This is a genomic window from Microcoleus sp. T2B6 (assembly GCF_036700475.1).
Classification (GTDB): domain Bacteria; phylum Cyanobacteriota; class Cyanobacteriia; order Cyanobacteriales; family Microcoleaceae; genus Microcoleus.
In genome coordinates, this window is sequence record NZ_JAUBOZ010000020.1 from 1 (window position 1) to 57,671 (window position 57,671).

The following is a 57,671-nucleotide window of genomic DNA, read 5'->3' on the forward strand; positions in this document are numbered from 1 at the left end:
TTAGTAGGCATTGACTTTTTATAAATATCATCATATTATACTATGCAATATGCGTTTTAGATGCTGAACAGCTTATCGCCACAAAACCATTGCAACAATTCATCAAGATTGGTGAGGAAACTGCCATCAGCCGATTGAAAATTCAAATAAGCTGTTTGATGTCCTTGTTCTTTAGCATGGTGTAAAATACGTTGTAATAAAGAAGTTTTTCCCATTTGACGGGGTGCTTTCACGCGAATCAAGGCACCAGGTTTGACAATGGTTTGGTAGCAGTCTGATTCAATGGGAGGGCGATCGATATACAGGGGACAATCTAAACTAACAGAACCTTCTGGGTTGTCTAAGTTGGAAATCGAAATGGGAGGGGTGGCGATCGATCGCGCATTTTCCACCACAGGCGACGACTTCTCAACGATATTATCGCTAAAAGAAGCATCGGGCGATCGCTCTGCTGCATCCAACCCAGAAAAATCCGACTTTTTCTTTAATACCGGCGTGAGTTGTTCTGGAATCCCTGCCATGCTGATGCTAACGCAACCCAACTTATAGGCAAATTCGATCGACTCCCCCGCCGCCAAGGTATCGTAAAAACCTACAGCAAATTCTCGTGCGGCTTTATCTCCCACCGCTTGGTTCATGCCGATCACATAGGGAATGTGACGTGCGATCGCCTCAGCTTGCACTTCTGAATAGCAAGCGTTGAGTATGACGCACTCCACGTACTCATTAAACGCCTCAAACAAAGCTGCCAAAGCTTTGGCATTTACCAGCTTAATCTCCCCCATGTCATCTTCTAGGGCTAAACCCCCTTCTCCTGCACCATGCCCAGAGAAATGCACAATCTCTGGTTTATAATCTAATACGGCTCGCTGCATTTCTCTTGGCGTCACCGCCCACTGTTGCTCGAGTTGAAACTTGTCGCGCTTTTTAGAGCGTTGCAACCCCTCTGCAATTTCCTTGGCCTCTTCACCTAAGCGCAGGGGAGTGGAGTTTTTCGGGTTGGCGGCCAAAAACAGGATCGTTTTTTTCTTTCTTGGGGTACTACTCATCAATGGAACCTTCACGCTTAGGAGATACAGGAGCTTAACGACACTACCCCAGTCAGGGCGAGATATTTCTTGCCTTTACGGTATTTAAGCACAAACATCTTTATTTGTGTTGGTCAGTAAACTGGCAGAAACGATCGCCCAGACTCAAGCATAACCAATCGAAAAGGCGATCGCGACTCTCAACTAATCTTTTTAGCTACGTATTCAACAAGTGCGATCGCCTTCCCCTTTTGCAGTCCTATTTCATAAATATCGAGATTCTTTATAGTTTTATTCTCATGCCAGATCCAGGATTTTTTGATGATTATTATTGCCTAAATTAGTACATAAAATCTTCTATACTTCCGCATTTATTTAATCCACGCACTCCGAAAAAAACGGGTTTTTGATCAAGTCTGTGGATAGCAACAATGATTTATTTTAGTTTACTTAAACAATCACTCAATTCCCCTACCAACCATTCTTTCTCAGCTTGCGGCAAAAATAAGCCAAAACAATAGTTACGCGACTGGGCGCGAATCCGGCAAAAAGTTATCGATTTTTTGAGCAATGGCAGATGAATTCCGCTCAACTTTACCCGCTGGATATCTTGAGGGCTGATTTGAATTGGTCTAGTGAATAGATAATAAGCAATCCAACACAAGCACATCAAAGCATAAAATACGGTAAATATTATTACAGCTTGGATTGATCTAAATACAAACAGATGAAAAAATTTAGCTAGCCCGTCGGCTACAGTGTAGCCAAACAAGCTAAATGGCCCGTCCGACGGTACGACAATTAAACCTAGGATTAAATCAAAAAATACCAGAATCAAAAAGAAGGGAGGTAAAACTTTATAACTCTGATAAATGAACTGAAAAACCACTGTGGGTTTACGAGGGAAACGAGCGGGGTATATATTGATGAATAACCACCATTTAGCGTCAATTAAAGTAATTCGGGATTGGGGCGATCGCTTAAACATTTTTTCGGGATTAATCCCCTTTGGCTGTTCCCCTCGCAATGCTGATAAAGCATCTTTTGCTGAGTGAAATCGATCTTCACTTGCGGGTTCAATTATCTTCTCTAACCAGTCGGCAAACTCTGGAGAAATAGAGACGCGATCGCGGAATTTTATCTTTTGCTTTTGTCTGGGTAAATCAGATGGAAATTTCTGGGTTAACAGGAAAAGCAGCGTTGTTCCTAATCCATACAAATCTGTTGATAATACAGCTTTTCCTCTGAATTGTTCTGGTGCCATGTAACCGTAGGTTCCGACAACGGTACTGCCTCCTGTAACGGTATGATGGTAAGTATTTTGAACTGCGCCAAAATCAACTAGGAAGACTAGCCCATTTTTTTGCAGAATAATATTTTGGGGCTTAATATCTCGGTGGATAGTAGCAGGTAACAGCGATTGCAGATAAGCCAGAATTTCTAGCACTTTAGAGGCGATATGACGAACTTGCGCTTCATTTGGTTTCCAGCCATTTTCTATCCACTGTGCGAGAGATTTTCCCGGTGCGAGTTGTTGGGCGATATAAAAACAACGATCTTGGGAAGTATCCACTTGAAAGTAGTCAATGTAGCGAGGAATTCCCGGATGATTCAATCCCGATAAAGTTTTTGCTTCTCGTTCAAATAACTCGATTTTCTTCCATTCAGTTGTCAGGCGCAGGGATAAAGCTTTGAGTGCAACTTTTTGATTGCTGTTTAAATCTACAGCAGCATAGGTGATTCCAACTCCACCCTGTCCTAATTTGCCGATTATGCGATATCTTTCAGCAATGATTTTTTCCGATTGTTCTAGTGTTTCCATATTTTTATGCGTGGGGTTATTTGGGATAATTAGTAGGTTGCGCCGCGAGATTTGAGTATTTTGGCTGCTACTTCTCGGTCGGGGTTCCAGTTGGTTTCTGCTATCTTTAGGGGCGTGTCGCCATCGCAGTTGGTAGCGTCAAATTTTGCACCTTTAGCAATCAGTAGTTTTAAGATTTCTACAGTGCCATAATGTGCTGCTTTGTGGAGTGGAGTTGTGTTACACATATCTCTATTATTAACATCTGCACCGTTTTTAATTAGCAGTGCAGCAATATCATTGTGTCCGATCGCGATCGCTTGATACAATGGAGTTTGACCGTTCGCATTTCTAGCGTTAACCCTTGCGCCATTAGCAATTAGCAGTTCAGCGATATCTTGAGATCCTTGAGCAACAGCAAGATGCAGGGGAGTTTGAAGCAAGTTATTTTTGGCATTAACGAATGCACCTTTGGCAATGAGTTTTTTGGCTACATCCTCAAGTTTGAAATCGACAGCGATATGCAGTAAAGTTCTGCCTTCTTTGTCTTCACTATTAACATCTGGGTTTTTACTAATTAGCCGCGCCACTGTATCCTGAAGTTTCAGGTCTACGGCGATATCCAGTGGAGTTTTTCTTTGATTATCCTGGATATTAATTTCTGCACCTTTAGCAATCAGCAATTTTAAGATTTTTACCGTGCCATAATGTGCGGCTTTGTGCAGTGGAGTTGTGCCAGCTCCATCTATATTATTGACATCTGTACCGTTGTTAATTAGCAGTGCAGCAATCTCATTGTGTCCGATCGCGATCGCTTGATACAATGGAGTTTGACCGTTCGCATTTCTAACGTTAACCCTTGCGCCATTAGCAATTAGCAGTTCAGCGATATCTTGAGATCCTCGATCGACAGCTAGGTGTAACGGAGTATCTCCATATTGGTCTATAGCGTTGATATCCAGCATTAGCAAAGCAGCAACTTCTTTTGTGGTTGCATAGTGCAGTGGAGTTCTTTTTATACGATCCCGAATCGCAACATTTGCACCGTCTTTAATTAGCTGTTGTACCAACTCCTTAAAACCTATTTTGGCTGCGTTATGTAATAAAGTTCTACTCTTGCCATTTCGGGCATTGTCTTCTTTGATGTTAATTTTTGCGCCCGCAGCGAGTAGTATCTTTGCGATCGCCTTCGATCGCGCCGTATGTAGAGGAGTCGTGCCATGTTTGTTTTTGGCATTGACATCCGCACCTTTAGCAATCAGCAACTTTGCCATTTCAGGCGATCGGGCCCAGAACAGAGGAGTTGTACATATACTATTACACGCCCCAAATTGATCTTCTCCCCAGGCGTTAATATCTGCACCTTTAGCAATTAGCGTCTGTGCCACTTTTATGCGATCGGATGCCGTAGCAAAGTGTAACGGGGTCCAGCCATATGCACTCTTAGCGTTGACATCTGCACCTTTGGCAATTAACAATTCTGCCACCTCTTTTGAGCCAGCAAAGTGTAGTAAATTCTGATTATTTACCCTGCTATTAGCATTAATGCCAAGATCCAGATAATGCCTAACAGTTTGAGTATCTCCCTGTTCGACAGCCTCGACAACTGCATTGGGTGTAAATCCAATCCGGTTGAGGATGGGATATTTAAAGTGATTGAAAACAGCAACACTAACAATAGCAGCAATTCCTATTTTGAGGCGTTTTTCCCATTGCGTCGATGATCGATTGGATTTAACGCTAACTATTCGAGGATGGCGCAGCAATTCAAGCGCTTCTCTTGCCGAGTTAAAGCGGTTTTCTAAATCTGGCGCGATCGCTTTTTCTAACCAATCGGCAAATGCTGAAGAAATCTGAATTTGAGAGCGAAAATCTTTCTCTAGTATATTTGTTGGTAATTCGGCGGGCGAACGGTGGGTTAGTAAATACAACAATGTCGCTCCTAAACCATATAAATCTGTTGCAGGTACGGCTTGTCCGAGAAATTGTTCTGGAGCCATATAACCATAGGTTCCAACTACGGTACTTCCTCGCATTAAGGTATTGTAATAAGTGTTTTGCACTGCTCCAAAATCTACTAAGCAGACTGCCCAGTCTTTTTGTTTGTGGGAATTTATGGGCGATTTGAAAACAATATTCTCTGGTTTAATATCCCGGTGGATAACAGGTGGTGTCTGTGAATGGAGATAAACCAAAATATTCAAAATTTGTGTGGCAATGCGTTGAATTTCGGACTCACTAGCGTGCCAGCCACTTTCGACTAAACTTGCTAGAGATTGCCCTTCTGCCAGTTCTTGTACTATATAAAAACAACGGTTGTCGGGAGTATCGACATAAAAATAATCCAAATAACGCGGAATTCCCGGATGATTCAATTTTGATAAAACATTGGCTTCTCGTTCAAATAGTTCCAGGACTTTCCAGTCATTCATCTTCTGTAAAGACAAAGCTTTGAGTGCGACTCGCTGGTGTGTTTGGAGGTCAACGGCTTCATAACTTGTGCTACTACCGCCTTCTCCGAGTAGCTTTTTAATTTGATAGTGTTTGACTAAGTTATGGGGAATTTGTTCAACAATATCCATAGCATTATCCTGGGTTTATGAGTACCAACAAACATTTTATATTTGGGTTTTTAAACCCCAAATTTTGAAAAATTTATGCAAGGTAAGTTGAGTGTTTGAGTATATTTCAAACAAGTCAATAGAAAAGTCAATGACTGACTCTGTATATTTGCTTAAATTTCAATTACCGTATTTCTATGGATAACTTACCCAGAATTTTGGAGTGTCATATCACCTTTGGCGAAAATTTGCGTACGGGATCTTGATCGTAATCGAGCCGATCATAGCCGGCGCGATCGTAAATGCTTGCAAGCAATTCCGGCAAATTAACAATAGGTTCTACATCTTCTTCGCGCAAAGGAAGTTGTCGGTCTTTTTGAGATGCTAGCCAACGTTCGTAGGCTTCTCTATCGCCACTTTTTCTCTCAGCGCCCTCTGCGTCCTCTGCGGTTAATCAAAAAAAGTAGTGATTTTGGATACAATTCCCGACTCAACAGTCGATCGAACTCCTCAATTTTTGATCGGGATCTAAAATTCACCTAAAGTTCGACGCCCGATCGCAAAACCCTTCCTAAGATAGAACTTGGGGGACGATCGACCTAAAAGCCGATTCAGGGGCAAACGCCTTGCACCTGAAAATCCCCAACTAGCAAGCCGCAAGACAGGGAGGACATCAAAATCATGGTAAACGCGCCGACAGGGGAAACCCGCCTGGGCCCGATAGATCAGGTGCAATCCTTAGACCGCGATTGCACAACTCTATCCCGTCACGTACTCCAGCAACTTCACAGCTTTTCAGCAGATGCTCAGGATCTCAGTGCCCTGATGAATCGCATCGGGCTGGCGGCTAAGCTGATCGCGAGGCGGCTCAGCAGAGCCGGGTTAATGGAAGATGCTTTAGGGTTTACAGGGGCTGTGAACGTGCAGGGAGAATCCGTCAAAAAGATGGATATCTATGCCAATGAAGTGTTTATCTCGGTATTCCAGCAAAGCGGACTTGTCTGCCGCTTGGCTTCCGAGGAAATGGAAAAACCCTACTACATTCCCGAAAATTGTCCGATCGGGCGTTACAGTCTGCTCTACGACCCCATAGACGGTTCTTCCAATCTTGACATCAATCTCAATGTAGGCTCCATATTCAGCATCCGCAAGCAAGAGGGGGACGATGAAGATGGTTCTGCTTCCGACTTGCTGCAACACGGACACAAACAAATTGCCGCTGGCTATGTACTCTACGGCCCCAGTACCATGCTGGTTTATTCGATCGGTCAGGGTGTTCATTCCTTTACCCTCGACCCCAGTTTGGGCGAGTTTATTCTAGCTAACGAAAACATTAAGGTTCCCGATCGCGGCCCGATTTACAGCGTTAATGAAGGCAACTTCTGGCAGTGGGAGGAATCTTTGAGAGACTACATTCGCTACGTACACCGCAGCGAAGGCTACACCGCCCGGTACGGCGGGGCTTTGGTGGGAGATTTCCACCGGATTTTATTCCAGGGAGGCGTGTTTTTGTACCCCGGAACGGTGAAAAACCCCGAAGGCAAATTGCGTTTGCTCTACGAATCGGCTCCTTTGGCGTTTTTGATGGAGCAAGCCGGCGGGCGGGCAAGTACGGGCATTCAAGACATCTTAGATGTTGTGCCGACCAAACTGCACGAGCGATCGCCCTTGATTGTCGGCAGTAAAGAAAATGTAGCGATGGTCGAGTCTTTTATTCAAGATCGATCGCGCAATCCTAGAACAGTCCAAAAGTGAAGGAAGAAGGAAGAGGGAAGAAGGAAGAAGGAAGAGGGAAGAAGGAAGAGGGTTTTAACTTATAACTTTCGACTCCCAATTACCAATTCCCCATTGCCAATTTTCAATTACCAATTTTCAATTTTCAATTTCCAATTTCCAAGTCCCAATAAACAGCTATCAAATTGTAGGAGTTACAGTAATGACAGCAACACCAACGAATCACCTGTTAGAAATCAAAGAAATTGGCCAAAGTATCTGGATGGACAATTTGACTCGCGATCTGATCGAGTCCGGCGAACTCAAACAGATGATTGAAAGTCGGGGACTGCGGGGGATTACATCTAATCCAGCTATTTTTGAGAAAGCGATCGCAGGTAATGTGATTTACGACGCGGATATCGAAGCGGGCATCCGGGCGGGTAAATCTGTAATGGAGATTTACGAATCTCTGGTATTTGAAGATATCCGCAACGCTTGCGACATCTTCGCCCCAGTTTACGCAGAGTCGAAGGGTTTGGACGGCTACATAAGCATTGAAGTGCCACCGACGATCGCCAACGACACAGAAAGCACAATTAGCGAAGCCATGCGCTATTACAAAGCCCTCGGCAAAGAAAACGTGATGATTAAGATTCCGGGAACCGCTCAAGGTTTACCCGCAGTCGAGCAAGTCATCAGCGAAGGCATTAACGTTAACGTGACTTTACTGTTCTCGGTTGACAGCTACGTCGAAACCTTCTGGGCTTACATTCGCGGTTTGGAAGCGCGGGTGGCTAAAGGTTTGGATGTGAGCAATATTGCTTCTGTTGCCAGTTTCTTCTTGAGCCGGATCGACATCAATATCGATGGCAAGATTGATGAGAAACTCAAAAATGTCACGGATATTTCCACAAAAGCTAAACTGGAAGCGGTGAAGGGGAAAGTGGCGATCGCCAATGCGAAGGTAGCTTACCAGAAGTATAAAGAGATCGTAGCGAGCGATCGCTGGCAAGCTTTAGCGGCCAAGGGAGCGAAAGTACAGCGCTTGCTGTGGGCTTCCACCAGCACCAAAAACCCCAACTACAGCGATGTCATGTACGTCGATGAACTAATCGGCCCCGACACCGTTAACACTTTGCCGCCGAACACTGTTGAAGCTTGTTTCGATCACTGCGATGTCGCACCCCGGATTGAGAACAACGTTGCAGAAGCTTACACGCTGATCGAAAGTCTCAAAGAGCCCGACATTGACATCAACTTGGACCAAGTGATGGCAGACTTGCTCTTGGACGGGATTGATAAATTCGTCACCCCGTTCCAATCCCTGATGGATTCCTTGCAAGAGAAAGTTAAGAGGCTCGCACCCGTCGTCTAAAAGGATATCTGTATCGTTGAAGGCAGAAGCATTTAGGACTCGGAGTAGATAATTGTTTTGGTTCCTAAATGCTGAGTTGTCAATTCTCTGTCGGAAAAATGAGCGCAATTGCGCTCATTTCCCCCCCCAAAAAAAAATCCTCTGTCCCAGAGCAGGAATTTAGCCAGAGATACAACTCGAATTTTCCATTTCCAACCGCTGAGGCATGATTGTGACCGAAGAACGAGACGCAAGCCCCTGGCGAACGCAGATTACCAACTATACAGGACAAATAGTTATTTTGTCCTGTATAGTTGGTAGCTCTCTCTGTTGTCAAGCAATACATTGAGAATCAAAAGAATGTCTAACTATAGATGTCAGCAAAACTTAGTCAATCCTGACTCTAGTCTGAAAGCGGTTCTAGAATTTATCTGTAGTGAGTCGAATAAGTTAGCAAATTGTGCGCTGTACTACGGTCGTCAGTTGTATTTCAAGACTGGAAAAATTCCCGGTAAGTACGACTTCCATAAAATGTTCAAGTCAAACCTGCATTTCAAAGCACTCTATTCTCATACGGCACAGCAGACATTGACTAGCGTCGCCGAATCATTCAGATCGTATATTGGGCTTTTGAAAGGTATCAAATCTGGGACGGTAATGCAACACCCAAGACTACCTGGATACAAAAAAAATTCCCTTAAATCAGTTACATTTCCCAGGGCTGATGTCAAACTAAAAAATGGGATGTTACGATTTCCATTGGGACGCAAGGTTAAGATATGGTTCGGGATTGGCGAATTTTTTATACCGATGCCCTCAAACCTGGATTACAAGAAGTTGGTTGAAATTCGGATTCTTCCCAGAAATAGATGTTTCTATGCAGAGTTTGTGTACCAATCGGAATCTCGTGAGGTTAAGGTAAATCCTGAAAGTGTATTGGGGTTAGACCACGGAATCAATAACTGGTTGACTGGCGTATCTAACGTAGGAACTTCTTTTATTATTGATGGGCTGCATTTAAAGTCATTGAATCAGTGGTACAACAAGCGAATCTCTGTTCTCAAGGAAAATCAGCCTCAAGGATTCTGGTCTAATCAATTGGCTAGGATTACGGAGAAGAGAAACCGTCAGGTTAGAGATGCGGTGAATAAAGCAGCAAGGATCGTTGTAAATCACTGTATTGAGAATCAAATCGGCACAATAGTTTTTGGATGGAACCAAGACCAAAAACAAAATAAAAATATGGGGGCAAAGACCAATCAAAAGTTTGTTCAAATTCCAACAGGTAGATTGAAGAAAAAAATATCTCAGTTGTGTCTGGAGTACGGAATTAAGTTCGTAGAAACCGAAGAGTCTTATACCTCAAAGGCGAGTTTTCTAGACAATGATTCACTACCTACGTTCGGTGAAAAAACTGAAGGGTGGACAGAATCAGGAAAGAGAGTAACTCGCGGATTATATCGCTCTGCGGACGGAACAAAAATTAATGCCGACTGTAACGGTGCGGCTAATATTATCAGAAAAGTAGCGGTGAAACTGGGGTTAAATCTTAGTAGAATCGGTAGCGGCGAATTGATAGCGCCTTTGAAAATCCGACTTTGGGTTCTTCAAGAATCCCCTGGCATGAACGGTATGGGGAGTATCAACGCAAACTATCATGGTGTATTAGCAAGACTAACAGCTCTAGAAAAAGGAAAATAAATGGTAACGCTACTTGAAAATCCGTTGCGCGTAGGTTTGCGAAAAGAACGAGTGCCGGAACCCCAAATTCTGGTAATCTTCGGAGCTTCTGGGGATCTCACCCAGCGCAAACTGGTACCTGCAATTTATCAGATGAAGCGCGATCGACGCTTGCCACCGGAAACTACCGTGGTGGGAGTAGCCCGCCGCCCTTGGAGTCACGATTACTTCCGCGAGCAAATGCGCGAAGGCATTGAAGAATTTGGCGGCGGCATTGGCAATGAAGAATTTTGGCAAGAATTCGCTAAAGGTTTGTACTACTGTCCGGGCGACATTGACAACCCCGAAAGCTATCAAAAACTCAAAGCTTTCTTAGCGGAACTCGACGAAGAAAGGAGAACTCGCGGCAATCACATATTTTATCTCTCAGTTTCCCCGAACTTTTTCCCAGAAGCAATTAGGCAACTGGGCGCGGCTCAAATGCTGGCCGATCCAGTCAAAAACCGCTTGGTAATTGAAAAACCCTTCGGCCGGGACTTGAGTTCGGCAAAAGCTCTCAACCGAGTTGTGCAGAAGGTTTGCCAAGAACAGCAAGTTTACCGGATAGACCACTATTTGGGTAAAGAAACTGTTCAGAATTTAATGGTGTTCCGGTTTGCTAACGCGATTTTTGAACCGCTGTGGAACCGGCAATTTGTCGATCACGTACAAATTACAGTTGCAGAAACAGTAGGCGTAGAAGACCGGGCGGGTTACTACGAATCCTCTGGGGCGTTGCGGGATATGCTGCAAAACCACTTGATGCAGATTTTCTGTCTGACGGCGATGGAACCGCCGAACTCGCTCGACGCTGACAGCATCCGCACCGAAAAGATGAAAGTTCTGCAAGCAACTCGCTTGGCCGATTTGCATAACTTGGAGTTCTCAGCGATTCGGGGTCAATATTCCGCAGGTTGGATGAAGGGCAAACCCGTGCCGGGATATCACGAAGAACCGGGGGTTGCTCCCAACTCGACAACGCCGACGTTTGTGGCGATGAAGTTTATGATTGACAACTGGCGCTGGCAGGGAGTGCCTTTCTACCTGCGAACCGGCAAACGGTTGCCGAAAAAAGTTAGCGAAATTGCGATTCAGTTCCGCGAAGTTCCGCTGCTAATCTTTCAGTCTGCGGCCCAACAAACTACTCCTAACGTTTTGACTATGCGCGTGCATCCGAACGAGGGGATTTCGCTGAGGTTTGAGGCTAAAATGCCGGGGCCGGATTTGCGGACGCGGACGGTGGATATGGATTTCAGTTACGGTTCTTCGTTTGGGGTGACATCTTCGGATGCTTACGATCGCCTGTTAATTGATTGTATGCTGGGCGACCAAACTTTGTTTACCCGTTCTGATGAAGTGGAAGAAGCTTGGCGGGTGGTAACGCCGGCGCTGATGGATTGGGAATCCTCCACCGACCCAGATTTGGTTCCTAAATACGAAGCGGGTACTTGGGAACCGGCGGAAGCAGAACTGCTAATTAACAGAGACGGTCGTAAGTGGCGAAGACTTTAAGAGTTATTAGTCAGTGGTCAGTGGTCAGTTGTGAGTGGGCAGTGGGCAGTGGGTAGTGGGCAGTCAACTGAAAACTGAAAACTGAAAACTGAAAACTGAAAACTGACAACTGAAAACTGAAAACTGACAACTGAAAACTGAAAACTGAAAACTGAAAACTGACAACTGACCACTGACAACTGACTAATAAGAAAGGAGAAAAGATTTATGACGATGACACCGATGAAAGCTCCGCCCCTGGTTTCGCTACAAAGTCCTAAAGATGTGTCGATCGACCAAATAGAGGCCGAATTGAGTCAAATTTGGGAAAGTTACAGAGAATCGGGGTCTAAGGGCGATTTTCCGATCGCTACTAGGGCAACAACTTTTACTTTTGTAGTCTACGAACCGGAAGAAACTCAGCAGTTATTGGCGGATCTGGGGTTTTACGACGGGCCGGTGGATGGTATTACCGGGCCGATGACGGCATCTAGCATCAGGGCGGCTCAAAAAGCTTACGGGCTGCCGAGAACTGGCAAAGCTAACGCGGAATTGCTGGCGACTTTGCGGGAAGAAGTGGCTCGCAAAAATTCAAAAGGCGAGGAGATGGGATCTAGTGGTTTGGGTTCCGGGGGTTCGGGGGTGGCTGACGCGATCGTGGCTGCCAATCCCTGCCGGATTATTGCTCTGTGCCCGACGGCGGGGGAAGATACGGGCGTGCAGGCTCAAGTGGCTGCTTATTGTCCGGTTCACAAGCGCACCAGCGGCAATCTGATCTGCTGCGAGTACATTACGCTGCGGGGTACGGAAGCTGCGCTGGAACGGGTGAGCGGCATCGTGACGGCCTTGACTATCGGTGATTTGCCGACGCTGCTGTGGTGGAAGGCGAATCCCGATGCCGATCGAGGTTTGTTCCAGCGGCTGGCGACAATTAGCAGTTCTGTGATTGTTGACTCTAGCAGCTTTGCCGAGTGTGAAGCTGAATTGCTGTTGATGCAAAGTCTGATCGAGGAGGGAATTCCGATCGCGGATCTGAATTGGCGTCGGCTGGCCGCGTGGCAGGAGTTGGCTGCTGAGGCTTTTGATGCCCCGGAACGTCGCGCTGCGATTCGGGAAATCGATCGGGTGACGATCGATTACGAACAGGACAATTCTACGCAAGCGCTGATGTATTTGGGTTGGCTGGCGAGTCGGCTTCAGTGGCGTCCGGTTGCTTTCAAACAGGAAGAGGGCGATTACCAAATCAAGCGAATTAAATTCGCGGGGCCCGACGAACGGGTTGTCGAAGCTGAGTTGGCTGCTATTCCTACTGCTGATTCGGGCGATGTCGCGGGCGATTTGATTGCTGTGCGTTTGAATTCTACAAACGAAAAGGCTGACTGCGGTACGGTTCTGTGTTCGGAAGCGGGTGGCTGTATGCGGATGGAAACGAAGGGAGGCGCTCAAACCGATCGGTTTAACCAGGTGAGTCCTCTGTTCGATCAGGTGACGGAACAGTTGCTGGGCCAGCACTTGCAGAGTTGGGGCCGAGATGTGCTTTACGAAGAAAGTTTGGCAGTGACGGCTCAAATGCTGAAGTTAGCTAAGCGGTAAAAGAAGGAAGAGGGAAGAAGGAAGAAGGAAGAAGGAAGAACGATTGAGTTAATATTCAGTGGGGCAGGCAATGTCTGCCCTACTTTTTTGGAAGTTGTGAGTTAGAAGTTATATCATTTCCGGTTACACTCCTTATGATGTTGACTGTTGACTGTTGACTGTTGAGTGTTGACAGTGAACTAGAATTTACTATTCCGATGCTAACGGATTTGATATTATGAGTTTTGAATTAATAATGTTCTTTGACTCAAAACTCTAAATTACTTCCCAAAAGCCACTAAATTACCTCTCTTCTTCTCATTCTTCCTTCGCGATCTTCGCGTCTTCGCGGTTCCTTAAATAGGTATTATTTGAGAAGTTCAAGACCAATACTCCTAACTTTATCAGTTGTCTGCTTTCTGTATTTTTGGTTAATAATTTAGAACTATGACTTTAGTAATTGCTGGCGAACGCAGCGGTGCGGGAAAGACTACTGTAACGATCGCCCTTTTAGCTTATTTAATCCGTCGCGGCTTGAATGTTCAATCTTTTAAGGTTGGTCCCGATTACATTGACCCCATGTTTCATGCTTTTGTTACTGGTCGCCCCTGTCGGAATTTAGACCCGGTATTAACGTCTGAATCTTATGTAAAAAAGTGTTTTTCTCGTCATATTCAAGATGTCGATTATGCCCTAGTTGAAGGGGTGATGGGACTATTTGATGGAGTGAGTCGAAGGACTCAGGAATCACGAAGCCACGACACGGATACACGGATTAATTCTCGAAAAGAAGAAGGCAATTATGATTTTTCCTTTGCTTCTACGGCTCATGTTGCTTATTTGCTGAATTTGCCGGTATTGTTTGTGATAGATTGCAGCAGGCTCTCTGGTTCTGTGGCTGCGATCGCCCACGGTTTTCGTTCTTTTAACCCTGACCTTAAATTCGCTGGTTTGGTGCTGAATCGGGTGGCGAGCGATCGACATTTGGAACTACTTCAAGATGCTCTCAAACCGCTCAATTTACCTATTTTGGGCGTTTTGCGTAGGGATGAGGCTGTTACTATTCCCGATCGACATTTGGGTTTGATTCCGGCTGAAGAGTTGCCGAATCTTCATGGTGCGATCGATAAACTGGCTGATTTGGCTGCTGTTAGTTTTGACTGGGAGCAACTTTTGCCTTTGTTGGCTGCAACTCGAAATGGGGGGGGTGAGGGGTCAGAGCAACTTTCAGGTAGGCACAGTCTCCCTTCGGGAATTGTAACTCAAAAAGATGATGTTGTCAACTGTTTGGGAAAACAATTTGGAGTGAGGATTGCGGTTGCACGCGATCGGGCTTTTAATTTTTACTATCAGGACAATCTTGATTTGTTGGAAGAGTTGGGTGCCCAGTTGGTATTTTGGAGTCCTCTTGATGACTCGGTTTTTCCTGACAATGTGCAAGGGTTATATTTTGGTGGTGGTTTTCCCGAGGTGTTTGCTCAAGAATTGAGCGGTAATGTGTTAATTCGGGATGCGGTAAGAAAGGCGATTTTTGCGGGAATGCCGACTTATGCGGAGTGCGGCGGTTTGATGTACTTGTGTGATTCTATTGTAGACTTCGATGGCAATTATTGGCAAGGGGTGGGGGTGTTGGAAACTTCTGCTGCGATGGGAAAGCGTTTGACGCTGGGATACCGAGAAGCTGTGGCGGTGAGGGATAGTTCGGTGTTAACTGCTCTTGATGAGGTTTGGGGACATGAGTTTCATCGATCGCATTTAACTGTTGAACCGAGTAATCCAGTTTATCACAGTTGGAGGTATGGGAAGCGGGGGGAGGTTGAGGCGGTTGCTGAAGGTTGGGGAGTTTGTCAGGTACACGCTTCTTATTTGCATTTGCATTGGGGTGCTCGGCCTGATATTCCGGCTCGTTTTTTGCAGCAGTGTGCTGATTTTGATTGTAAGGGTGTTTTGGGCGATCGAGAAAGGGAACTAGATTTTTTTATTTAATTAACCGCAGAGGACACAGAGGGCACAGAGAAGAGAAGAGAGAGGAGTTACTGTATTAGAATGTTGATGACGGATCAAGCTAGGGATGTTGGGATTTATGAGCGAATCAATTTCGACTAAGCAGTTGTTTGCCCAATGGGTGACACGGGAGAATTTTCGGCGTTACGGTCAAGTTATCTTTCCGGCTGTTGATGGCAAGTCTTTCGATGCTGAGGATGCTCAGTTAAATTTGCAAAATGGTATTCCTAGATTTTACATTATGCGGCTCCATAAGGAAGGTCGCAAGTTTCGCAAAATTACACGACATATTAAATGTACTCAGTGTTTGGGTTCTTTGGATGGGAAGGATTGGTTGATGGCGGTTGCACCTCCTGGGGATAGCTATAAACCGAGTTTAGAGGATATGGCTGCTTTTCAGATTCCCGGCAATTGTTTTATTAAGTTAGATGTGGGGACTTGGCACGCTGGGCCGTATTTTGATGCGGATTTTGTTGATTTTTACAATCTGGAATTGAGCGATACTAATGTGGTTGACCATTTTACTTTTGATTTTGTGAAAAATCACTATCTGGAGTTTGAGATTGTCTGATTTGGTGATTATGGTTATAGGTTGGTTTTTTGAGTAAGATTTTTTAACCGCAGAGGGCGCAGAGGACGCAGAGGAGGAGAAGGATGGGGTTCGCAAGTGATTGGGGAATTCTTTTTGTCTCACTAGGCCCAATCGCAACTAGGAAGGATAAAGTTTACAAGTGTTAAAATAAGTGCAATTGTCATGCCTGAGCAAAAGTATAGCATTGTTCTGCGCGAATGTCGTTTGTTAGGTGCGGGCGACGATCGCCCAACGGTAGATATTGCTATCGAGGATGACCAAATAGTCGCCGTTTCGCCTCGGATATCAGAACTTGGTGAACGCGAAATCGAAATTCAAGGCAATTTAGTTAGTCCTCCTTTTGTGGATTCGCACATTCATCTCGATTCGGCTTTGACTGCGGGGGAACCGCGATGGAATCAAAGCGGCACTTTGTTCGAGGGTATTCAAATCTGGGGGGAACGCAAGCAAAGTTTAACTCTGGATGATGTCAAAAAACGGGCTGTAGAAACTTTAAGGCTGCAAGCGTCTCAAGGGATTTTGTTTGTCAGGAGTCACGCTGATGTTAGCGAACCGACGCTGACTGCTTTGCAAGGACTTTTGGAAGTTCGAGAACAAGTCAAAGATTGGATGACTCTGCAAGTTGTGGCTTTTCCCCAAGATGGGATTTACGGAAGTCCAGAAAATGACAAACTTTTAGAGAAATCTCTGGATATGGGTGCGGATGCTGTGGGCGGGATTCCGCATTATGAGTTGACGCGGGAAGATGGGGTGAAGTCGGTTGAGCGAATTTTTGAGCTTGCTGAAAAATACAATAGATTAATAGATGTTCACTGCGATGAAATCGATGATGAACAGTCGAGATTTTTGGAGGTGGTAGCAGCTTGTGCGATTAGAAGCGGCGCTGGTTCGCGGGTGACGGCTAGCCACACGACGGCTTTCGGTTCTTATAACAATGCTTATGCTTTTAAGCTGATGGGAAGTTTGGCAAAATCGGGAATTAATTTCATCGCCAATCCTTTAATTAATATCACCCTGCAAGGCCGCGCTGATACTTATCCCAAACGCCGTGGGGTGACGCGGGTTAAGGAGTTGTGGCTGCAGGGTTTGAATGTGAGTTTTGGCCACGACTGCGTGCAAGATCCTTGGTATAGTTTAGGTACGGGAAATATGTTGGATGTCGCTCATATGGCGGTTCATGTTTGTCAGATGACGGGAATGGCTGAGATTGCAGCTTGTTTTAATATGGTCACTGTCAACGGTGCTAAAACTCTCAATCTGGGAGATGATAATTATGGGATAGAGGCGGGGAAACCGGCAAATTTGATTGTGTTGGATGCTGAGGATTGTTATGATGCAATTAGGAGGCGCGCTGCGGTTCGGTATGTGATTTCTCGGGGTAAGTTGCTGGCGGAAACTGCACCTGCTAAGATTAGCTTTTATGGTATTTGACAAACAATATTTGAAGCTGTTAAATTGTGAATCAAGGTGCTATTCCCGATGAGAGTCCGAGAAATTTACTAGAGCAATTGCTCCTGCAAGATGCTAAGGCTGGTAATTGTAGAGCAATTCAGGGCGGGCCTGACGATATACTAGGGGATGTTTCCAGATTAGTGGCCCTCTATGGAGGTAATCCCGAAGACTGGTACAAAATAACGAGCATTCAGGCTTTTACAATTAATGGAGCTTCCGTACAAATACACTGGTTTGAAAATGCAAAAATTTTGCAACAAGTTGAATTAAAGTTTAAACGACAATATCCTAAAATAGCACCTAAGAATTTATAGGTAGACAAGTTATGATTGTTCGCTGTATTGCTAATACTGGGGAAGTTCTGCCGGAAAATTATATTGATCCGGCAAGAGGTTATACTAAAAAGGTTGAATTGCCGTTGACTGTTGGCAAGGAATATGTTGTTTATGCAATCCGCTCGTGGCAGGGAAGAGTTTGGTACTATATTTGTGATGATAATTACAGCTATTATCCCATACAGACTCCGGCACCGCTGTTTGAAGTAGTTGATAACCGAGTTTCTAAGTATTGGCAGTTTATGCTTGACCCGAATGGGGTGTTAAGGTTTGCTTTTGAGCAGTGGTTTACTGACCCTTGTTTTTATGATAAGCTAACGGATCAGGAAGAGGCGGAGATTGAGATTTTTGAGAAGGTTAAGGAATTAATGGATGCTGAGGATTTTGCTTTCCCTCCGCTGGATGTTGCAGTTGAGAAGTTGCGGGAAACTGTCAGTATTTGAGTGGAAAAGTGCTATTCTAGCAAATTATTTGTTTACCACCTTGACTCACATACCTTCAAATGGTATCAAATAGGAAGTAGCATAATTTTGGAAAAAAAATGGACGACCAACTTGAATCCAATAAAAACTATGAGATACTAGACGGCGATGATGTTTTGTTATTCGATAAAGCTACTTTTCTGGTACGCAGTTTTGCAGAGGTAATCACTAGCAAGTTTATTGAGATACTTGATCTTATTGCAATAAGGGAATCTCGCCAGAAATCAATAATTAATTGGATGAAAGAGCTACGGATTAACGACGAAATAATAATTAGTGGAGGGGAGATAGACTGGAACTCCCCTCAAGAAGGAATAGATTGTCAAGTTCTAAAAATTGGTTCTAAGGGTTGGCAAAAAGGAAAGCTTCAAATAAAAGTTAATGAAAATTTCCATGCGGGGGAAACGCAGGTATGTATAAAGTTTTGTCCTGATGAACCAGCAAAGCAAAAATCCCCTCTAGATGATATCAGACAATCCGAGGAATACAAAAAACTGAGCAATAATAACTGACAACCCGATCGCGATTACAATACAATAATCATCGCACCTATATCTGAATCTTAGATTTTCAACCGCAGATGAGGGCAGATGTACGCGGATGAACGCTGATGTTGTTTGGGATGGACTAATGACAAATATAGAAGAATATGTCGATCGCACTGCTGAACTGATAAACTTACCGTTAGACCCGGAACATCGTCCAGGCGTTGTGGTAAACTTCGAGAGAATAGCTGCGATCGCCCGACTCGTTACTGAATTCCCCTTACCTCCCGAAGTAGAAGTCGCGCCGGTGTTTGAACCTTAGATTTTTAACCGCAGATGAGGGCAGATGAACGCAGATGAACGCAGAAGTTTTTTAGATAAGGCGGATGCGGTTGCTACGGCAGCGGCTGTTAAATGTGGTAAGGTTACGGCTACAGAGGCGGTAAGTGCTGCTTTGGAACGGATTGCTGTTAAGGATAAAGCTTTTAATTGCTTTACTGCAATCACTGCATCAAGCGCACTCGCAGCAGCCGAAAATATAGATAATTCCATAGCAAATAACCAAAACCCAGGCCCTTTAGCAGGCGTTCCCTTCGCTGTTAAAAACCTGTTCGACATCGGCGGAATTACTACCCTAGCAGGGTCAAAAATCAACGCTGACAATCCTCCGGCTACCCAGGACGCGGCTGTGGTCGCCCGACTAAAACAAGCCGGGGCTGTGCTTGTAGGTACTCTCAACATGGATGAGTACGCCTACGGTTTCGTCACGGAAAACAGCCACTACGGGCCGACTCGCAATCCCCGCGATACTACGCGCATCGCCGGCGGTTCCAGTGGCGGTTCCGCAGCAGCAGTCGCCGCCGGTTTTGTACCCATCACCCTCGGTTCTGATACTAACGGTTCCATCCGCGTACCGGCTGCTTTGTGTGGTGTCTTTGGGTTTAAGCCTACTTACGGCCGTTTGTCCAGGGCTGGCGCTTATTTATTTTCGAGTAGTTTGGATTGTGTGGGGCCGTTTGGGCGATCGATCAGAGATATGGCGCTGCTGTACGATATCCTGCAAGGCCCTGATTCTCGTGACCCAGTTTGCACTCAACGCCCGCCAGAACTTTGTTCGCCGCAGTTAAATCAAGGCATCGAAGGATTGCGAATTGCTGTTGCTGAGGGGTATTTCGCCACAGGGGCCGAACCGGAAGCAATGGATGCTGTAGAAATAGTTGCTAAAGCCTTGACAAATGTCTTGGATTGTGGTATTAGCACAGAAAAAACAACAAACCCCCCAAAAATAGGGGGGCTTGCGACTGTCAGCATACCGGAATCCGATCGCGCCAGGGCTGCTGCATTTATCATTACCGCCTGCGAGGGCGGAAACTTGCATTTAGATAATTTACGATCGCGCCCTCAAGACTTCGATCCTGCCACCCGCGATCGCTTTTTAGCGGGAACCCTGATCCCTGCGACTTGGTACTTGCAAGCGCAGAGATTCAGACAGTGGTACCGCGATCGAATTCGCGAAATATTCCAACAAACAGACATCATCCTCGCACCCGCAACCCCGATAGCTGCCCCTGAAATTGGCGTCGAGAAAATGGTAATAGCCGGACAAGAAATCTTAGTGCGTCCCAATCTCGGACTGTTCACCCAACCCCTATCATTTATTGGCTTGCCCGTTCTTTCCGTGCCCGTACAGCGGCCCGGCGCTTTGCCCTTGGGGGTACAAATTATTGGTGCTCCCTACAGCGAAGCGGTGATTCTCCGAGTCGCTGCGGTACTAGAATCGCAAGGCATTATATCTGCCGAATCAATTTAGTGCTAATAATTCTAGGGCTTGTTATTGCGGTGAAAGCGTCTCTTAGTCCTTCTGGCAATAGCTTTGCGCTTCTGCTTTTCCAACGGGGTTTCAAAGTGGCGGTGCTTTCTCATGTCGGGGAAAATACCCGCTTTAGAAACTTGTCGCTTAAACCGTCGCAGGGCTGACTCAATCCCTTCATTTTCGCCTATTACAACTTGGGTCATTATTTCTCCTTTTGTTCGTTAGATCAAGTTTTATCATATCAAGGTTTTTGGCCGCGCGACCTGTTGAAGGTCGCGCGATCGCCCAAAACCCCAAAATTATAGCAAATCCGCTGCCATTACCGCTCTTGATTATTTAGTCTGCGCCAGCCGACTTTGTATGTGGACGCGCGAATTATATTCCCCCAGTTCCATCGGTTTGGGCTACCAACTGATTTTCCTGCCGCAGGTAAGCTTGAATAAACGGCTCTAATTCGCCGTTCATCACATCTTCGATGGCGGTTGTTTCCACTCCAGTACGCAAATCCTTGACCATTTGGTATGGGTGAAAAACATAATTGCGAATTTGGTTGCCCCAAGCTGCCTCCACCATATCGCCGCGAATCTCGGCAATTTCCGAAGCCCGCTGTTCCTTAGCAACCACCAACAGTCTAGCCTTGAGTAATGCCAGAGCTTTTTCCTTATTTTGCAACTGACTGCGTTCTTCCGTGCAGCGGACGGCCAAACCAGTAGGAATGTGAACGATGCGGACTGCGGTTTCTACCTTGTTAACGTTTTGCCCGCCCTTGCCGCCGGCGCGGGAGGTCGTGATTTCCAAATCTTTTTCTGGAATGTCCAACTTGACGGATCGATCGAGAACTGGCATCACTTCAACGCCTGCAAAACTGGTTTGGCGCTTGTCGTTAGCGTTAAAAGGCGAAATTCTGACCAAGCGGTGAGTGCCTTTTTCCGATCGCATATAACCGTAAGCGTAGCGGCCGACAATTTCCAAAGAAGCCGATTTAACACCTGCTTCCTCTCCCTCGGAAATTTCCATTAAATGTACTTTGTAACCTTGACTTTCCCCCCAGCGGGTATACATCCGCAGCAGCATTTCGGCCCAATCTTGAGCATCTGTGCCGCCGGCCCCGGCGTTAATCGTCAAAACGGCGCCGCCTTCATCGTAGGGCCCAGATAGTAATTGTTGCAGTTCCCACTGGTCGAGTTCGCGGGTTAACCGAGAAAGACTCGATGAGGCTTCTTGGAACAGGGACTCGTCGGCTTCTAACTCCAGCAGTTCTAAAATTGCTTTAGCATCTGCCAAGCTCGTTTGCCAGCCGCGATATTGGTCTAAATGAGATTTGAAGTCATTAAGTTCTTGGAGGGTTTCTTGAGCTCGATCTTGGTCGTCCCAAAATGCTGGTTGGGCGCAGATTTGCTCTAAGTCTTGAATTTTGGCTGTGAGTGCGGGGATGTCAAAGATAGTCCTGGGTTGCACCCAGTCGATCGGACAAAGTTTCGATATTGTGTTTGATGTCTAGAACTTCCACTGTTAGTTCTCCGGCGTTGTGGGGTGTATTTTTGAGTTTAGCTGAAATTTTGCTCTAAATGTGCAAATCAATTTTTCAGTAGCACACCAGCTTTGATAAATGAGTCAAGTTTGCCGTCGAGCACCTCGGCGACGGCTGTTGTTTGGATTCCTGTACGCAGATCCCAAACTTTGCCCTGGTTCGCGCTGTCGCTGGCAAATTGATATTCCCGAATTGGTTGGTTAAGGACTGTTTTTAGGATCTCGCCCTGAATATCTGCAAGCTGTTGAACTCCTTGTCTTTGCATAATAGCAAACAGTTTGCTGGTGAGAACCGCCAAAGCCTTTTTTCTATTTTGCAATCGACTCCGCTCCTCCCCAGATATTGCAGAAATACCAGTAGGAACATGAACAATCCTCACCCAACTTTCGAGTGGGTCACTACTCTTCAGGTTGCTACGAGGCAAGATTATTAATTCTAAATCCTGCTGTGGAATCTCCAGTTGTACATCCATTGGCACAACTTCCACCGTCGCTGAACTCGCCTGCTTTCTGGTAATATTAAAAGGCGATGTACGTTTCAGTAGATGCACTCCGGTTTCTGACTTTAGATAGCCGTAAGCGTAACGTCCCTCTATTGCCAAAGTTAGAGAATTAACTCCTCCTCTTACCAAAATTGCAGAATTAATGTCTAGATACTCCAATAGGGAACCTTCAACATCCGCAACTTTATAGCCTCGGTTTTCTCCCCAACGATAATACATTCTCCGCAACATTTCTGCCCAGTCTTGAGCATCTAGGTCATCTATTGCTGCATTAATTATGAGGTAGGCTCGATTTTTGTCGCAAGGCCCGCTCAAGGATTGCTCTAATTCACACTCTTCGAGAGAGCGGTTGAGTTGAGCTAAATTAGTTTGAAGTTCTTGCTCTAATTCCTCGTCTGCTTGAAATTCGAGTAACTCCAGTGCTGCTGTAGCATCTGCCAAAATTGTTTGGCTCTGGTGGAGTTTTGCCTGGTAGGATTGGAGTGCGTCTAGTTCTTGGAGTAGCCGTTCGCCTGTATTGATGCTGTTGCCCGATTTCGGCTGTGCTGCTAGCTGTTGTAACTTTTGGCTCTCGGCGGTTAATGCTGAGCTAAAGACAGTCTTGTAGACCCGTTAGGCGATCGGACAATGTTTTGATGTTGTGTTTGATGTGTAGAATTTCCACGGTTAGTTCTCCGGGGTTGTGGGCTGTATTTTTGAGTTTAGCAGAAATTTCGACATTTCAGCAATTAATCCGTGTATCCGTGTCCAAATCCGTGTTCTTCCTTCTTAGATATACTGCGAACCTGTTGAATTGAAAGTTTTACCGCATTCGTGAGCGCATACGTCCAACCTTTTAGAACAGGAAAAACTTTTTGTGAGGTCTTCGCGAAACCAATCTCTTGCGATCGCATCTTTCACCGATTGAGTTCTGAGAGAATTAAAGCCATTTCCGTACTTTTCAATTAAAGCCAGCATTTGCGGTCTGTAAGTGTGGTTATAAACAGCGTATTTAGTATGGCTTACCCAACAGCAAGGCCAGAGTTCCGCTTCAAAACTGATGAAAATCTCTTTGCTGGCTTGAGTTTGACAGCTAATTTCTACATTTCGGTAGTAATTGTTTAGGCTACCAAATTTTTCTACAGCTTGGATAAATTGGTCTCCCTGGGGATTTTTATATTGTTCCAACGATGGGGGTTGAAGTTCTTCGGTGGCTGGCTTTGATGGGACAGAAGGATTTGGTTCTGGTGCTTGAGAGGTTTCGATAGCTATAGCTTGATACCAAGCATAATTGGCTTTTTCTGGTTGCCCCAACTGCGTCAACACTTTAGCTAAATTGCGATAAGCTCCGGCAAAATTGGGTTTAAGCTCGATCGCCTTTTGGTAATAAGCACTAGCTGGCTGCCACTGTTGCTGTTGAGCATAAAGACTGCCGACATTAGCATAAACTTCGGGAAAATCAGGCTTAATTTTGAGGGCCTTGGCGTAACAGTCTGCTGCTGCTTGCATCTTCCCCAAACCTTGAACAGCATTGCCTAAAGTTTTCCAGGCGGCTGCAAAATTAGGTTGAATTTTTAGGGCTTGTTGGCTGGCTGCGATCGCCTCTGAGAGCTGTCCTTGTCTCAAACAGTCCTCAGCTTGTTTGTGCAACCCAACAGCGGTCTGTGTTTGATTTTGAGGGGCTGACGCATTAGTTGTTGCTGGTTGGTTTGGGCGATCGCCCTTAGCCTCTACCTGAGAGTTTTCTGCCTTCTGAGGCTGTTGATTTGCGGACTCTTTCTCATAGATCTCTTTCGCCACAAAACGAGAGGTTGCTTTCGGTACAAACTCGACAAATCCTAGTTGTTGGGCTAAATCCCGCGCTGCTTCTACTTGGTGCTGGTTGTGTTCAAAAATCAAGTAGTGCCATACAGCTTTTCCGCCAGCTTGGATGAAGGCATTAACCGACTGCATTATCCTGTCCCAGTTGGTATTTTGGCGGTAGATGCTGTTAGTATCTGCCAACCCGTCGATACTAAAAGTTACGCTGTCGTTTTCTCCTGTCATCGCCTTTGCCAGGGCTTGCCACCAGTCGGGATTGCGTCCGCTACCATTAGTATAAAGCCCGATTTGAGGAACTCCCATGCGGTGCAAATACTCGATCGCCGGAATTGTGGTATTGCTAGTCATAGCATCGCCGTAGTTGCCGCACATATACACCAAATCCAACTGAGAGCAAAACTCTTGTGGGAAAATTCTCTCAATATCCTCCATCTTTAATTCTGCCCCCGGCAAAATCGGGTTGTCGGTGCGGGGACACTGCGGGCAAGCTGCATTGCACCTGGAGGTAATTTCTACGCTGACTCTCCTGATATCTTCATATTTTAAGTACATGAGTTTTCCCCAATTAATTTGTGATTAATATTGAAATCGCGATCGACAGAATTAGATAACAAGACCTTTGATAGAGTGATTAAAAAGTAACATTATACTTCATGTCTGTCGCCTGCGGACATGATATAAGTTTTTTAAATAAGGGACAGAGGAGGCGATGACGACTATCTTGGTGGTAAATCTTAATCAAAAACCGCGGCCCGATGTCGATCGAGCCGCGGTTTTTTTAAGCTAAAGTTTCAATTAATCCCGGCCGTTGAGAGCAATCAGCAGGCGCAGAATGAAAATGAACAAGTTGATGTAGGTCAAGTACATCGACAGAGCGGCGGGCAGATACTGGTCGTCGCGGTAGGTGCGGGGTAATATGTAAAAATCGACGATCGCAGCGCCGGCAAATATAAACACGCCGATGCCAGAAATGCCAATTTCCAACCAGGTTGGGGTGTAGACGCCAAAGAGAGAGAGCAGAAACTGACCGCCAACGACGACTAACAAAGCAATCACACCTAAACTGATAGTTTTGGTGAGGGCCATGCCGTCTTGTTCAGAAAGGTTGGAGCCAATTTGGCGGGCGGCAATAAAGGTAATGCCGCAGCCGAGGGCTGCAAAAGCGATGCCGGAGATGCCGACGCCTTGGGTTCTGAGGGCTGTAAATACCAATCCGCTGAGGGTGTAGCCGGAAAGCAGGCTGTATGTTGCCAGCAGGGGTAAAGCGGTGTTTTTGTTGCCTTGTTCGGCGGCCCCACGGGCGACGAAGAATAGAATTAATTCTACGACGATCGCAGCGATGAATGTGGGGAAAAAGATCCCGGGATAGTTACGAATCACTCCGAGGCCGCCGTAGGTGCCGACAGCAGTTAAGACAAGTCCGCCGCCCACGAAGGGGAGAGCGTTGGAGATGACGTTGGGGCCTACTAGCGCGTGGTTTTTGGCCTCGCGCACGGCTTCGCGGAAATTGCTAGTGTTACTCACGAGGATTTACCTAATGTTGGCTGAGAATTGCTATCTCTATTTTGACAGCTTTACACTTTGTTTGCAAAACCTGAAAGAGTTTAAAGATTTGATAAAGAAGGGGGGTGAAATCACTCCCAAGCAGGGATCGATTGTTTATAATCGACTGCGTACAGGTATGTGTCGTGTCGCTGTCTCGCAGCGTTGCGCGTCGCGGCAAAGCTATAATTGAGGTTAAAGGGCCGGCGCTATCTGCGGCCAGGGGCCAGCTTAAAGTCTATCAGATCGCAGATAGCTGAAGTCAATCAATTTTGGATTGGGGATTTACGATTGGAGATTAAGGAGTATATGCTAGAGACAGGGGCCACAGTTGATTTTAGGTTTTTGATTTGCGACTTAGTTGAAACTAGGGGCCAGAAACTTCAATAATCTAAAATCTAAAATCTAAAATCTAAAATCTAAAATCTAAAATCGGTTCCGTTAATGGCTAAGGTAGCTTAGACAGAGGATACCCGGAAAATTAATGAATAGATCGAGTTCTATCGACAAACTGCTAAATAGGTAATGTCCAATGACCACATTTTTTGAGCGCAAATTATTGCCACCTACAGCCGGGATTTTATTGGCTGCCGCCGCCGTTATCTCCGGCGGTCAAGCTGCCGTTGCAGCTAATTTCCGAGCCGTTTATACCGCTACTTCAGGGCAGGGTTCAGAATATTTGCTGCTGGCCCAGAATAGCGGTCAACTCCCCCAAGGTACAAATTCTTCCAGCCAGAACCAGGCAACGCCAAGCCGGGAGTCTCTCCCCGCCAGAATTCCTGAGCCTTCGACGGTGGTAGGGTTGGGTTTAGTTGCGGGTTCGCTGGCGCTGACTCGCCGGAGAGTGAGAGTTAAAAATTAGACTTTGGGCAAAAAGTCTAATTTTTGGATTTTTAACCGCAGATAAACGCGGATAAACGCAGATAAATCCGGGTATCAGGATTTTAGCCGATCGCGTCGCGCAGAGCATTTTTAGTCATAGCTGCGATCGACTGTTCGGTAGCTTTCGGCAAGTGATAGTATTTCCCTCCAGAAGTCTTGGCCAATTCCTTCGCAAAGCCAGTCGAAATAAACTTGCTCTCGGTATCAATCACCAGCAACTGCATTCCCAACCCACGAATTTTGGCAGCAATTTCTAACAATTCCTTTTTAATATCAGGCTTTTCTCCCTCTACAATCGGTTCGCCCAAAGAACGAGCCAAAGGAATATTACCGCGTCCGTCAGTAATGGCGACAATCGCAACTTGACCGATATCTCCAGACTGCCGCGCGTTGACTCCCACCCGCACTGCTTGAGTCAAACCGTGGGCCAGGGGAGAACCGCCACCGCAGGGCAAACGTTCCAAACGCTTGCGGGCTAAGGCTATGGAGCGAGTGGGCGGTAGCAGCACTTCTGCTTGTTCTCCGCGAAAGGGAATGAGAGCAACTTGGTCGCGGCTTTGATAAGCTTCTGTGAGTAGCTGCATGACTGCACCTTTGGCCGACTGCATTCGGTTGAGGGCCATCGAACCGGAGGCATCGACGACAAATACGACTAAAGCTCCAGCTTTTCTGGCCAAGCGCTTCGCCCGAATGTCTCCCTGTTCCACAAATACACGGCGTTCAACCCCCCCTTGCCCCCCCTTGCTAAGGGGGGGTTGACTCGCCTGTTGCCCCCCGTTACTAAGGGGGGGTTGACTCGCCTGTTGCCCCCCGTTACCAAGGGGGGGTTGACTCGCCTGTTGCCCCCCGTTACCAAGGGGGGGTTGACTCGCCTGTTGCCCCCCCTTACTAAGGGGGGGTTGGGGGGGGTTAGAATTCCTGTCGCGACGGGCTTTTTGGTAAGGTGCGGCGGCTCGGAGGGTAGCGTCAACGGCGATGCGGCGGACGGGGCCTTTGGGTAAGACTGGCTTGACGTAACGGCCTCTATCTTCGGAGAAAATGGTGCTGCGGCTGCCCGATTTGCCTTGTTTGTTGGCGGATTGTTGGGCGAATAAAAGCACGCTGGGGTCGAGAATTACGCCTTCGGGGTCGAAGAGAAATTCTTCGGGAATGGTATCTTTTTCTGGTTCTTCTTCAGGTTCCGGGTTGTCTTCATCCTCTTGGTCTTCTTCGTCTTCTTGCTCGTTTTCGGGTTCGTCTTGTTCTTGTTCTGACTGCTTTTGGGGAGGCGGTGGAGGGGGAGGAGGAGGAGAGTTTTCGTCTGGGGGAGTTTGGATGATGGTGGCGCGGGGTACGATGACTAATTCTACGGCGCGGCGCAGGTCTTCGGCGTTAACTTCTGTGCGTCCTTCGATGGCGGCGGCGGCTTTGGCGACGCGGACTGCGAATATTTCGGCGCGGTGTCCTTGAACGCCACCCCGGATGGCTTCTTCTACTAGGTAGGCAATTTGTTCGCGTTTAATGCTGACATCTTTGAGCCATTCTCTGGCTAGGATGATTTGGGTTTTGAGGTTGTCGGTATCTTCGGCGTATTGATTGAGAAATTCTTGGGGGGAGCTGGAGTAGGATAAAGCTTGTTCTACTGCATAGACTCTTTCTTCTAGTTCGAGTGCTGCGTCGGCTGAAAGTACGATCGCGATGCGATCGAGCAAATGTTCTCTCAGCGGCCCTTCTTCGGGGTTGTAGGTGGCGATAAATAGAGGTTTGCAGGGGTGTTGAAAGCTAATGCCTTCGCGCTCTATTTGGTTGCGCCCTTCGGTTAATACTGTTAGCAATTGGTTGGAAATGTTGTCGTCGAGGAGGTTGATTTCGTCAACATAAAGTACGCCTCGATTTGCTTGGGCCAAGAGTCCTGGTTGAAATACGGTTTGGCCGAATTTTACTGATTGTTCGACATCGACGGAACCTAAAAGTCTGTCTTCGGTGACACCCAAAGGAATTTGAATGAATGGTGTGGGAATTATTTCAGTATTTAAGGAATTAGTATCGGTGGTGTGGGCATTTTGCCCGCCATTTTCTGGTAACAACCCTGATGCCTGTTCGGCAATAATTTCATTAGGTTCGGCGTTGCAAAAAGAATTTTTAACAATTTCAATGGGTGGCAGTAATGAGTGTAAGGCGCGGGCCATTACTGATTTTGCTGTGCCGCGGCGGCCTGCGATCGCAACTCCTCCCAATCCGGGATCGACTGCTGCTAACAGCAGGGCTAATTTGATTGCTTCTTGCCCGACTACGGCGGTGAGGGGAAAGGCTGTGGTGGAAGGGCTAAGGTTTGCTGCAGGCATAGGATTTTCGGATGTAAAAATTTGAACTTAATGTTTAGCTTACTTCTTGGAGGACTTTAACTTCTTGGGGCAGAATCACGGTAAAAGTTGAGCCAACTCCTATTTCTGATACTAGCTCGATTTTGCCTTGCAGCAGCGAGACGAGCCGCGATACTATTGCTAATCCCAGGCCTGTGCTTTCGGTGGGAAAGAGCTGTTTGCCTGCTTCTCCTGCTTGAAAGAAGGGGTCAAAGATGCGCTTTGTATCTTCGGGGGCGATGCCAATGCCGGTATCTGTAATTGCGATCGCCCAATTTGCTTCTCCAGCAGGGCGGCAACTTAATTCAATGCTACCAGATTCTGTATAGCGAATGGCATTGCTCACCAGGTTGATCAGAATTTGTTGCAGCCGCTGTCCGTCGGAGATTACTTGTGTTGGCCCGCAGTCGCTGGTAACAGCGAGCTTTAATCCTTTAGCATCAGCAATTGGCTGCATTATCTCTAGTACGGTGTTAATTACAGATTGTACATTAGTTCGCTGCAGGTTAAGTTTAATTTTTCCGGCATTGGCACGAGAAAGTTCTAGTGTGTCATTAATCATGCGAAGCAACTGTCTGCCGTTGCGTAATACTCGCTCGATGTGTTCGATGCCTGGGAGGGTATCTTTGATTTCAGATTGCCATTTTTCTTGGCGCAAAAACAGTTCGGAATAACCAATAATTGAGTTGAGAGGAGTTTTGAGTTCGTGAGCTAAATGGTAGACGTTTTCTTGATTGACGCTGACGAGGCGATTGAGCTCTTGATTGGTGAGTGTTAACTGAGTTTGGATTTGGTGAAGTTCCCGCATCCTCTGATCGACGTAGCTATTGAAACACTGGGCAATTGCTTCGTCTAGTACGGCATCTATCAGCCGAAAAGCTCTGAATACGTCTGCGACGCTTCCTGCTAGCAATTCGGCTTCTAAGTGGGAGAATATTACTTGACGCAATAAATGGTATTCGCGGGCTACTTCTGCGGCGTCGTAGCCTTGTTCGGCTCTGAGAAATCCGTGATCTAAACTGGCTTCAATTATTAGTTTTATTTCGCTGTTTTGATATTGGGAAAGCACTGTGACCATCGCCGCCAGCAGGTGAGGTATGTGATTTTCGATTGCTGAGTGCGGTAAGGCGTCAGCGGTTTCAATTTTCCGATCCTGACGAACTGCTTCAATCCAGTTTTTGACGATAGTATCGGTTTTGTCGGCGAGCACTTGGCTGTAGTCCATGATGTCTGCGTGGGGGTTGAGTTTGGCAGAGATTGCCTATGCTTCATTGTAGTTGAGCGATCGCCAGAGCGCCATACCAAACTTCGGGCGATCGCGACCCTGCCAAAAGAAGTAGTTTTGAGGTGATTTTTTCCCTGTGCCGGATCTCTCTCTAGGGGTCGATCCCAGCGTGTTGCTACGATAATCAGCCCTTCAACCTATTGACAGAAGAGCCATAAAGTAGTACATTGCCTCACACTAATAGTTTTTAATTTTAAGTATTAAATTGTTCAGGGGAATAAATGGAAAACGTACAAGCTGTGATTGCTGCAACAACATTTATATGTGTAATTTTCTTAATAATTACAGAATGGATACACCTAACAGTTGCGGCATTTCTGGGAGCAGTGATTCTGGTTTTTACCCACGTGATGACGTTAAACAACGCGATCGAATATATCGGTCGGAGTCACGCCACGCTGGGCTTATTCTTCGGAGTCATGGTAATGGTGAGAGCCTTTGAGCCTACCAAAGTATTTGAATACTTGGCAACTCAAATTGTGCTTTTGGCTAAAGGCAAAGGCAAAAATCTCTTGCTGGGTGTTGTCGCGATTACTACGCCAATTTGTGCAGTTTTGCCCAATGCCACGACAGTCATGCTGCTAGCACCATTAATTCCGCCAATGGCAGAAGAAGTAGGTGTAGATTTTGTGCCGTTACTGATTTTAATGGTATTTGTGGCTAACAGTTCGGGACTGCTGACAATCGTGGGCGATCCGGCGACATTCATTGTCGGCGATGCTATTAACATGAGCTTTGCAGATTACCTGCTAAAGTTAAGTTTGGGCGGGGCGATCGCAGTAGGAGTGATAGTAGTTATGTTGCCTTGGCTGTTCCGCGAAATTTGGCACAAGAACTTAGACGATTTGGAACATTTGCCCCACCCGAAAATCAATCACCCGCGAGTTTTAGTAGTAGGCGGCTTAATTATAGCTTTCGTGCTGACTTTTTTTGTAATAGGAGAGTCTCTGCCCGTGCCTATTTCACCGGCAGCCGTTGCTTTGTTGGGGGCTGCTTTGGCAATGCTTTTAGCTCACCATTCCCAAATTGATTCTGTTAATAATATTTTGCGTGATTTAGATTGGAGCACGCTGCTATTTTTTATGTCTATCTTTGTGCTGATTGGCGGTTTGGAAAAAACCGGAGTCATCGCCAGTATATCTGGAATATTAGCAGTGATTTTAGGTAAGAATATTTTTCTGGGATCTTTAGTTTTGTTATTTTTTGTGGGTTTGATGTCCAGTGTGGTGCCAAATATTCCGCTGGTAGTGGCGATGGTGCCGCTGCTAAAACAGTATGTTGTCAATGTCGGGCTTGCACCGGCAGAAGTGCTGGCGCCGGATTTTGCAGGGCAGTTTCCACCTGCTGTGCTGCCGCTGTTTTATGCGATGATGTATGGAGCAACTTTAGGCGGAAATGGCACTTTGGTAGGAGCTTCTTCTAATATAGTGGCGGCGGGAATTTCTGAACAGCACGGACGCCGGATTTCTTTTCAAACTTTTCTGCGTTACGGGCTTCCTGTGATGGCGGTGCAATTGGTGGCTGCGGCTGTTTATGTAACTATTCGGTTTCTGATTTAAAGAAGTCATTAGTCATTAGTCATTAGTTATTAGTCATTAGTTATTAGTTATTAGTCAGTTGTCAGTTGTCAGTTGTCAGTTGTCAGTTGTCAGTTGTCAGTTGTCAGTTGTCAGTCAACAGTTAACAGTCAACAGTTAACAGTCAACAGTCAACAGTCAACAGTTAACAGTAATCTAAACTCCATCCAATTCTAAGGGGAAAATTACAGTGAAGGAGGTGCCAACTCCTACTTCAGAAACTAATTCGATTTTACCTTGCAAGAGGTTGACTAATCGAGCGACAATTGCTAGCCCTAAGCCGGTACTGTCAGGCATCACAGAACCCAGGGAGTTGTTGGCCCGAACAAATGGCTGAAAAATCCGATCGCAGTCTTCTGAAGCAATGCCAATGCCTGTATCGGTGATGCAGATACTCCAATGTTGGTCTGGCAATAATTCGGTTTTTATGGTAATATTACCAGCTTGAGTGTAGCGAATGGCGTTGCTCACCAAGTTGGTGATAATTTGCTGCAAGCGCAAGTAATCTGTCATAACTTGATCGAGAACTGGATCGCACTCAAGGGCGATCTCTAAATTTTTGGCTTTCGCCAAAGGCTCGATTATTTCGACAACAGTGCCGATCGCCGATCGCACATTTGTAGCACTTAGCTGCAAATTTATGCGTCCCGTGTCGTACCGCGAGATTTCGAGAGTATCGTTAATTAATCTAAGTAATAGTCTGCCGTTGTTGAGGACTTTATCAATATGTGCCAAATTGGGAGCCGAATCTTTAACTCTAGGATTGTTTATTTGGCGCAAAAACAATTGTGAGTAGCCAATAATAGAGGTGAGGGGGGTTTTCAATTCGTGAGCTAAGTGAGATATATTCTCTTGACTGGCGCGAAGTAAGCGACTCAGCTCTTGATTTGTAAGTTGCAATTGGTTTTGCAACTCCTGTAGTTCTTGGAATCTTGCCTGGGTATAGGTTTGAAAACAGTCAGCAATTGCTTCGTCGAGGGCAGTGTCAATTAAGCGATAAGCTCGGTTCACTTCAGCGGCTGAGCCTTTTAGCAATTCTGGTTCTAAAGCATCGAAAATTACCCTCCGCAGCAAGCGGTATTCCCGCGCAATTTCTTCGGCATCGTAGCCTTGCCCGGCCCTGACAGTCCCGTGGTCTAAACTTTCTTGTATAACTGCCCGAAAGTCGCTGTCTTCTGATTCTGACAGCATAGTTACGATCGCTTGCAGTACGATGGGAAGGCTGTCGCGCACGGAATCGTAGGTGAGTTGCTTGGCGGTGCCGATTTCCTCGTCGCTCCGAACAGCTTCGATCCAGTTTTCGGTAATTATATCAATTTTATCTTGTAGCGCGAGGCTAAAATCTCTCATGGCTTTTATATAAATCAAGTAAGCGATCGTAATTTTATATTTCTAGATTACTTTAATCATTAGCTTTTTGAATTTTCTCTCAACTTTTGGCCTCTGTCGCACTCACATAGCTACTCCCAAAGACCTATTGACAATATAATACGCTCGTGCTAGCTTATGTTAAATTGGCTTAAAACGTCAAGCCTAATCCAGCGCTGCGGAATCAAACCAAGCGTGTGGCTGGAGCGGAGGAACCAATTTTCGGGGCGAATCTCTACAGAATTAAAAAGCAAAGTTAAAAAGTGCCAAATTAGAGTGTAATTTTTGATTTTGAAATCTAACGAGAAGGACATCTCTCAGTCCTAGCCCGTCAGCTAACTTCGCAGGCATTGAGAAGAGACTGAAAAGCCAAATGTTCTGAAAAAGATTGTTTGGCTTCGTCAGTGTCTCAGGTTGGTATTGTTCAAGATTCTTGTACCTGCCCTGACTCTGAAGGAGATAGAAATGTTCATACAGCTTAATTTATCTGCGATCGCACTTGCAGGAGTTGCAACGTGGAAGAAGGTCAAACCCGTTGTCATCCGAGATGCTGTTTTGTTACCTGCTGCAGGTTTTTTGGGAATTCTTGGCTTGTGGTGGATTGTTGCCAGCTTCAACAGCGATTTGATTCCCACTCCCTATCAGGCGTTAATCGCTAATTTAGATTACATATTGCATCCATTTTATCAGCGCGGGCCGGGAGATTTAGGCATTGGCTGGCTGCTGCTAGCGAGTTTGCGACGGGTGTTGGTGGGATTTTTCCTGGGTGCAGCAGTGGCGATTCCCGTGGGATTTCTCATCGGGATGTCGAAACCGGCAATGATGGCGCTCAATCCGCTGATTCAAATCTTCAAACCGGTGTCCCCGCTAGCTTGGCTGCCCATAGCTTTATCGATTTTTAATTTAGCAGAGCCGTCGGCAATTTTTGTCATATTCATCACGTCTTTGTGGCCGACAATTATCAACACAGCTTTGGGAGTTTCTAGCGTTTCCAAGGATTATCTGGATGTGGCGCAAGTGTTGGAAATGCCGCGCTGGAGGCGGATTACCAAAATAATTTGGCCGGCGAGTTTGCCATACATTTTTACAGGTTTGCGGATTAGTTTGGGGATTGCTTGGCTGGTGATTGTTGCGGTGGAAATGCTGACAGGCGGTGTGGGAATTGGCTTTTTTGTCTGGGATGAGTGGAGCCGTTTGAACCTGAGTTCGGTATTTTTAGCGGTGTTTGTAATTGGCATAACTGGATTGTTGCTCGATGCTGCTGTTGACAAAATTCAGGAATTAGTAACGCATCGAGCAGTCAGCAGTCATTAGTCATTAGTCATTAGTCATTAGTCAGCAGCGAACAGTTAACTATCAAGTGTCAACTGTAAGGTGCGTCGCTCATGGATGGTCGATTTTTGTTTGTGATGGTTGGTGGCGACGCACCCTACAACTACAACTTCAAATCTAAAATCTAAAATCTAAAATCTAAAATTGTATGAGTGACAAGTTTTCCAATGAATGGAAGCGCCGCGAGTTTTTGCAAGGGATGGGAATGGCGGCGGCGGGAATGGCTTTATCTGGTTGTGCAATTAGCGCGGATCGATCGGCAAAAGGACTCACAGAAGAAGCCTCAGCCGTAAAGCCGGTTGTCGATTACCGAACCTTAGAAAAACCCGATTTAACCGTAGGATACGTGCCGGTTAACGATTGTGCACCATTTGCGATCGCCTGGAAAAAAGGCTTTTTCCGCAAATACGGTTTAAACGTCCAACTCAACCGCGAAGCAAGCTGGGCAACCTCCCGCGACGGCGTAATCTTCGGCCGCCTCGACGCCTCCCCAGTCGTATCCGGCGCCGTCACAAACGCCCGAGTTGGCGCTGAAGGAGCGCGGCACGCACCCCTGTGCGCGGCAATGACAATTCACCGCCACGGCAACGCCATGACGATGAACAAAGCTATGTGGGATTTCGGTTTGCGCCCGTGGAACGAATACAACGGCAATTTGGAAGAATTTGGCAAACAATTTCGAGCTTTTTTTGACAGTCAGCCGTCGGAAAAAAGGGTTTGGGCAGTGGTTCTGAGTTCTGCGATTTACGAATACTTTGTCCGCTACATATCGGCGGCTGCGGGTGTCGATCCGTTGAAAGAATTTCGGGTAATTATTGTGCCGCCGCCGCAGATGGTAACGAACATCAGGATTGGCGCAATGCAGGCTTATATGGTGGCCGAACCTTGGAATACGCGGGCAATTCAAGGCAATTTGGGAGTGGGTTTTACCTTCGTGCAAGGCAAGGAAGTTTGGCAGGGACATCCCGATCGCCTTTTGGGAGTAATGGAATCATTCATTGAGGAAAATCCGAAGACTTATTACTCGCTGGTTAAGGCAATGGTGGAAGCTTGTCAGTATTGCAGCAAGCCGGAAAATCGCAGTGAAATATCGGCGCTGCTAACTGAGCGATCGTTTACGGGGGCGAAACCGAAAAAAGGGGCGATCGACAAATTTACGCGGCCGGCAATTGTTGGCGACTACAACTATGGAGGGTTTGACGAAAAAGACCGCACCCTACAATCGGAAGATGCAACTATTTTCTATGACATTCCTAAGAATTTGCCTCAAATAGCGGGAAATCATTCAACATTTATGTGGCAGTCTCAGAGTATTTGGTTGATGACTCAAGCCGCTCGCTGGGGACAGATTAAGGAAGTGCCAAAAAATGCTGAGGAATTAGCTAAAAAAGCTTGGAGAACCGACATTTACCGCAAGATTGTTGCCGAAATGGGGATCGATTGTCCGAAGGAGGATTACCAAGTGGAACCTGCAGAACTTTTCATTGATAAAAAGGCCTTTGATCCAAGCGATCCGGTGGGTTATTTGAATAGTTTTGAAATTCGAGCAAACCGCCCTCAGTCTTTTTTTCAGTCTTAATGTTTGAGATGTTGCGCTTTTCCTAATGTCCCGCCAGGGAATTTATTCCCTGGCTAATAGCTAAAGTCGGTTGAAACCGACTGCCCAATTTTAGGATTTAGGCAATAGCAAGAAAATTCCATTAACACTTTACTACTTTTTAGGAGAATACCATGACTCAATACTTTTCTACTTCTATCGAAGCCAGCAACCAAGTCAAGAAGCAGCCGGAATTTCTGGAAATTAACAATTTGTTCAAGTCGTATAAAAATGCGGACGGTAGCGAATTTAGCGTTTTGGACAATATCAATTTAAGTATTGGAGAAAACGAATTTATTTCGGTAATCGGTCACTCTGGGTGTGGCAAATCAACGCTGCTAAAAATAGTGGCTGGTTTGGAAAAACAGAGCAGGGGAATGGTGACACTGGAAGGAAAAGAAATTCGCAAACCTGGAGCCGATCGCATGATGGTATTTCAGCACTACGGATTGCTGCCTTGGCTGACGGTGCGGGAAAATATTCGGCTGGCAGTTGATGAAGTTTTGCAAAGTCTTAGCCGCCCGGAGAAGATTAGTCTTGTCAACGAACATCTAGCAATGGTAAACTTAACGGCAGCAGCCGATAAATATCCAGACGAAATTTCAGGGGGCATGAAACAGCGGGTTGGGATTGCGCGAGCTTTGGCGATTCGACCTAAAATGTTATTAATGGACGAACCGTTTGGAGCGCTGGATGCTCTGACTCGCGGCAAGTTGCAGAAACAGGTGCTGGACATCTGGGAAAATCACAGACAAGCTGCAATGATGATTACTCACGATGTGGATGAAGCTATCTATATGTCCGATCGCATTGTACTGATGACAAACGGCCCGGCTGCGACGATAGGTGAAATTTTGTCAGTGCCGTTTGCGCGCCCGCGCGATCGCCAAGAGTTGCGGGAATCCCAGGAGTATTACGAACTCCGCAACTATGCTTTGAATTTTCTCGATCGCTATTTTACCCAAGACGAATAACGCCCGACGGACAGACCAAACAATTCACTTAAGAGAGGTCAAGCCTGTGAATCTCAAAACAATGTTAGCGCGTTTTGAAAGTGCATTGGGATATCAAAACTTAGCAGAAGAAATGGTGTTGCTGCCGGAGCCACAAGCGCAAGGTTCTAAGAAATCAAAAGTTACAAAACAGGCAAAAAGTATCAATTTTATTGTCGGTTACAACAGTTCTCCCAAAAGCCAAACAGCTCTGGACATTACCCTTTGGATGGCGCATCAAACTCGTTTAGTAACAACTAAAGAAGTCACGGTTCAAGTTGTCTACGTGATCGACGAAGCGCCCAAAAGTTACGGAGAAGATACTTGCAAAGTTGCTGTGGGAAATGCCTTGGCTGCCAAGCCGAAAGTGTCGGAGTTAGAGGAAGCATTTGCCCTTAACTGTGCAGCGCCTGCGATCGCTTTACCAACCGAAATCCCATCGATATCCCAGCAAAAAACTTGGATCGATCCGCATTATTTTCGAGAAATTTTTGGCCCAAAGAATGAGTACGAAGTAGCAGATAAGTTGCTGTGGCAAGCGCGCTGTTTGGCTGAGGAATGGCGCGGTTTATTCAAAGCTCATTTGCGAATCGGGCGGGTTGCTACAGAACTGAGAAATGTGGTTGAATTAGAATCAGCAAATTTACTGTTCTTGGGCTGCGATTCTGGCAACCATCGGCTGGTTAGGGAACTAGGCAATAATTTTCCGTGCTGCGTGCTCGGGATTCCTTCGGCACTCACCTATCACATGGATTTTCAGCCTGAAGAAAGTTTGAGCAAGTTGCAGTTTGCTACAGCTATGTCTGCACATTAAACTTGTTCAGCAGTTACGCAAAACTTCTATATGTAAGGTGTGCAGTGCACACCCTACCGCTATAAATTCGCGCGCCAAACCTTTTTTGCCTTAGTCCTATCTCGATGAAAAATTAAAAAGATTTTCCTCGATGGAAGTCCCAATTACGAGACAATTGGGGCTTTTTTTGATTGTTGATATTTTTAAAATTACAGTCAAGTAAAATTATCGGCACTTACCTAATCATAGATAATTCGTTAACTAATTTTATCTTTCCTCGGCACACAGAGCGCAGCAGGCGATCGATCGAGCGTTTGTCTTCCTCAGTCAAATTTTCGTCGAAAATAGCCGCCATCAAACCGTACCTATCGGCTAGAGTAATGTAGCCATTTTGATTCACTTCGGAAAACAGCTCGCCCAAAGCAGATGGAATCAGGTGGACAGGAGTTTGCATAGTAATTGACTCTTTACTCGACGATCGCGATCGGGCGTTTCTGCAACAACAAAAGGCGATCGCACTATCAAAATTTATAGCTGTATTGCCTTTAAAGGTGTGACAATAAACAGCCCAATTTGTGAAGTAAATCACATTTAAAACTTGCGAATTATGATAAAGCTTGCAGGTGCGTTTTAGGGAAGACCGAGCAACTGCAAACTTAATGTTTTCTAAAGATTATAAATCGGCACTTCCTCCACAGGTTCAGCTAACTCAAACTTAAACACCCGGGAATAGAAATAGAATTCGCCGTCAAGAGTTCTTTTGATATTTTCAGCGCGACGAAAACCGTGCTGTTCCCCTTCATAAGCCACATAAGCAACCGGCAAACCTTTAGCTTTCAATATCTCTACCATCATTTCCGCTTGATTGGGCGGAACCACTTTATCTTCTAATCCTTGAAAGAAGATAACGGGACAAGATAAACGTTCGGCGGAATGAATCGGCGAACGAGCTACATACAAATCTTTTCTTTCAGGATAAGGCCCGATTAATCCATCCAGATAGCGGGCTTCAAACTTGTGAGTATCCGTTGCCAAAGCTTCCAAATCGCTAACTCCATAATAGCTCGCACCGGCCTTAAACACATCGCGGAAAGTAAGAGCGCACAGAGTGGTGTACCCCCCTGCACTGCCTCCGGCGATCGCCATTCTTTCGCCATCAACTAAACCTTTCTGAGCTAAATATTTAGCACCGTTAGCGCAGTCGTCAACATCGACAATTCCCCAACTATCTTGCAGTCTTTTTCTGTATTCTCGGCCGTAACCAGTGCTGCCACCGTAATTAACATCGAGCACGGCAAAACCGCGACTCGTCCAATATTGAATTTTCAAATTCATGCTGCTAGAAGTAGCAGCAGTTGGGCCGCCGTGACTTTTCACAACTAACGGCGGTTTTTCGCCCGCAGGCGCTGCGAAATCTTGATTTTTCGGGGGATAGAAGAAACCGAAAGCAGTCAAATTGTTTTCCGTGGGGAATTCAATCGGTTCCGGTACAGAAAGATAACCAGAATTGATGCTTAAATTGCTCGATTTCCGCAAGATTTCTAGTTGACTTGTTGCTAAATTCAGTTGTACAATAGCACTAGATTCAGTCGGCGAACCTGCCAAAAAAACAACTGTTTCTCCCCGCCCTTTGATCGACGAAATATCAGTGTAAGGCGTTTCAATTGTTGTCAACTGCTTAGTCGTTAAATCAAGACTCGCTAAATACCACAGGCCTTGCTGAGTGTAGGTGCAAATAATTTTGCTTTCCGAGACAACGGCATAAGTAGACATTCCAAAAACCCACTGGGGAAGTCCGAATTCAGCCGCCATTTCGCACAAGCTGGTTTCTATCTCTGCTTCCCCCCTTACCAAGGGGGGATTGAGGGGGGTTCTAGATTGCCAGCGGTAGAAATTCCACCAGTTCGACTTGTCAGAAACAAAATACAAAACTCCATCGGGCGACCATTCCGGTTGAAAAATCGACTCATCAACCCCGCCAGCAACCAAGTATTTTTCACCTAAAGAACCGTCAGCATTAATTTCTGCTACCCACAATTCTGTGCCATCCCACGGCATATTTGGATGGTTCCAACAAATCCAGGAAAGTAGAGAACCGTCTGGACTTAAACGAGGGGAAGCATAAAAATCATTGCCCTGAGTTAAGATTTGAATATCTTCGCCGTTATCTAAATTAATGCTAACAATAGTATTGACAGGTTCGCCCTCACCTGCATAGTCTTCGCGCACGCAAATCAGGCGATTTCTCTGCTTGTCAACTATCGCATCTGCATAGCGATAATTAGCAGCAGGTGTCAGAGGTTGGGGTTGAGAATCTAATGCTTGAGAGTAAATACGTTGGTCGGCAAAATGAGAAAAATAGACAACACCGCCAGCCACTGCAAAGGAAGCGCCGCCGTATTCGTGAACGCGAGTGCGAACATTAAAAGGATGCGGTGTCACGTCGTTGATTGTACCGTCAGGAGTGCGCCGCACGAGGACGCTTCTCCCCGCTTCCGAAGGTCTTCCCTCAACCCAGTAAATATCATCGCCGTCAATAGCAATTTGTCCGAGTCCGACAGTTCCAGAAACAATTAAATCGGAAGAAATAGGTGATTTCCAAGAACCGTAAGGTGATACTGTATTCATATAGTTGAGGCAGTTGTGTTTCTCGCACAAAAAAATTAATATTTGTACTTTACACTAATTCAGTCACCGGGGAAGCAAAATGTCCAAAAAACTCGTACTAATGGATCACGACGGTGCAGTTGACGACTATCTCTCAGTTGTGTTGCTGATGACAATGGAGGAAGTCGAAACTCTGGGAGTAATTGTAACTCCTGCGGACTGCTACATTCAACCTGCGGTGAGTGCAACGCGCAAAATCCTCGATTTGATGGGGCGTTCAGAAGTTCCGGTGGCGGCGAGTACCGTGCGGGGACTCAACCCATTTCCGGTGTTATTTCGGCGAGATTCCTTTGCAGTCGATCGACTTCCCATTCTAAATGAAAAAGGAACCATTGACACGCCGTTAATATCAGAACCCGGACAAAACTTTATGGTGCGAGTTTTGCAAGATGCAGCCGCCCCAGTCACATTAATGGTAACGGGGCCGTTAACGACAGTAGCGCAAGCTTTAGATATAGCGCCAGAAATTGAAAGCAAAATTCAAGAAATTGTCTGGATGGGAGGCGCCCTCAATGTTATCGGCAATGTTAGCAAAGATATGGAACCCGGACAAGATATGTCGGCGGAATGGAATGCTTACTGGGACCCGATAGCAATCGAGAGAATTTGGCAAACGCAAATTCCCGTTGTCATGTGTCCTTTAGATATCACTAATAATGTACCGCTAACTGTAGAATTTTCCAATCTCTTAGCAAGACAGCGCAAATATCCAATTTCCGACTTAGCAGGACAGTGTTATGCCCTAGCAATATCTCAAGATTACTATTTTTGGGACATTTTGGCAACCGCTTATTTAGCGCATCCAGAATTTTACCAACTGCGAGAATGGGAAACTGAAATTGTGACCGAAGGCATCAGCCAAGGACGCACAAAAGTTAAAATAGGAGGGCGAAAAATTCAAGCAATGGATAAAGTAGACACAGCCAAATTTTACAAATACATATTACAACAGTGGGCGAAGTAAAAATCACAATATCTGCTATAACTGAGCAAAATCTCCGTACAAAACCCGCCCTGACACAAATATTCACATCCTCTCCTCTTCCCTCTCTTCCTCTGCGCCCTCTGCGCCCTCTGCGGTAAAAAAAACTCCTCTAAAAAATGCTGCCAATTATATCAATCATCCCCTTAGCCCAAACCCCTCCCGCACCTCAAGAAATCGTCCAAATCCAAGAAGTGCGACCCCTCCCCGGACAGTTAGACAACATACCAGTATTTAACAGCAACAGCCCCGAATTAGTGCTGCAAGAAGGAATTTTGCTTTCGACATTTCCCCCAGATGGTAAAAGATTTCCGGCGGCACATTTAAACTTTCCGTTTCAAGGACGTTTCGACATATTTGCCCACCACATAGCCCGCGCACCTTCCCCGGAAGATTTGCGAACATTGTATCAAGGAGTAATTGTTTACAATCCGGGCAATAAACCTGTAAAATTAGATATATTGCAAGCTGCGAGTTATCTCAGCCAACCCGATGCACCTTTCATTGAATTGCCGCCGCAAGTCGATAATTCAAACAGTAATATTTACGCAGGGCCGGGAAGTCGCGCTGTGAATGATATTCTCAGAGGAAGGAGACAGTCTGACTTTGAGCCGCAGTTAATTATTCCACCGGGAAAAAGCCAATTGTTGATGAATCATGCGATACCGGTGCGGGGATTGGTACCGCCGCTAAACGGTCGATCGACCTTGATGCGGTTGCGGAGCGATGGTATAGTCTATGTTGCCAGTCTGGCGATGTTTGCCCGAGTTGATGCACAGGGAAACGGACAGGGAAACGAGCGATCGCCCAATATAGCAGAATGGCAAAACTTATTAGACAATGGTAATATAGCCGGGCCGCGCGATCGAACTCCCACACCGCCGGAAATCACCGAAGGTCAAGTAATTTACGGCCGAGTTGCCGGTGTAGCATTAGGTTCAGAATGGCGAGCACTTCTCTCAGACAACCCCGCCACATCAAACCTAGCAATTCCCCAACCCGGAACAGCATTTTCCTACCCATTAAGCAGCCTCCCGCGCGGAATGCTGGGTACAAATCAAGTGCAAAGTGCGAGAATGCTAGTCCGCTACCCAGATACAGCATACCGCGCCCACGGCAATTACGGAATTCAATACAGTCTCAGCTTGCCGCTGTACAATTCTACCAGCAAAAATCAAACTGTAACTGTCGCGATTCAAACTCCAATTAAAACAGACAAATTAACTTCAGGAGGACTTAGTTTTTTAGAACCTCCGGCACCTCAAACTTTTTTTAGGGGAACTGTCAGAGTGCGCTATACTGATGACAATAAAGTGCCTCAAACTCGGTACGTGCATTTAGTGCAGCGGCGGGGACAGCAGGGGGAACCTTTGGTAAAACTAGAGATGAAATCGGGAGAAAAGCGACTTGTAGATGTAGATTTTATTTATCCGCCCGATGCGTCGCCGCCGCAAGTTTTGACAGTGAAAACCCATTAAATTTGATCTGCTGCTACGGGTAGGCACAGGCCTACAAATACAATACGCACTTAACCAGATTTGATATTAGTTTCGCGTTGGGCTGCCTTGGTTTGTGTCTAGTCGGTATCGGCAAAAAAAAGATGAACTTCTCTAAAAAATTCTGGATAGTTGCTTGTTTTGTGTACGTTTTAATTCTTCTCAGTATTATGCTTTTAGCAGGTACGGGGAAATTAGTCAACTTTCCTCTAGCTCATCCGCCTTATGACAAACTCGGCCACTTTATTTTGTACGGAATAGCATCTTTTTTGTGCCATAGAGCAAGTGGCAAAAAAAATATGAATTTGTTTAATTATTCAATTCCTTTCGGGCCCGCAATTTTTACTATTTTCACTGCTGCGGAAGAAATGCTGCAAGCGATTTTACCCAATCGTACTGCTAGTATTGAAGATTTTTTATTTAGTTTTGGCGGGATTGCAATTTTTTATTGGATTGGAGAAGTTTGGGATAGAAAAAAAGGGCATTGATGATATAGAAGGCAGAAGGCAGAAGGCAGAAGGCAGAAGGAAGTTCGGCAACGGATTCTGTAACGGATGTAACGGATGTCAGGAAGAAGGAAGTTCGGCAACGGATTCTGTAACGGATGTAACGGATGTCAGGAAGAAGGAAAAAGGAAGTTTGTAGGGTGTGCAATGCACATCAGTTGACGAGTGTCAGCAAATTTTTTTACTGGTGACTCTGCCCGCACGGGTCAAGAGATATGTGCAGCATAAACGGGAGCAACTGTCAATAGGCTGGCTGCTGCTGTCGCAGTTAAAAATTGATTTTTTTTGAACTTGTTTAAGATTAGCAATTAACCGGGATTTCCCATCTCGACAATGTGTTTGAGAGCGTTTAATCACTCTCTTCCAAAAAGGTTTGTACTCGACCGTTTGGTCTCAAAACAACTCGAATTTTTGGGTTTTTTCCATTAGAAACTGCAGAAACAAACGGCTCGCCGGCTAATGGCATATTAATTTGCTCGATATAATCTGCTGCTGCTTTTCCCATCGGCACAATACTTTGAACTGACCCATTTTCATCGATCAGCACGCTGTATTCCAAAGTTTGTTCCATTCCTTCAGGAGGCTTCCAGCGTTCCTCAAAGTAAGTTCTAGCTTCTGAAACTTGAGGAATGGTATCAAATAAAGTGTGGTTTTTTTTGCTAGCCGCCACCTGGTTGTTATCCTCAGACTCCGCAGGCGGTTGAGCGTCCTCAAGGGCTGGGAGTTCGGTACTGGCGGGGGGGACAATCGGCTCGATGGGGCGGGGGAAGGGTTGCGGCGGGGGAACGGGAAATCGGGAAGCAGACAGGGATGGAGGCAGGGGGGGCGGTACGGCGGGAGCTAGTCTCGGCGGTAATGGGGGCAGCACGTAGGGTACTGGTGCGGGTGCTTGGGGGCGGCCCTGGGGCGGTTCTTCGGGGGCGGGAATAGTGATTGTTGACCCTTGAGGGAATGCTGGGGCGCTCTGTGGGGCGCTGGCTGCGCGGCCGTTGGGGGGAAATAGCAGGGGTGGCTGCTGGATGGGGCTGGGTTTGTTGGTGGGGGGAGTTGGCGCGAGGGCGATGGGGGGCAAGCTGGGGCTGGGGGAGGCGGCGGTGTTGATGGGCGGGGGCGGCAGCGGTGGTAAACCGGGTGTGGCTGCGGGTGTTGGTGCTGGGGGTGTCGGTAGGGCGGGAACTGGACTGGGGGAAACGCCGGCAGCTAACTGGGGGTTTCCGGGAGCGGTGCTCAATTGTGGATTGGCGGGGGCTGTGGCGGGGGCTGTGGCGGTTTGCGGGGATGTGGCGGTTCGATCGAGCATTTTGATGATTCCAGTCGTCAGGCCCGCGCTGGCGACCAGCATTGCTGCCACCTTGAGCCAGGGTGAGGACAGCGGCCGTTGGGACTCGCGGTTGAGGTTGGGAAGCGCCATCACTTCGGCGGCGCAGTCATCTAGCGCTGTGGCCAAGTCAAACAGTTGCAGGGTGCTCAAGGGAACTACTGGCCCGGATTCTGCGGCGCTCAAAGAGCCTAAAAACAAGTTGTGGGCGAGCAAGCCGCGGGGCTCTAAGCGGGGGGGAACCGGAAGGTAGGCTGTGTTTGGGGCGGAGGTTGCTAGTTCGGAAGTGTGGACGGATCGATCGAATATAACGGCATTACGCCCGACTTCTGGCGAGTCTGGACCTGCAGCGGTACGATCGGTTTGAGAGTTGAGGTTGCTTTCCCACTCGCGGGATTCGCCGAGCAAGTTTTGGACGTAGGTGCTGACAGCTTCGTGGAGGGTTTCGAGTTGAATTCGATCGCCCCTGAGAGTAACGTGTTGGCTATCTGGCAGCCTGGGGTCGTCGAGTCGCAGCTCGAAACTTAAAGATTTAAACACGGGTTGGCCCGCCCAGCGAGATAGAGGCGAACTTTTGGCTGCGATTTCCAGCGTGCAAGTGGGGGGCGTGTACCGTTTGAGAACCATAGCGAAGAAGGAAGAAGGAAGAAGGAAGAGGGAAGAAGGAAGAAGGAAGAGGGAATAACTATGTTTTATCTGATATTTTGCAGCATTCTTAACAAGCTTTTTTAGCAACAGGCAAGATGCCTGTTCCACAATAAATAAATTTTCTGGTGGAACAGGCATCTTGCCTGTTCCGGATGTTTGTGATTCTCGTTCCCATTATGCTTAGCTTAATTTTTAGCGCGATCTAGAAGTGCCAGCCAGAGGCGGCGGTGGCCGCCGGGACTGCTGTAAAATAGCAAATCGATCAGGAGTTTGAGCGCCAAATCAGTCAGTTCTCGGGCCGATAAATTGTCTGCATCTTCCATGCGCGAGCCATAAGTGTTGCTGAACCTGTCAATATAATCTCCTAACAAAGCGATTGTGTGAGGTTCGCGGTTTTGCTCTGCCATTTGTTCGAGCAAAGCAACAGCGCGGCGGATTAAAGCTTGGTGCTGTTTTGCCAAATGACAGCTTATCAAAACGAGCGATCGAGCTTCCTCCACATCTAGTTTTTTGCGCCCTCCGTGGCCTTTCCGCAGCGGGTTAGATTGGCGCAGCCGCCACAAAGCTACCCGATCGGCTACCATTGGCTCTAAATTCAGTTCGGCTGCTACCTTGAGCATCGCCTCTGAGCCAATTTCTGCCAGTGCTTCTAGGGCTAACAGCACTAAATCCAGTTGGGCTTTAATGTTGTCCAACTGGGTAGGTTCTGGTGCTTTTCGGGTCAATTCTTCCCAGTTGGGAGATTGGCCCCTTTCGTTTGTGGGAGCGGAGGGCTTTACGGTCGAGCGCATGGCTTCAGCACGGGAAATTAAGACTGGTTGAGGCTGGATATCAAACAGTATGCCGTGATTCAAGCTTTGCGGCCTGTGGGCAACAGCACATCTGTTAATTTGTCTCCATAGCTCGTTGCTTTGATTCCGGCAATCCTAACTGCTGGACGGAGTTGCGGGTGAAAAGTTGCGGGTGAAAAGTTGCGGTTTCAAGTTCGATCGATCGCAATCCGCAAAACCCAGAGATTTTTACTTCTAACCATCCTACGCCGCAGAGTGACCGAAATCAAATCAGTGCTTTGAAACGATCGGGACTTATATCAATGCAAAGATCCTAGCGCTCTCGAATGCTACTTATAGTCTGTCGCTACTTATAGTCTGTCAGATTATAGTTGTGATTGCTTCATCTGGCGCAATCTATGGATATTACGGAGCAATTTGGTAAAAAAGTTAGACATTTCCGAAAGCTCAGAAATCTTTCCCAAGATCAGCTTGCAGAACTATCTGAATTACATCGCACCTATATTGGTTCAGTTGAACGAGGTGAAAGGAATATAACGCTACTTAATGCCAGCAAAATAGCCAAGGCATTATCCGTTAGTCTAGCTGATCTGGTAACTGCTGATGACTGAAAGAAGACTAGAGCAAATTTTAGCAAGATACCAAAACTCATTTACCGAAAAAATTTATGCAGAAGAGAATGAAGAACACGATATCTTAATGGATGTGTTTGGTATTTCTCCAATAATAAAAAAAGAAAATAGGCAATATTGGAAGAGTTAGGTATGTGTTGGCAATTGTTAGTTACTGAAACGTGTAAAACATATTGCAGTAGCTTTCAGCCAGCATTTAAAGTTGGAAGCGATGAGCCGTGCGATCTGATTGTTGATGGGTACGCAATAGATACAAAATATCGTATTGGCTCAGGAGACTCTGGAACACTGAAAAAGTTCAAATCTTATGGCCCACTACTTCGTACTTATAATTACGAACCCGTATTTTTAATACTTAGACAAGATAATTTGCCCGCAGCTATTACAGCGTGCCAAGTAGGGACTTGGAAAGTTTACACTGGGGACGATTCGTTTAATTTTATACAAACAATAAGCGGGTTTGATTTAAAGTCATTTCTTATTGAAAAAGTGGGAGAATTCCCTGTATACCGCTGAAACTATCAAGGCGCTTGTTAATAATCTCTATGTAGTCAGGTACTATTTCAATGCCAACATACCTAATGCCAAATTCTTTCGCCGCCAGCAATGTAGTTCCCGATCCTGCGAAAGGATCGATTAGAATAGAATTTTCCAAACGCGGTACAAATATTTCGACCAGCTTTCTCATTAGAGCGATTGGTTTAACTGTGCAATGGACGTTAAACTCCTCGGTTTTCTCACGCTGTATACCTTCTAAAATATTTGACTGAAAACCACCAAACTGATCTTTAGTATAAAATAGACCAGTACCATACTCCTGTAGAGTTTCCAAGTAATTATTGACCAGTGGTTTTTGAAGTACGCAGATTGCTTCCCATTCGTTCCTCAGACAACTGTGCCAACCATCCCATTGTTCAGAATTTTCATATCCTTTCTTCTCTAACTGTTGTTTGATATTGACACCTTTAGGAATACCACTCGATCTTTTATAAACAAGAATATCTCTGGCATAGAAACCAGCACTTTCAAGTGCTACTTGTACGTGAGCAACCGTTCGTGTGCTATTGAAAACTAAAACTGTCGCACCCGGTTTGCAGATCCGAAAAAGCTGCTCACCCCACTCAAAGCACCACTTTTCATAATCCAGAGTGTTGTTGCGATTCCTTTGATACCATTTTTCGTTTCTGACTCCACCTGCTAAACCACTGCCATAGGGAATGTTTTTAACAAGGGTTTTATTTCTCTTGCCATTGACTCTTTCAATCCGCCTTTGAATTTCTGAGTCATCCCATTTATGACCAATAAATTCATAATTATAAGGTGGGTCAGTGATACAGGCAGAAATATAATTTTCTGGCAATGTCTTCATCACTTCACGACAGTCGCCAACCAAAACTTCATTTGAGGGAGTTTTTTTCATTAGTCAGGCAGTTACTAAAGTGGGAAAGCAACTCTTAATTATTCCACATTTGCAGTCTAGTATCCATTCCGGTTGCATCAGTATGATATGTTCGTTGCGACTTGTTTTGCTGCAGACAACTATATAATTACGAGTCAACCGGAAATGCGTAAATTTTGATTATTTCAAATAAACCACCGTTACACCTCCACCCCCTTCTTTTTGACTGGCGAGCTCAAAGCGGGAAACCTGCGGGTGATTCGCGAGGAACTCGTGAACCCCGCGCCGCAACTGTCCCGTACCTTTGCCGTGAATTATCCATAGCACTCCGTATTCCACGGCCTTGGAAAGAGCTCTGTCTATTTCGATTTCTGCGTCTGAGACTCTCGCACCCCGTAGGTCGATCGAATTATTAGCAGTGCGAATGGCAATTTCGGGATTGGGTTTTGGAGATTCCGCCGCTGCTTGCTTAGCTTTAGCGGTAGCGAGTGCTTGTGCTTGGGCTGCCGCCTTGGCTAATTGAGCTTTAGTTTCGGGTTTTTGACCGTCTAGGGATTCAATTTCTCCTAGTTTGACAGTCATTTTCATAATCCCAAACCGAACGCTCAACTCTTCGTTAGCATCGGGGCCGCTGAGGACTTCGGCGGTTTGGCCCAAGCTGGGAATGCGGATGCGATCGCCCACTTTCGGCATAAAACTCGGTTTGGGTTTAGCCGGTTGCTGTCGAGAGGGCAGGTGTTTTTGGGAAATTTGATTTAAGGTTTCTGTCGCTTCTTGGGCATTTTGAGCCGTCTGGTTGCCCGACTGCAAGCGACGAATGATTTGAGCAATTTCTGATTTTGCCGACCCTATCGCCTCATTTACTGCCACTTCCTGAGCTATTTTTAGTTCTCGCTCCCGCTCTTGCAAAGCGGCTGCTTTTTGAGAAACTTCTCTGTGCAGTTTTTCGGTTTGGTGTAGCAGTTGAGTTGCTTCTCTGGCCTTGGTTTCCTGTTTCCGGCGCTGTGCTTCGAGTCCAGCAATCACTTGATTGACATCTTGAGAGGCTCCCCCGACATAGGTTTGAGCTTCTTCGACTATGGATGCTAGCAAACCGAGTCTTTTGGCAATAGTGAGGGCGTTGGAACGTCCGGGAATTCCCCACAGCAAGCGATAGGTTGGCTGCATGGAATTGTCGTCAAATTCTACTGAGGCATTTTCAAAGCGGGAGTCTTGATATTTGAGGGCTTTGAGTTCGCCAAAGTGGGTAGTTGCAACTGTTAATAGGGAATGTTGGGCGAGGTATTGCAACAGGGCGATCGCCAATGCACTGCCTTCTGAGGGGTCTGTACCCGCTCCTACTTCGTCTAACAAAACTAAAGATTTGGGAATTGGTAATTGGGAATTGGTAATTGGGATTTGGGGTTGGGGAATTTGTAATTTAGGTTTGAGAATTGGGAGAGCAGAAACAGTGTTCTGTGTATCTGTGACTTCTTCGTCTTGCTGGTGGGAATTAGTAATTGGAAGGTTTGATTTTTCTTCCCCTTCAGCCGGGGATTTATTTTGTAAAACCTCTAAAATGCGGCTGATGCGGCGGATATGGCCGGAGAAAGTAGACAAACTTTGCTGCAAAGATTGTTCGTCACCAATATCAGCCAAAATATTGTCGAACCAAGGCAATTCTACGGGTTCGCGGGCGGCAACAAACATTCCTGCTTTCGCCATTAAAGCTGCCAAGCCCAAGGTTTTAAGGGTGACAGTTTTGCCCCCGGTGTTGGGGCCGGTGATGGCGACGACGCGGATGTGCGGCCCGATCGTTAAATCGACCGGCACGACTGGAAAGCCTTGCTCGTGCTGTTGCTGCCAAACTAATAAAGGATGGCGCAACTGGCGCAGGGTAATTTGCGATCGCAGGTTGCGAATTAATAATTGACTGTTTTCTGAGTTTTCCTCATCTTCTTTTTCTTCTTTTTCCTCATCTTCTTTTTCAGGATTTTTTGGTGCTAATTCTGGCTCTCCCAATTCGATAAATTTCGGCGGATTTGCTTGCAACCAAAAACTATAACGCGCTTTAGCGGCCGCTAAATCTAAAGTTGTAACTACAACCACCAATCTGTCTAAATCGGGTTTTACTGCTGCGACTTGCTCCGTGAGGGCGCGGCGGACTGCTTCTTCTTCGGCTTGTTCTTGCCGGAGCAACTGCCGCATTTGGTTGTTAAGATTGACTGTGCTGTGGGGCTCTACGTAGAGTGTCGCGCCGCTGGCCGAGGAATCATGAACGATCCCCGGTATGGCATCTTTTTGGGGAGCTTTGACGGGAATGACAAAGCGTCCGCTTCTTTGGGTAATTAGCTGTTCTTGTACGGCGTTGGATTGGCGCTGCAAAATCCCCTGCAATATTTGATAAATGCGATCGCGCAACTGTCGCATTTGAACTCTAATTCCTGCTAATTTAGGAGTGGCTCTGTCTGCTACTTGAGCGCGATCGTCTATACAGCGATGGATTTCTTGCTCTAGTTCGGGATAAGTCCGCAATTGGGCTGCCAGTTCTTTGAGCGTCGGCACATCTGCCTGAGAGTCAATTATCCGGCGCAATTGCCTTGCTCCGGCGAGGGTAGTAGCAATTGCCAGCAATTCTTCGCCGCTGAGCAAACCTTGGAGTTCGGCTCGCTGCAGGGAAGTGCCGATGTCTTGGATTCCTTCAAAACTCAAAGCACCGCCAGCGCGGCTCTCTAACTGATAAGTTTCCTGAGTTTGAGCGAGGAGTTCTGCTGTTTGAGCTTGAGTTGCCGGGATTGCGAGGTCAAGGGCGGCGGCGACGCCGAGTTTGGTGGCCGCGAAGGTAGCCAAGTGCTGACACAGGCGCGGCCATTCTAATAGTTCTAGTGTTTCGGCTTGAATCAAAGTTGAGGTGGTGTTGGTAATTGGCATTCCCAGGCGCTGACCGAGAAGGTGAATTTAACGATACTATTAATTAATTTTAAAGTTTTTTATTGTTTCCTGGCGCAATTTGAGAAAGTATCTGCGATCGCCCTCAGCAGTCTTTCGACCGAAAGCTCTGATGTAACATTAATTACGAAGGAGAAAATTGGCATTTTTGCATTACCCGTCTAAAATTATACCTTCTAGTGATACCATTCCCCAAAAAATATGCAAATTTAGGCAAGCTCCCAACTATTATTATACAGTAAGTCCTTCCCAATTTTTTACTCTAAAATATAAAATCTAAAATGGTATAAGCTATTTTTGGTTTTGAGGGAGCGGGTATGGGCTGTTTTTTGATGTAATTGAACTATTTTGGAATTTTAAATCTGTCAGCGCAATTCTGGCGGTTGTATCCTAAAAAGTAATTTGTGGAGGTGGTAGAAGTATGGCAAAGATTCTGGCGATCATCGCGGATACTGTGACTTTTCAAGTTGTCCAAGAGTTACTCAGCCAAGAGGGACATCAGGTGAGAGTCGTTCCCGACGATAAGGAGGGTTTAGAGTTGGCGAAGGAATTGTCCCCCGATGCGATAATTTGCGACGGGAGTTCGCCTCAAATCAACTTTTTGGAGGTGTGCCGGCTGGTGAAAGCCGAGCGAGAATTGGCGGCAGCCTATTTTATTCTGCTGACAACACCGGAGCAATTTGATGAAGTTCAAGCATTGGATGCGCCCTTTGACGATTTTCTGTTTAAACCGATAGTTAAGCAGGAATTATTGGCGCGGGTGCGTGCGTCTAAGCGATCGCACGAGTTGAGGGCGCAGTTGGAGTTAACCCAGCAAGAATTGGATCTGTCGCGCGATCGAATGCTGCAAACTGAAAAAATGTCTAGTTTGGGCGAATTGGTGTCTGGGATAGCCCACGAAATTAACAACCCAATTACTTTTATTTACAGCAATCTAACTCACGTCCAAAGCTACGCGACCGATTTAATTGAACTGCTGCGATTGTATCAAAAAGAGCTAGTCAATCCCGGATCGGAAATTCTGCAAAAGCAGCAAGATATGGATGTGGAATTCGTACTCGACGATTTATTAAAAATTGTGAGTTCCATGCGTACCGGGAGCGATCGCATCCGCCAAATAATTTTGTCGCTACAGGATTTTTCCCGCAGCGATCGATCGGGCTGGCAGTTATTTGATGTTTCCGACGGTTTAGAAAATACTCTGTTGTTGTTGCAGCACCGCTTGCCGGCTCGCGAGGGAAGGCGAGACATCAAGGTGATGAAACAATTCGGCAATTTGCCACAGATTGAGTGTTATGCAGGTCTGCTCAATCAAGCTTTTCTGAATATCATCAATCACGCGATCGATGCTTTGGAAGAGTCGGCTCAAGAGTTAGAGGAGTTGGAATCCATCAAATTTAAGCCCGTGATTTTGATTACCACTCAGGTAGTCGATGCTCAGCGAATTTCGATTGAGATTGCTGATAACGACATCGCACATAGCAAAGATATCACAGCCCAAATTTCCGATCCATTTTTGGGAGTAAAACCTGCGGAACCACCCATATCATCGGGACTTGCTCTCAGCTATCGGATAATTGTAGAGCAGCACAAAGGAGAGTTCAAGTGTTTTTCCGAACCGGGTAAAGGCACTAAAATTCAGATAGAGCTTCCGCTGCGTCACAGTTAATTAAGAGTATTTACCGTTGGTGGGGGCGGGTTTTTGCGATTGTTGGTTTGAGCCTGAGATTATGGTGAATCCGCCCCTACAATGACTGGATTTTTTTTATGTAAAATTTTGTAGAGGGAATAGCAGAAGTTATCGAGAAGAGACTTGAGTTGATATTCAAGAGATTTGAAGGAGAGAGGTCGAGAATAGAAATATGAATAATTCCCTGGAGAGGGGCAACCACGGGGGATTGCCCCTACAAAACACGGTTATGTAGATGTTGTGTGTCTAGGAGTGGAATAATTAAAGGGAGACTTGCGCGCCTTGAGTATCGAGGCCGATCGCACGCACCTCAGCCTTTACCCCAAATTCCATCCAAGCAGCCGCCATTTCCCTCTCAACCGCCTCAGCGTTAGCCACATCCGTTAAAGCTAAAAGCGTGGGCCCGGCACCGCTAATTACCATTTCATAGGCCCCTGCATTCAGGGCAGCTTGTTGCACCGCTTCATATCCCTTAATCAGAGATTGCCGGTAAGGCTGGTGAATTTTGTCTTGGAGGGCGCAGCGCAGCCAGTTTTCATTGCCAGTTTCCAAAGCCCGCACTAGCAAACCGAGGTGTGCAGCATTAAAAATCGCATCAGCCTTGCTGTAATCTGCAGGCAAAACTTTGCGGGCTTCGGCTGTAGACAGTTCAAAATCGGGGATGGCTACCACGGGCACAATATTCGGATGCCAGGGAATATCGCAAATTTGCCAGGAACCCCCCCCCTGCCCCCCCTTGCTAAGGGGGGGTGATTGTGTGAGCCCCGCGTCGGTAAGGGGGAATTCTTCTCTTAGCCCCCCCTTACTAAGGGGGGGTGCATTGCTAGCAGCGAGGCGACATCCTCCCAATAAAGCGGGGACAACGTTGTCGGGATGTCCTTCAAGTTCGATCGCCAATTGCATCACTTCCACCTGACTCAAAGGCGCACCGGCTAATTCATTTGCACCCACTAACCCACCGACAATAGCTGTGGCGGAACTTCCTAAACCTCTAGCCAGCGGCACTTGCATATGTATATGTATGGCTACGGGCGGCGGCGATTGGTTCAGGTGTTCGTATAACTTGACAAAGGCTAGATAAGCGAGATTGCTGTCATCTGTCTTGACTTTGGCGGCTTCTTTGCCTGTAACAGTAATTTTTAGTTTCTCGGTTGCTGAGGGTTCGAGTCGGGAGAATTGGAAGCGGTTGTAGAGGCTTAAAGCGGCGCCGATGCAGTCGAAGCCGGGGCCTAAATTGGCGGTTGTAGCGGGTACAGTAACGGTAACGGTGGAAGTTTCGGGCATTTTTTGAATAGTTAATTTGGAATGTTTAACCGCCGATGAATGCGGATGAACGCAGATCGAAGGATATTATACTATGTTTTCAAAAGCACTCTATTCTTGCAGCATTTGAAGATGCTTGATCGCATCTTGATAATCGTTGGTATTGCCGTCTTTTTGATAGAGTTCGGCTGCTTTTTGATAATCGGCGATCGCCCCGTCTTTGTCTTCTAAGAACTCGCGGACTCTGGCGCGGTTGTAGTAGGCGTCGCCGTAGTTGGGGTTAATTTCAATGGCGCGATCGAAATCTGCTTTAGCTGCTGGATAATCTTTGAGATTGCGGCCGTGGATGATGCCGCGTTTGTTGTGGGCTTTGGCGTAGTTGGGGTTGAGGCGAATAGCTTCGGTGTAATCGGCGATCGCCCCTTGAATGTCTCCAGCCTCTGATTTGGCTAAAGCACTATTGAATAAATCTTCAGCAGGATTTTGAACAATCGTTTTTTGAGCTATTAATATTGCTGAGGATTTAGCAGAGACAGCAGGGGATATATTACCAAAGATAGTAAAGATTACTATAGTAGCAATTAAATTGTAAAAAAATGATGATTTCATAATTTAGGCCAAAATTTGAGCGACAGAACAACTAAAACCGGGCAACAAAGGCGAAGTTAGTTCATCATTGCTCAACAGCGTAGCAATCAGCCTTAAACTTGCTTGTTCCCTGCGATAAACTTCTATTTGCTGCAATTGCCAATTCACAAGCCAGTATTCCTGCACTCCTCGCACCGAATAGAGTCTGAGTTTCAAATCTCGATCGCGTCTCTGATTGTCTGCACCGGGGGATAATACTTCAACAATTAACTCGGGTGCGGCGGTTAAATGGCCGGCTTCGTCTAGCAAGATAGCCAAGCGTTCATTGCTCGCCCAAACTAGATCAGGAATGACGTTATCAGCGTCCGTGAAAATAAGACCAGGATTTATTCCTGGTTCTCCTAAATTAGTCTCTCGCGACCAAGTATTAAGTTCTTGGTAGAGGTTGCCTATAGCCTTTTGATGCCCCCAATGCGGTGCTCTAGTCAGAAATAGCTCCCCATCAATAATTTCATAGCGATCGCCGTTATCGGGCAATAGCTCTAAATCGGCGCTAGTCCAGCGTACTTTATCCGATATTGTCGGGTTCATAAGAAAACTCGGTAAGTGGGAAACGAGCGAGGCTTGAGCCTAGAGAGGAAAACGACTCGGCGATTTCAATCGCCTTGAATCCCCTTACGGGGTAGAGGGGTATGGTTGCCCCTCTGGTGAGGTATGGTTGCCTCGTTCTCATGAAGGAGTAAAGTTCGCTTTGCCAAGGTTATAAAGGCTTTTTGCGCTTGCAGCACTGTTTCAGTGACTTTAAAACTGTTTAACTACAAGCGACAGAGCGGAAAACTAGCGTCGCATTCTCCGGTGTCGTGACCTAAATAACGTAGTCAGTGAAGACTTAGGCGGGTCAGTACAGCTTGGTTCGATTTCTCTTACAAGCTCAGTCCCTTTAGGGCTGAGTTACTGACACAAGCACTCTTGATAGGTGATAGAAACATTCTAAACGATCGAGCTTCTACACGATCCACGGCTTGAAACAATCGCCATACACTGAAATTTCGCTTTTTGCAGGCGAGACTCAGAATATTGAAACCCGCCTGGGCGCGGGTTTCGTTTTTGTAGACGCGATTTCGCATCGCCAAATTGTTCGATCGCCCAATTTAAAATTATTTAAAATTTCAAATCGCGCGATTACTTCAAAATAGTTTTAGAAGCAATCCGAGTTTTCTTGCGATCTGCTTCACTCAATTGTTCACCAGACTGCAAACGAGTAGCAGAAGTTTGCAGCACAGTTGCGGCACTTTTATCGCCCATTTGCAGAGCAGTTTTCGCAGCAGTTTGCAGCATTGTCGCCGCGCCGGCTCGATCGCCCTGTTGCAATCTAGTTTCGGCCAGTTGAGTTTGGCGGTATTTAGCCAAAGCTAAAATGTGCTGCTGTACCATCGGGTTAAGTGCCGGCTGATAAACTTTTAGGACATTAGCGGAAAGTGCAACAGGATCGGAAAGCAAACCTTGACCGACACTCGGATCGTCGTAGCGAATTTGCAATTGCCCGATCGCCTGTGTACCTTCGGGCAACTGTCCAATATAAATATTAGCCAAAACTACTCGCTCTATATCCTTCATTAAATCTCCCAAACGTACCATAAAGCGATCGCCCTCTTGCTGTACCGGTAATTCGATCGTATCCGGGGCAACTTGGGCGATCGGTTTGAGTTCGGCTAACCGCACTTTTGGCATTAGGGAAAATAGCAAATAAGCATTAGTCAAACCTACACCTTGGACGCGGCTAAACAGTTTACCAAACTCGTCAACCGCATCTTCAGGACGCTGAATGTGAGCCAGAGCACCGCCGCCTGCATCAGCAATCTTTTCCAGAATATCCTGGTTCCAGTTATCGCCAAATCCCAGAGAATTTAAAGTCATGTTGTAGTCGGCCGCCAATTTAGCCAACTTCAAACACCGGCTGTCGTCGCCGTGTTCGTTTTCGCCGTCAGTCAGCAGAAATGCCTGAGATATAGCTTCTTTTTTACCTTTGCCCAACTCTTCAATACCTAACTTAATGCCCTCATCAATTGCTGTGCCACCGGCAGATCGCAATTGCTCAATTTGCCGTTTAATGCTACTGGGGTCTCCCACAATTTGATTGGGGACGAGGACTTTGGCTTTATGGTCGAAAGCCACCGCGCAAAAGCGATCCCCGGGCTTCAACCGGTCTAGCAAGCGTCCGGCGGCTTGTTTGACGGTTTCCAAGGGGCGTCCGCCCATCGAACCGCTGTGGTCGAGAATCAGGCACAGGTTTAAGGGTACGCTGGAGTCGATCGAGCTTGCCGTCGCAGACACCGAAATCGCTAGCTGGCGCTGGGTCGAGGGCGCAGCAGCGTCAAGGTTCGGGTCGTTTAAAACCGGGAGCAAACTAACTTTCATGCGGGATACCTAAAGATTGCGTTAGTATTTCTTTAAGAATAGCTCCATCAGTTCAGGCAACATTTCGGTTATGTCAGGAACCTCAGCCTAAGTGCATGAGGCTTGTAAGAGATTCTTGCGAGCCGTCCTGACCAGCCTAAGACTTTCGAGGTCTACGTTTTTTGAGTCATGACACCCTGGGATGCGAAGCTAGTCCCCTGCCCTGTCATTTGCAGTTAAACAGTTTTAAGGTCACTGAAACAGTGCTGCAAGTTTAACAAGCTCTAAAAACAAAGGCGCGTGCTAACTTTACCCGTAAGGGAGTTTTGGAGAAGACCACATCTCCACGGAGGGGCAACCATACCCCTCCACCCCAATCCAATGTAAAGCCGTCCTAGAAGGACGGGGTTTCAGACTC

General features: G+C 46.3%; 48 protein-coding genes and 1 riboswitch. Of the genes, 26 read left to right on the plus strand and 22 right to left on the minus strand.

Annotated elements, in window-relative coordinates:
- Nucleotides 1–56: 56 nt before the first annotated feature.
- From QUA00_RS11485 to QUA00_RS11500, 4 genes are all read right to left on the minus strand, one after another.
- Complete coding sequence (locus QUA00_RS11485) at nt 57–1,049, minus strand: AAA-like domain-containing protein (RefSeq protein ID WP_333409680.1); 993 nt, start codon at nt 1,047–1,049, stop codon at nt 57–59.
- 415 nt (nt 1,050–1,464) lie between these two features.
- Nucleotides 1,465–2,850 (minus strand): serine/threonine-protein kinase, encoded by a 1,386-nt coding sequence (locus QUA00_RS11490; RefSeq protein WP_333409681.1) that lies wholly within the window; start codon nt 2,848–2,850, stop codon nt 1,465–1,467.
- A 29-nt stretch (nt 2,851–2,879) separates the two neighbouring features.
- Nucleotides 2,880–5,411 carry an ankyrin repeat domain-containing protein gene (locus QUA00_RS11495; RefSeq protein WP_333409682.1) on the minus strand — a complete coding sequence of 844 codons (2,532 nt, stop codon included), beginning with the start codon at nt 5,409–5,411 and terminating at the stop codon, nt 2,880–2,882.
- A gap of 205 nt (nt 5,412–5,616) precedes the next feature.
- Nucleotides 5,617–5,748 carry a DUF4058 family protein gene (locus tag QUA00_RS11500; RefSeq protein ID WP_445305739.1) on the minus strand — a complete coding sequence of 44 codons (132 nt, stop codon included), beginning with the start codon at nt 5,746–5,748 and terminating at the stop codon, nt 5,617–5,619.
- Nucleotides 5,749–6,071: 323 nt separating this feature from the next.
- On the opposite strand from QUA00_RS11500, the gene fbp reads away from it, so the two are divergent.
- From fbp to QUA00_RS11565, 13 genes are all read left to right on the plus strand, one after another.
- Entirely contained in the window at nt 6,072–7,145 is a 1,074-nt protein-coding gene (fbp, locus tag QUA00_RS11505; protein WP_333142116.1) for a class 1 fructose-bisphosphatase, read from the plus strand.
- A 181-nt stretch (nt 7,146–7,326) separates the two neighbouring features.
- Nucleotides 7,327–8,481, plus strand: a complete 1,155-nt coding sequence (tal, locus tag QUA00_RS11510; RefSeq protein ID WP_333409683.1) for a transaldolase — start codon at nt 7,327–7,329, stop codon at nt 8,479–8,481.
- Between the two features lie 339 nt (nt 8,482–8,820).
- The gene (locus QUA00_RS11515; RefSeq protein ID WP_333409684.1) at nt 8,821–10,161 is read left to right on the plus strand and encodes a transposase; all 1,341 of its coding nucleotides are present in this window, start codon (nt 8,821–8,823) and stop codon (nt 10,159–10,161) included.
- Nucleotides 10,162–11,691, plus strand: a complete 1,530-nt coding sequence (gene zwf, locus QUA00_RS11520) for a glucose-6-phosphate dehydrogenase (RefSeq protein ID WP_333409686.1) — start codon at nt 10,162–10,164, stop codon at nt 11,689–11,691. It begins immediately after the preceding gene.
- Between the two features lie 207 nt (nt 11,692–11,898).
- Entirely contained in the window at nt 11,899–13,263 is a 1,365-nt protein-coding gene (opcA, locus tag QUA00_RS11525; RefSeq protein ID WP_333409687.1) for a glucose-6-phosphate dehydrogenase assembly protein OpcA, read from the plus strand.
- Between the two features lie 426 nt (nt 13,264–13,689).
- The gene (locus QUA00_RS11530) at nt 13,690–15,228 is read left to right on the plus strand and encodes a cobyrinate a,c-diamide synthase (protein WP_333409689.1); all 1,539 of its coding nucleotides are present in this window, start codon (nt 13,690–13,692) and stop codon (nt 15,226–15,228) included.
- Between the two features lie 97 nt (nt 15,229–15,325).
- Nucleotides 15,326–15,817 (plus strand): ureidoglycolate lyase, encoded by a 492-nt coding sequence (locus QUA00_RS11535; RefSeq protein WP_333409690.1) that lies wholly within the window; start codon nt 15,326–15,328, stop codon nt 15,815–15,817.
- A 183-nt stretch (nt 15,818–16,000) separates the two neighbouring features.
- Nucleotides 16,001–17,269, plus strand: a complete 1,269-nt coding sequence (gene codA / locus QUA00_RS11540; RefSeq protein WP_333409691.1) for a cytosine deaminase — start codon at nt 16,001–16,003, stop codon at nt 17,267–17,269.
- Nucleotides 17,270–17,295: 26 nt separating this feature from the next.
- The gene (locus QUA00_RS11545; RefSeq protein ID WP_333306990.1) at nt 17,296–17,604 is read left to right on the plus strand and encodes a hypothetical protein; all 309 of its coding nucleotides are present in this window, start codon (nt 17,296–17,298) and stop codon (nt 17,602–17,604) included.
- Between the two features lie 11 nt (nt 17,605–17,615).
- On the plus strand, nt 17,616–18,068 hold the full coding sequence (locus QUA00_RS11550; RefSeq protein WP_333306988.1) for a hypothetical protein: 453 nt from the start codon (nt 17,616–17,618) through the stop codon (nt 18,066–18,068).
- A gap of 98 nt (nt 18,069–18,166) precedes the next feature.
- Nucleotides 18,167–18,619: a KGK domain-containing protein gene (locus QUA00_RS11555; protein WP_333306986.1), complete on the plus strand. Its 453-nt coding sequence runs from the start codon at nt 18,167–18,169 to the stop codon at nt 18,617–18,619.
- Nucleotides 18,620–18,737: 118 nt separating this feature from the next.
- Complete coding sequence (locus QUA00_RS11560) at nt 18,738–18,914, plus strand: DUF4089 domain-containing protein (RefSeq protein WP_333123882.1); 177 nt, start codon at nt 18,738–18,740, stop codon at nt 18,912–18,914.
- A gap of 24 nt (nt 18,915–18,938) precedes the next feature.
- The gene (locus QUA00_RS11565; protein WP_333409693.1) at nt 18,939–20,402 is read left to right on the plus strand and encodes an AtzE family amidohydrolase; all 1,464 of its coding nucleotides are present in this window, start codon (nt 18,939–18,941) and stop codon (nt 20,400–20,402) included.
- 11 nt (nt 20,403–20,413) lie between these two features.
- Here QUA00_RS11565 and rpsU read toward each other — a convergent pair whose 3' ends face one another.
- From rpsU to QUA00_RS11590, 5 genes are all read right to left on the minus strand, one after another.
- On the minus strand, nt 20,414–20,608 hold the full coding sequence (gene rpsU / locus QUA00_RS11570; RefSeq protein WP_006632476.1) for a 30S ribosomal protein S21: 195 nt from the start codon (nt 20,606–20,608) through the stop codon (nt 20,414–20,416).
- Between the two features lie 172 nt (nt 20,609–20,780).
- A protein-coding gene (gene prfB, locus QUA00_RS11575; RefSeq protein WP_333409695.1) for a peptide chain release factor 2 occupies nt 20,781–21,915 on the minus strand; the annotation gives its coding sequence in 2 pieces (ribosomal slippage) (nt 20,781–21,842 and nt 21,844–21,915; 1,134 coding nt in all).
- Nucleotides 21,916–21,982: 67 nt separating this feature from the next.
- A protein-coding gene (locus tag QUA00_RS11580; protein WP_445305740.1) for a PCRF domain-containing protein occupies nt 21,983–23,102 on the minus strand; the annotation gives its coding sequence in 2 pieces (ribosomal slippage) (nt 21,983–23,030 and nt 23,029–23,102; 1,122 coding nt in all).
- A 104-nt stretch (nt 23,103–23,206) separates the two neighbouring features.
- Nucleotides 23,207–24,790 carry a tetratricopeptide repeat protein gene (locus QUA00_RS11585; RefSeq protein ID WP_333409696.1) on the minus strand — a complete coding sequence of 528 codons (1,584 nt, stop codon included), beginning with the start codon at nt 24,788–24,790 and terminating at the stop codon, nt 23,207–23,209.
- A gap of 243 nt (nt 24,791–25,033) precedes the next feature.
- Complete coding sequence (locus QUA00_RS11590) at nt 25,034–25,762, minus strand: Bax inhibitor-1 family protein (RefSeq protein ID WP_333105777.1); 729 nt, start codon at nt 25,760–25,762, stop codon at nt 25,034–25,036.
- A gap of 550 nt (nt 25,763–26,312) precedes the next feature.
- Here QUA00_RS11590 and QUA00_RS11595 point away from each other — a divergent pair.
- Nucleotides 26,313–26,642 carry a PEP-CTERM sorting domain-containing protein gene (locus tag QUA00_RS11595; RefSeq protein ID WP_333105776.1) on the plus strand — a complete coding sequence of 110 codons (330 nt, stop codon included), beginning with the start codon at nt 26,313–26,315 and terminating at the stop codon, nt 26,640–26,642.
- A gap of 82 nt (nt 26,643–26,724) precedes the next feature.
- On the opposite strand, the gene QUA00_RS11600 is transcribed toward QUA00_RS11595, so the two are convergent.
- Entirely contained in the window at nt 26,725–28,986 is a 2,262-nt protein-coding gene (locus tag QUA00_RS11600; protein WP_333409697.1) for a VWA domain-containing protein, read from the minus strand.
- Between the two features lie 34 nt (nt 28,987–29,020).
- Entirely contained in the window at nt 29,021–30,229 is a 1,209-nt protein-coding gene (locus tag QUA00_RS11605; protein ID WP_333409699.1) for a HAMP domain-containing sensor histidine kinase, read from the minus strand.
- Between the two features lie 281 nt (nt 30,230–30,510).
- Here QUA00_RS11605 and QUA00_RS11610 point away from each other — a divergent pair, with 281 nt between their 5' ends.
- Nucleotides 30,511–31,848 carry an ArsB/NhaD family transporter gene (locus QUA00_RS11610; RefSeq protein ID WP_333142133.1) on the plus strand — a complete coding sequence of 446 codons (1,338 nt, stop codon included), beginning with the start codon at nt 30,511–30,513 and terminating at the stop codon, nt 31,846–31,848.
- Nucleotides 31,849–32,022: 174 nt separating this feature from the next.
- Here the strand turns inward: QUA00_RS11610 and QUA00_RS11615 are convergent, their stop codons facing one another.
- Nucleotides 32,023–33,216 (minus strand): sensor histidine kinase, encoded by a 1,194-nt coding sequence (locus QUA00_RS11615; RefSeq protein WP_333409700.1) that lies wholly within the window; start codon nt 33,214–33,216, stop codon nt 32,023–32,025.
- 170 nt (nt 33,217–33,386) lie between these two features.
- Nucleotides 33,387–33,599, plus strand: a riboswitch (cyclic di-AMP (ydaO/yuaA leader).
- Between the two features lie 100 nt (nt 33,600–33,699).
- Between QUA00_RS11615 and ntrB the strand changes: the two genes are divergently transcribed.
- From ntrB to QUA00_RS11635, 4 genes are all read left to right on the plus strand, one after another.
- Nucleotides 33,700–34,548: a nitrate ABC transporter permease gene (gene ntrB / locus QUA00_RS11620; protein ID WP_333409701.1), complete on the plus strand. Its 849-nt coding sequence runs from the start codon at nt 33,700–33,702 to the stop codon at nt 34,546–34,548.
- Nucleotides 34,549–34,714: 166 nt separating this feature from the next.
- On the plus strand, nt 34,715–36,145 hold the full coding sequence (locus QUA00_RS11625; RefSeq protein WP_333409702.1) for an ABC transporter substrate-binding protein: 1,431 nt from the start codon (nt 34,715–34,717) through the stop codon (nt 36,143–36,145).
- 152 nt (nt 36,146–36,297) lie between these two features.
- Nucleotides 36,298–37,137: a nitrate ABC transporter ATP-binding protein gene (locus QUA00_RS11630; protein ID WP_333409704.1), complete on the plus strand. Its 840-nt coding sequence runs from the start codon at nt 36,298–36,300 to the stop codon at nt 37,135–37,137.
- Between the two features lie 46 nt (nt 37,138–37,183).
- Nucleotides 37,184–37,969 carry a universal stress protein gene (locus QUA00_RS11635; RefSeq protein WP_333409705.1) on the plus strand — a complete coding sequence of 262 codons (786 nt, stop codon included), beginning with the start codon at nt 37,184–37,186 and terminating at the stop codon, nt 37,967–37,969.
- A gap of 214 nt (nt 37,970–38,183) precedes the next feature.
- Here QUA00_RS11635 and QUA00_RS11640 read toward each other — a convergent pair whose 3' ends face one another.
- Both QUA00_RS11640 and QUA00_RS11645 read right to left on the minus strand, forming a co-directional pair.
- The gene (locus QUA00_RS11640; protein WP_333409747.1) at nt 38,184–38,402 is read right to left on the minus strand and encodes a hypothetical protein; all 219 of its coding nucleotides are present in this window, start codon (nt 38,400–38,402) and stop codon (nt 38,184–38,186) included.
- Nucleotides 38,403–38,614: 212 nt separating this feature from the next.
- A complete protein-coding gene (locus QUA00_RS11645; protein WP_333409707.1) occupies nt 38,615–40,576 on the minus strand; it encodes a S9 family peptidase in 1,962 nt (653 codons plus the stop codon).
- A 79-nt stretch (nt 40,577–40,655) separates the two neighbouring features.
- On the opposite strand from QUA00_RS11645, the gene QUA00_RS11650 reads away from it, so the two are divergent.
- From QUA00_RS11650 to QUA00_RS11665, 4 genes are all read left to right on the plus strand, one after another.
- A complete protein-coding gene (locus tag QUA00_RS11650) occupies nt 40,656–41,579 on the plus strand; it encodes a nucleoside hydrolase (RefSeq protein WP_333409709.1) in 924 nt (307 codons plus the stop codon).
- 137 nt (nt 41,580–41,716) lie between these two features.
- Entirely contained in the window at nt 41,717–43,075 is a 1,359-nt protein-coding gene (locus QUA00_RS11655) for a DUF3370 domain-containing protein (protein ID WP_333409710.1), read from the plus strand.
- Nucleotides 43,076–43,197: 122 nt separating this feature from the next.
- A complete protein-coding gene (locus QUA00_RS11660) occupies nt 43,198–43,581 on the plus strand; it encodes a VanZ family protein (RefSeq protein ID WP_333142142.1) in 384 nt (127 codons plus the stop codon).
- On the plus strand, nt 43,547–43,738 hold the full coding sequence (locus tag QUA00_RS11665) for a hypothetical protein (RefSeq protein WP_333306970.1): 192 nt from the start codon (nt 43,547–43,549) through the stop codon (nt 43,736–43,738). The genes QUA00_RS11660 and QUA00_RS11665 overlap by 35 nt, the downstream gene beginning before the upstream one ends.
- 210 nt (nt 43,739–43,948) lie before the next feature.
- Here QUA00_RS11665 and QUA00_RS11670 read toward each other — a convergent pair whose 3' ends face one another.
- Nucleotides 43,949–45,703, minus strand: coding sequence for a DUF4335 domain-containing protein (locus QUA00_RS11670; protein ID WP_333409711.1), 1,755 nt, complete (start codon nt 45,701–45,703; stop codon nt 43,949–43,951).
- A 47-nt stretch (nt 45,704–45,750) separates the two neighbouring features.
- On the minus strand, nt 45,751–46,356 hold the full coding sequence (locus tag QUA00_RS11675; protein WP_333409749.1) for a DUF3038 domain-containing protein: 606 nt from the start codon (nt 46,354–46,356) through the stop codon (nt 45,751–45,753).
- A 398-nt stretch (nt 46,357–46,754) separates the two neighbouring features.
- Between QUA00_RS11675 and QUA00_RS11680 the strand changes: the two genes are divergently transcribed.
- Nucleotides 46,755–46,967 (plus strand): helix-turn-helix transcriptional regulator, encoded by a 213-nt coding sequence (locus tag QUA00_RS11680; RefSeq protein ID WP_333103771.1) that lies wholly within the window; start codon nt 46,755–46,757, stop codon nt 46,965–46,967.
- A complete protein-coding gene (locus QUA00_RS11685; protein WP_333306964.1) occupies nt 46,960–47,118 on the plus strand; it encodes a hypothetical protein in 159 nt (52 codons plus the stop codon). The genes QUA00_RS11680 and QUA00_RS11685 overlap by 8 nt, the downstream gene beginning before the upstream one ends.
- A gap of 348 nt (nt 47,119–47,466) precedes the next feature.
- Here QUA00_RS11685 and QUA00_RS11690 read toward each other — a convergent pair whose 3' ends face one another.
- Both QUA00_RS11690 and QUA00_RS11695 read right to left on the minus strand, forming a co-directional pair.
- Nucleotides 47,467–48,408, minus strand: coding sequence for a site-specific DNA-methyltransferase (locus tag QUA00_RS11690; protein ID WP_333142145.1), 942 nt, complete (start codon nt 48,406–48,408; stop codon nt 47,467–47,469).
- 159 nt (nt 48,409–48,567) lie between these two features.
- The gene (locus QUA00_RS11695) at nt 48,568–51,270 is read right to left on the minus strand and encodes an endonuclease MutS2 (RefSeq protein ID WP_333409750.1); all 2,703 of its coding nucleotides are present in this window, start codon (nt 51,268–51,270) and stop codon (nt 48,568–48,570) included.
- A 466-nt stretch (nt 51,271–51,736) separates the two neighbouring features.
- Here QUA00_RS11695 and QUA00_RS11700 point away from each other — a divergent pair, with 466 nt between their 5' ends.
- Nucleotides 51,737–52,984 carry a response regulator gene (locus tag QUA00_RS11700; protein WP_333409712.1) on the plus strand — a complete coding sequence of 416 codons (1,248 nt, stop codon included), beginning with the start codon at nt 51,737–51,739 and terminating at the stop codon, nt 52,982–52,984.
- A 282-nt stretch (nt 52,985–53,266) separates the two neighbouring features.
- Here the strand turns inward: QUA00_RS11700 and thrB are convergent, their stop codons facing one another.
- From thrB to QUA00_RS11720, 4 genes are all read right to left on the minus strand, one after another.
- Nucleotides 53,267–54,289, minus strand: coding sequence for a homoserine kinase (gene thrB, locus QUA00_RS11705; protein ID WP_333409713.1), 1,023 nt, complete (start codon nt 54,287–54,289; stop codon nt 53,267–53,269).
- 90 nt (nt 54,290–54,379) lie between these two features.
- The gene (locus QUA00_RS11710) at nt 54,380–54,877 is read right to left on the minus strand and encodes a tetratricopeptide repeat protein (protein WP_333409714.1); all 498 of its coding nucleotides are present in this window, start codon (nt 54,875–54,877) and stop codon (nt 54,380–54,382) included.
- A gap of 3 nt (nt 54,878–54,880) precedes the next feature.
- On the minus strand, nt 54,881–55,447 hold the full coding sequence (locus QUA00_RS11715; RefSeq protein WP_333409716.1) for a Uma2 family endonuclease: 567 nt from the start codon (nt 55,445–55,447) through the stop codon (nt 54,881–54,883).
- 591 nt (nt 55,448–56,038) lie between these two features.
- Complete coding sequence (locus tag QUA00_RS11720; RefSeq protein ID WP_333409718.1) at nt 56,039–57,274, minus strand: VWA domain-containing protein; 1,236 nt, start codon at nt 57,272–57,274, stop codon at nt 56,039–56,041.
- Nucleotides 57,275–57,671: the final 397 nt, after the last annotated feature.

What these genes read in the sequence shown, in the direction of transcription:
- opcA (WP_333409687.1), top strand. Translation starts at nt 11,899, where the DNA reads ATGACGATGACACCGATGAAAGCTCCGCCCCTGGTTTCGCTACAAAGT.
- QUA00_RS11530 (WP_333409689.1), top strand. Translation starts at nt 13,690, where the DNA reads ATGACTTTAGTAATTGCTGGCGAACGCAGCGGTGCGGGAAAGACTACT.
- QUA00_RS11640 (WP_333409747.1), bottom strand. Translation starts at nt 38,402, where the DNA reads ATGCAAACTCCTGTCCACCTGATTCCATCTGCTTTGGGCGAGCTGTTT.
- QUA00_RS11605 (WP_333409699.1), bottom strand. Translation starts at nt 30,229, where the DNA reads ATGGACTACAGCCAAGTGCTCGCCGACAAAACCGATACTATCGTCAAA.
- QUA00_RS11565 (WP_333409693.1), top strand. Translation starts at nt 18,939, where the DNA reads ATGAACGCAGATGAACGCAGAAGTTTTTTAGATAAGGCGGATGCGGTT.
- thrB (WP_333409713.1), bottom strand. Translation starts at nt 54,289, where the DNA reads ATGCCCGAAACTTCCACCGTTACCGTTACTGTACCCGCTACAACCGCC.
- codA (WP_333409691.1), top strand. Translation starts at nt 16,001, where the DNA reads ATGCCTGAGCAAAAGTATAGCATTGTTCTGCGCGAATGTCGTTTGTTA.
- QUA00_RS11555 (WP_333306986.1), top strand. Translation starts at nt 18,167, where the DNA reads ATGGACGACCAACTTGAATCCAATAAAAACTATGAGATACTAGACGGC.
- zwf (WP_333409686.1), top strand. Translation starts at nt 10,162, where the DNA reads ATGGTAACGCTACTTGAAAATCCGTTGCGCGTAGGTTTGCGAAAAGAA.
- QUA00_RS11535 (WP_333409690.1), top strand. Translation starts at nt 15,326, where the DNA reads ATGAGCGAATCAATTTCGACTAAGCAGTTGTTTGCCCAATGGGTGACA.
- QUA00_RS11485 (WP_333409680.1), bottom strand. Translation starts at nt 1,049, where the DNA reads ATGAGTAGTACCCCAAGAAAGAAAAAAACGATCCTGTTTTTGGCCGCC.
- QUA00_RS11630 (WP_333409704.1), top strand. Translation starts at nt 36,298, where the DNA reads ATGACTCAATACTTTTCTACTTCTATCGAAGCCAGCAACCAAGTCAAG.
- QUA00_RS11550 (WP_333306988.1), top strand. Translation starts at nt 17,616, where the DNA reads ATGATTGTTCGCTGTATTGCTAATACTGGGGAAGTTCTGCCGGAAAAT.
- QUA00_RS11650 (WP_333409709.1), top strand. Translation starts at nt 40,656, where the DNA reads ATGTCCAAAAAACTCGTACTAATGGATCACGACGGTGCAGTTGACGAC.
- QUA00_RS11655 (WP_333409710.1), top strand. Translation starts at nt 41,717, where the DNA reads ATGCTGCCAATTATATCAATCATCCCCTTAGCCCAAACCCCTCCCGCA.
- QUA00_RS11490 (WP_333409681.1), bottom strand. Translation starts at nt 2,850, where the DNA reads ATGGAAACACTAGAACAATCGGAAAAAATCATTGCTGAAAGATATCGC.
- QUA00_RS11495 (WP_333409682.1), bottom strand. Translation starts at nt 5,411, where the DNA reads ATGGATATTGTTGAACAAATTCCCCATAACTTAGTCAAACACTATCAA.
- QUA00_RS11560 (WP_333123882.1), top strand. Translation starts at nt 18,738, where the DNA reads ATGACAAATATAGAAGAATATGTCGATCGCACTGCTGAACTGATAAAC.
- QUA00_RS11675 (WP_333409749.1), bottom strand. Translation starts at nt 46,356, where the DNA reads ATGCGCTCGACCGTAAAGCCCTCCGCTCCCACAAACGAAAGGGGCCAA.
- ntrB (WP_333409701.1), top strand. Translation starts at nt 33,700, where the DNA reads ATGTTCATACAGCTTAATTTATCTGCGATCGCACTTGCAGGAGTTGCA.
- QUA00_RS11685 (WP_333306964.1), top strand. Translation starts at nt 46,960, where the DNA reads ATGACTGAAAGAAGACTAGAGCAAATTTTAGCAAGATACCAAAACTCA.
- QUA00_RS11645 (WP_333409707.1), bottom strand. Translation starts at nt 40,576, where the DNA reads ATGAATACAGTATCACCTTACGGTTCTTGGAAATCACCTATTTCTTCC.
- QUA00_RS11600 (WP_333409697.1), bottom strand. Translation starts at nt 28,986, where the DNA reads ATGCCTGCAGCAAACCTTAGCCCTTCCACCACAGCCTTTCCCCTCACC.
- QUA00_RS11515 (WP_333409684.1), top strand. Translation starts at nt 8,821, where the DNA reads ATGTCTAACTATAGATGTCAGCAAAACTTAGTCAATCCTGACTCTAGT.
- QUA00_RS11595 (WP_333105776.1), top strand. Translation starts at nt 26,313, where the DNA reads ATGACCACATTTTTTGAGCGCAAATTATTGCCACCTACAGCCGGGATT.
- QUA00_RS11710 (WP_333409714.1), bottom strand. Translation starts at nt 54,877, where the DNA reads ATGAAATCATCATTTTTTTACAATTTAATTGCTACTATAGTAATCTTT.
- QUA00_RS11690 (WP_333142145.1), bottom strand. Translation starts at nt 48,408, where the DNA reads ATGAAAAAAACTCCCTCAAATGAAGTTTTGGTTGGCGACTGTCGTGAA.
- QUA00_RS11625 (WP_333409702.1), top strand. Translation starts at nt 34,715, where the DNA reads ATGAGTGACAAGTTTTCCAATGAATGGAAGCGCCGCGAGTTTTTGCAA.
- QUA00_RS11715 (WP_333409716.1), bottom strand. Translation starts at nt 55,447, where the DNA reads ATGAACCCGACAATATCGGATAAAGTACGCTGGACTAGCGCCGATTTA.
- fbp (WP_333142116.1), top strand. Translation starts at nt 6,072, where the DNA reads ATGGTAAACGCGCCGACAGGGGAAACCCGCCTGGGCCCGATAGATCAG.
- QUA00_RS11670 (WP_333409711.1), bottom strand. Translation starts at nt 45,703, where the DNA reads ATGCCTGTTCCACCAGAAAATTTATTTATTGTGGAACAGGCATCTTGC.
- QUA00_RS11660 (WP_333142142.1), top strand. Translation starts at nt 43,198, where the DNA reads ATGAACTTCTCTAAAAAATTCTGGATAGTTGCTTGTTTTGTGTACGTT.
- QUA00_RS11615 (WP_333409700.1), bottom strand. Translation starts at nt 33,216, where the DNA reads ATGAGAGATTTTAGCCTCGCGCTACAAGATAAAATTGATATAATTACC.
- rpsU (WP_006632476.1), bottom strand. Translation starts at nt 20,608, where the DNA reads ATGACCCAAGTTGTAATAGGCGAAAATGAAGGGATTGAGTCAGCCCTG.
- QUA00_RS11680 (WP_333103771.1), top strand. Translation starts at nt 46,755, where the DNA reads ATGGATATTACGGAGCAATTTGGTAAAAAAGTTAGACATTTCCGAAAG.
- QUA00_RS11720 (WP_333409718.1), bottom strand. Translation starts at nt 57,274, where the DNA reads ATGAAAGTTAGTTTGCTCCCGGTTTTAAACGACCCGAACCTTGACGCT.
- QUA00_RS11610 (WP_333142133.1), top strand. Translation starts at nt 30,511, where the DNA reads ATGGAAAACGTACAAGCTGTGATTGCTGCAACAACATTTATATGTGTA.
- tal (WP_333409683.1), top strand. Translation starts at nt 7,327, where the DNA reads ATGACAGCAACACCAACGAATCACCTGTTAGAAATCAAAGAAATTGGC.
- QUA00_RS11700 (WP_333409712.1), top strand. Translation starts at nt 51,737, where the DNA reads ATGGCAAAGATTCTGGCGATCATCGCGGATACTGTGACTTTTCAAGTT.
- QUA00_RS11585 (WP_333409696.1), bottom strand. Translation starts at nt 24,790, where the DNA reads ATGTACTTAAAATATGAAGATATCAGGAGAGTCAGCGTAGAAATTACC.